The sequence below is a fragment of the Siminovitchia sp. FSL W7-1587 genome, from assembly GCF_037963795.1.
GTDB classification, from domain to species: Bacteria; Bacillota; Bacilli; order Bacillales; family Bacillaceae_C; genus Siminovitchia; species Siminovitchia thermophila.
In genome coordinates, this window is record NZ_CP150169.1 from 4,260,334 (window position 1) to 4,318,004 (window position 57,671).

General features: G+C 42.2%; 61 protein-coding genes, 1 pseudogene and 1 riboswitch (1 of these 63 running past the window's edge). Of the genes and pseudogenes, 46 read left to right on the forward strand and 16 right to left on the reverse strand.

Features of this window, described 5'->3' with window-relative positions; all coding sequences use genetic code 11:
- From NST31_RS19970 to NST31_RS20055, 18 genes are all read left to right on the forward strand, one after another.
- Window positions 1-412, forward strand: partial view of an HD family phosphohydrolase gene (locus NST31_RS19970; RefSeq protein ID WP_077110662.1) — the end only. Its footprint begins 1,757 nt before the window's first position; 412 of the gene's 2,169 nt are visible here — the last part of the coding sequence; its start codon lies off the left edge, out of view; the stop codon is at window positions 410-412.
- Complete coding sequence (gene ybeY / locus NST31_RS19975) at window positions 396-872, forward strand: rRNA maturation RNase YbeY (RefSeq protein WP_339162854.1); 477 nt, start codon at window positions 396-398, stop codon at window positions 870-872. Before NST31_RS19970 ends, ybeY begins: the two co-directional genes overlap by 17 nt.
- Window positions 856-1,236, forward strand: coding sequence for a diacylglycerol kinase family protein (locus NST31_RS19980; protein WP_339162857.1), 381 nt, complete (start codon window positions 856-858; stop codon window positions 1,234-1,236). Before ybeY ends, NST31_RS19980 begins: the two co-directional genes overlap by 17 nt.
- A gap of 597 nt (window positions 1,237-1,833) precedes the next feature.
- Window positions 1,834-2,244: a cytidine deaminase gene (locus tag NST31_RS19985; protein WP_077110667.1), complete on the forward strand. Its 411-nt coding sequence runs from the start codon at window positions 1,834-1,836 to the stop codon at window positions 2,242-2,244.
- Window positions 2,225-3,148, forward strand: coding sequence for a GTPase Era (gene era, locus NST31_RS19990; RefSeq protein WP_339162859.1), 924 nt, complete (start codon window positions 2,225-2,227; stop codon window positions 3,146-3,148). Before NST31_RS19985 ends, era begins: the two co-directional genes overlap by 20 nt.
- A 105-nt stretch (window positions 3,149-3,253) precedes the next feature.
- Window positions 3,254-3,394: a YqzL family protein gene (locus NST31_RS19995; RefSeq protein ID WP_077110669.1), complete on the forward strand. Its 141-nt coding sequence runs from the start codon at window positions 3,254-3,256 to the stop codon at window positions 3,392-3,394.
- Window positions 3,395-3,512: 118 nt separating this feature from the next.
- Complete coding sequence (recO, locus tag NST31_RS20000; RefSeq protein WP_077110671.1) at window positions 3,513-4,265, forward strand: DNA repair protein RecO; 753 nt, start codon at window positions 3,513-3,515, stop codon at window positions 4,263-4,265.
- A gap of 373 nt (window positions 4,266-4,638) precedes the next feature.
- A complete protein-coding gene (gene glyQ, locus NST31_RS20005) occupies window positions 4,639-5,532 on the forward strand; it encodes a glycine--tRNA ligase subunit alpha (protein WP_077110673.1) in 894 nt (297 codons plus the stop codon).
- Window positions 5,525-7,591, forward strand: coding sequence for a glycine--tRNA ligase subunit beta (gene glyS, locus NST31_RS20010; RefSeq protein ID WP_077110675.1), 2,067 nt, complete (start codon window positions 5,525-5,527; stop codon window positions 7,589-7,591). Before glyQ ends, glyS begins: the two co-directional genes overlap by 8 nt.
- Before the next feature lie 109 nt (window positions 7,592-7,700).
- Window positions 7,701-8,348: a helix-turn-helix transcriptional regulator gene (locus tag NST31_RS20015; RefSeq protein ID WP_077110677.1), complete on the forward strand. Its 648-nt coding sequence runs from the start codon at window positions 7,701-7,703 to the stop codon at window positions 8,346-8,348.
- Between the two features lie 17 nt (window positions 8,349-8,365).
- Window positions 8,366-9,172 carry a pyruvate, water dikinase regulatory protein gene (locus NST31_RS20020; protein WP_077110727.1) on the forward strand — a complete coding sequence of 269 codons (807 nt, stop codon included), beginning with the start codon at window positions 8,366-8,368 and terminating at the stop codon, window positions 9,170-9,172.
- Between the two features lie 247 nt (window positions 9,173-9,419).
- The gene (locus NST31_RS20025) at window positions 9,420-9,857 is read left to right on the forward strand and encodes a DUF188 domain-containing protein (RefSeq protein WP_253191862.1); all 438 of its coding nucleotides are present in this window, start codon (window positions 9,420-9,422) and stop codon (window positions 9,855-9,857) included.
- 54 nt (window positions 9,858-9,911) lie between these two features.
- Window positions 9,912-11,723, forward strand: coding sequence for a DNA primase (gene dnaG / locus NST31_RS20030; protein WP_077110729.1), 1,812 nt, complete (start codon window positions 9,912-9,914; stop codon window positions 11,721-11,723).
- Between the two features lie 32 nt (window positions 11,724-11,755).
- Window positions 11,756-12,883 carry an RNA polymerase sigma factor RpoD gene (gene rpoD / locus NST31_RS20035; RefSeq protein WP_077110681.1) on the forward strand — a complete coding sequence of 376 codons (1,128 nt, stop codon included), beginning with the start codon at window positions 11,756-11,758 and terminating at the stop codon, window positions 12,881-12,883.
- A 280-nt stretch (window positions 12,884-13,163) separates the two neighbouring features.
- A complete protein-coding gene (locus NST31_RS20040) occupies window positions 13,164-14,306 on the forward strand; it encodes an acyl-CoA dehydrogenase (protein WP_077110683.1) in 1,143 nt (380 codons plus the stop codon).
- Between the two features lie 137 nt (window positions 14,307-14,443).
- Window positions 14,444-14,800, forward strand: a complete 357-nt coding sequence (gene cccA, locus NST31_RS20045; RefSeq protein WP_077110685.1) for a cytochrome c550 — start codon at window positions 14,444-14,446, stop codon at window positions 14,798-14,800.
- 181 nt (window positions 14,801-14,981) lie between these two features.
- Window positions 14,982-15,686, forward strand: a complete 705-nt coding sequence (locus tag NST31_RS20050; protein WP_077110687.1) for a tRNA (adenine(22)-N(1))-methyltransferase TrmK — start codon at window positions 14,982-14,984, stop codon at window positions 15,684-15,686.
- Window positions 15,683-16,801, forward strand: a complete 1,119-nt coding sequence (locus NST31_RS20055; protein ID WP_339162864.1) for a Nif3-like dinuclear metal center hexameric protein — start codon at window positions 15,683-15,685, stop codon at window positions 16,799-16,801. Before NST31_RS20050 ends, NST31_RS20055 begins: the two co-directional genes overlap by 4 nt.
- A gap of 80 nt (window positions 16,802-16,881) precedes the next feature.
- Here the strand turns inward: NST31_RS20055 and NST31_RS20060 are convergent, their stop codons facing one another.
- Both NST31_RS20060 and vrrA read right to left on the reverse strand, forming a co-directional pair.
- Entirely contained in the window at window positions 16,882-17,838 is a 957-nt protein-coding gene (locus NST31_RS20060; RefSeq protein WP_077110690.1) for a 4-hydroxy-3-methylbut-2-enyl diphosphate reductase, read from the reverse strand.
- 124 nt (window positions 17,839-17,962) lie between these two features.
- Window positions 17,963-18,526 (reverse strand): VrrA/YqfQ family protein, encoded by a 564-nt coding sequence (gene vrrA / locus NST31_RS20065; protein ID WP_077110692.1) that lies wholly within the window; start codon window positions 18,524-18,526, stop codon window positions 17,963-17,965.
- Window positions 18,527-18,693: 167 nt separating this feature from the next.
- On the opposite strand from vrrA, the gene NST31_RS20070 reads away from it, so the two are divergent.
- Window positions 18,694-20,010, forward strand: a complete 1,317-nt coding sequence (locus tag NST31_RS20070) for a DEAD/DEAH box helicase (protein WP_339162866.1) — start codon at window positions 18,694-18,696, stop codon at window positions 20,008-20,010.
- A gap of 28 nt (window positions 20,011-20,038) precedes the next feature.
- A complete protein-coding gene (locus tag NST31_RS20075) occupies window positions 20,039-20,944 on the forward strand; it encodes a deoxyribonuclease IV (RefSeq protein WP_077110695.1) in 906 nt (301 codons plus the stop codon).
- 43 nt (window positions 20,945-20,987) lie between these two features.
- On the opposite strand, the gene NST31_RS20080 is transcribed toward NST31_RS20075, so the two are convergent.
- Entirely contained in the window at window positions 20,988-21,245 is a 258-nt protein-coding gene (locus tag NST31_RS20080; protein ID WP_077110697.1) for a DUF2624 domain-containing protein, read from the reverse strand.
- 151 nt (window positions 21,246-21,396) lie between these two features.
- On the opposite strand from NST31_RS20080, the gene NST31_RS20085 reads away from it, so the two are divergent.
- Genes NST31_RS20085 through NST31_RS20095 form a run of 3 tightly spaced genes read left to right on the forward strand, consistent with a single transcriptional unit; the run spans window position 21,397 to window position 23,445 of the window.
- On the forward strand, window positions 21,397-22,128 hold the full coding sequence (locus NST31_RS20085; protein WP_077110731.1) for a metal ABC transporter ATP-binding protein: 732 nt from the start codon (window positions 21,397-21,399) through the stop codon (window positions 22,126-22,128).
- Window positions 22,129-22,157: 29 nt separating this feature from the next.
- Entirely contained in the window at window positions 22,158-23,009 is an 852-nt protein-coding gene (locus NST31_RS20090; RefSeq protein WP_077110699.1) for a metal ABC transporter permease, read from the forward strand.
- A 10-nt stretch (window positions 23,010-23,019) separates the two neighbouring features.
- Window positions 23,020-23,445 carry a Fur family transcriptional regulator gene (locus NST31_RS20095; protein WP_339162869.1) on the forward strand — a complete coding sequence of 142 codons (426 nt, stop codon included), beginning with the start codon at window positions 23,020-23,022 and terminating at the stop codon, window positions 23,443-23,445.
- Here the strand turns inward: NST31_RS20095 and NST31_RS20100 are convergent.
- On the reverse strand, window positions 23,442-24,035 hold the full coding sequence (locus NST31_RS20100; protein ID WP_077110703.1) for a hypothetical protein: 594 nt from the start codon (window positions 24,033-24,035) through the stop codon (window positions 23,442-23,444). The two genes, NST31_RS20095 and NST31_RS20100, sit on opposite strands and share 4 nt — an antisense overlap.
- Before the next feature lie 152 nt (window positions 24,036-24,187).
- Here NST31_RS20100 and NST31_RS20105 point away from each other — a divergent pair, with 152 nt between their 5' ends.
- A complete protein-coding gene (locus NST31_RS20105; protein ID WP_339162872.1) occupies window positions 24,188-24,529 on the forward strand; it encodes a DUF4190 domain-containing protein in 342 nt (113 codons plus the stop codon).
- A 412-nt stretch (window positions 24,530-24,941) separates the two neighbouring features.
- Here NST31_RS20105 and NST31_RS20110 read toward each other — a convergent pair.
- The 4 genes and pseudogenes from NST31_RS20110 to NST31_RS20125 form a co-directional block, all read right to left on the reverse strand.
- A pseudogene (locus NST31_RS20110) lies at window positions 24,942-26,094 on the reverse strand (ISL3 family transposase).
- Between the two features lie 263 nt (window positions 26,095-26,357).
- Complete coding sequence (gene ispG, locus NST31_RS20115) at window positions 26,358-27,470, reverse strand: flavodoxin-dependent (E)-4-hydroxy-3-methylbut-2-enyl-diphosphate synthase (RefSeq protein ID WP_171973803.1); 1,113 nt, start codon at window positions 27,468-27,470, stop codon at window positions 26,358-26,360.
- 98 nt (window positions 27,471-27,568) lie between these two features.
- On the reverse strand, window positions 27,569-27,892 hold the full coding sequence (locus NST31_RS20120; RefSeq protein WP_339162873.1) for a LysM domain-containing protein: 324 nt from the start codon (window positions 27,890-27,892) through the stop codon (window positions 27,569-27,571).
- 143 nt (window positions 27,893-28,035) lie between these two features.
- The gene (locus tag NST31_RS20125) at window positions 28,036-28,551 is read right to left on the reverse strand and encodes a DUF1189 family protein (protein ID WP_339162874.1); all 516 of its coding nucleotides are present in this window, start codon (window positions 28,549-28,551) and stop codon (window positions 28,036-28,038) included.
- 160 nt (window positions 28,552-28,711) lie between these two features.
- Here NST31_RS20125 and NST31_RS20130 point away from each other — a divergent pair, with 160 nt between their 5' ends.
- The 4 genes from NST31_RS20130 (at window position 28,712) to NST31_RS20145 (ending at window position 33,522) form a co-directional block, all read left to right on the forward strand.
- A complete protein-coding gene (locus tag NST31_RS20130) occupies window positions 28,712-29,194 on the forward strand; it encodes a DUF456 domain-containing protein (RefSeq protein WP_339162875.1) in 483 nt (160 codons plus the stop codon).
- Window positions 29,195-29,456: 262 nt separating this feature from the next.
- On the forward strand, window positions 29,457-30,065 hold the full coding sequence (gene sodA, locus NST31_RS20135; RefSeq protein ID WP_077109966.1) for a superoxide dismutase SodA: 609 nt from the start codon (window positions 29,457-29,459) through the stop codon (window positions 30,063-30,065).
- 103 nt (window positions 30,066-30,168) lie between these two features.
- Window positions 30,169-31,389 (forward strand): MFS transporter, encoded by a 1,221-nt coding sequence (locus NST31_RS20140; protein WP_339162877.1) that lies wholly within the window; start codon window positions 30,169-30,171, stop codon window positions 31,387-31,389.
- A 54-nt stretch (window positions 31,390-31,443) separates the two neighbouring features.
- Complete coding sequence (locus NST31_RS20145) at window positions 31,444-33,522, forward strand: penicillin-binding protein 2 (protein WP_339162878.1); 2,079 nt, start codon at window positions 31,444-31,446, stop codon at window positions 33,520-33,522.
- A gap of 47 nt (window positions 33,523-33,569) precedes the next feature.
- Here NST31_RS20145 and NST31_RS20150 read toward each other — a convergent pair whose 3' ends face one another.
- Entirely contained in the window at window positions 33,570-34,025 is a 456-nt protein-coding gene (locus NST31_RS20150; protein WP_339162881.1) for a hypothetical protein, read from the reverse strand.
- Window positions 34,018-34,407, reverse strand: coding sequence for a helix-turn-helix domain-containing protein (locus NST31_RS20155; RefSeq protein WP_339162884.1), 390 nt, complete (start codon window positions 34,405-34,407; stop codon window positions 34,018-34,020). The genes NST31_RS20150 and NST31_RS20155 overlap by 8 nt, the downstream gene beginning before the upstream one ends.
- Before the next feature lie 182 nt (window positions 34,408-34,589).
- On the opposite strand from NST31_RS20155, the gene rpmG reads away from it, so the two are divergent.
- The 6 genes from rpmG to NST31_RS20185 all read left to right on the forward strand — a co-directional run bounded on the left by rpmG (window position 34,590) and on the right by NST31_RS20185 (window position 39,686).
- Window positions 34,590-34,739, forward strand: a complete 150-nt coding sequence (gene rpmG / locus NST31_RS20160) for a 50S ribosomal protein L33 (protein ID WP_077109971.1) — start codon at window positions 34,590-34,592, stop codon at window positions 34,737-34,739.
- A 69-nt stretch (window positions 34,740-34,808) separates the two neighbouring features.
- Window positions 34,809-35,369 (forward strand): 5-formyltetrahydrofolate cyclo-ligase, encoded by a 561-nt coding sequence (locus NST31_RS20165; RefSeq protein ID WP_339162887.1) that lies wholly within the window; start codon window positions 34,809-34,811, stop codon window positions 35,367-35,369.
- A 59-nt stretch (window positions 35,370-35,428) separates the two neighbouring features.
- Complete coding sequence (locus NST31_RS20170) at window positions 35,429-35,608, forward strand: hypothetical protein (protein WP_205178695.1); 180 nt, start codon at window positions 35,429-35,431, stop codon at window positions 35,606-35,608.
- A 151-nt stretch (window positions 35,609-35,759) separates the two neighbouring features.
- Complete coding sequence (locus NST31_RS20175) at window positions 35,760-37,271, forward strand: rhomboid family intramembrane serine protease (RefSeq protein WP_339165629.1); 1,512 nt, start codon at window positions 35,760-35,762, stop codon at window positions 37,269-37,271.
- Window positions 37,272-37,280: 9 nt separating this feature from the next.
- Complete coding sequence (locus NST31_RS20180; protein ID WP_077111929.1) at window positions 37,281-37,481, forward strand: YqgQ family protein; 201 nt, start codon at window positions 37,281-37,283, stop codon at window positions 37,479-37,481.
- A 306-nt stretch (window positions 37,482-37,787) separates the two neighbouring features.
- A complete protein-coding gene (locus NST31_RS20185) occupies window positions 37,788-39,686 on the forward strand; it encodes an LTA synthase family protein (protein WP_339162891.1) in 1,899 nt (632 codons plus the stop codon).
- 1,433 nt (window positions 39,687-41,119) lie between these two features.
- Here NST31_RS20185 and NST31_RS20190 read toward each other — a convergent pair.
- Window positions 41,120-41,287 (reverse strand): DUF2759 domain-containing protein, encoded by a 168-nt coding sequence (locus NST31_RS20190; protein WP_077111393.1) that lies wholly within the window; start codon window positions 41,285-41,287, stop codon window positions 41,120-41,122.
- A 229-nt stretch (window positions 41,288-41,516) separates the two neighbouring features.
- On the opposite strand from NST31_RS20190, the gene NST31_RS20195 reads away from it, so the two are divergent.
- Entirely contained in the window at window positions 41,517-42,143 is a 627-nt protein-coding gene (locus NST31_RS20195) for an MBL fold metallo-hydrolase (RefSeq protein WP_205178681.1), read from the forward strand.
- Between the two features lie 46 nt (window positions 42,144-42,189).
- Here NST31_RS20195 and NST31_RS20200 read toward each other — a convergent pair whose 3' ends face one another.
- Window positions 42,190-42,435 carry a DUF2626 domain-containing protein gene (locus NST31_RS20200; RefSeq protein ID WP_077111389.1) on the reverse strand — a complete coding sequence of 82 codons (246 nt, stop codon included), beginning with the start codon at window positions 42,433-42,435 and terminating at the stop codon, window positions 42,190-42,192.
- 458 nt (window positions 42,436-42,893) lie between these two features.
- On the opposite strand from NST31_RS20200, the gene comGA reads away from it, so the two are divergent.
- The 8 genes from comGA (at window position 42,894) to NST31_RS20240 (ending at window position 47,017) form a co-directional block, all read left to right on the forward strand.
- Entirely contained in the window at window positions 42,894-44,006 is a 1,113-nt protein-coding gene (gene comGA, locus NST31_RS20205) for a competence type IV pilus ATPase ComGA (protein WP_205178679.1), read from the forward strand.
- Window positions 43,906-44,976, forward strand: a complete 1,071-nt coding sequence (comGB, locus tag NST31_RS20210) for a competence type IV pilus assembly protein ComGB (protein WP_205178677.1) — start codon at window positions 43,906-43,908, stop codon at window positions 44,974-44,976. Before comGA ends, comGB begins: the two co-directional genes overlap by 101 nt.
- Window positions 44,977-44,991: 15 nt before the next feature.
- Window positions 44,992-45,312 carry a competence type IV pilus major pilin ComGC gene (gene comGC / locus NST31_RS20215; protein WP_077111384.1) on the forward strand — a complete coding sequence of 107 codons (321 nt, stop codon included), beginning with the start codon at window positions 44,992-44,994 and terminating at the stop codon, window positions 45,310-45,312.
- Between the two features lies 1 nt (window position 45,313).
- On the forward strand, window positions 45,314-45,757 hold the full coding sequence (gene comGD / locus NST31_RS20220; RefSeq protein ID WP_268920949.1) for a competence type IV pilus minor pilin ComGD: 444 nt from the start codon (window positions 45,314-45,316) through the stop codon (window positions 45,755-45,757).
- Window positions 45,744-46,052 carry a type II secretion system GspH family protein gene (locus tag NST31_RS20225; protein ID WP_205178673.1) on the forward strand — a complete coding sequence of 103 codons (309 nt, stop codon included), beginning with the start codon at window positions 45,744-45,746 and terminating at the stop codon, window positions 46,050-46,052. Before comGD ends, NST31_RS20225 begins: the two co-directional genes overlap by 14 nt.
- Window positions 46,021-46,476 (forward strand): competence type IV pilus minor pilin ComGF, encoded by a 456-nt coding sequence (gene comGF / locus NST31_RS20230; protein WP_077111379.1) that lies wholly within the window; start codon window positions 46,021-46,023, stop codon window positions 46,474-46,476. Before NST31_RS20225 ends, comGF begins: the two co-directional genes overlap by 32 nt.
- The gene (locus NST31_RS20235; protein WP_205178671.1) at window positions 46,476-46,661 is read left to right on the forward strand and encodes a hypothetical protein; all 186 of its coding nucleotides are present in this window, start codon (window positions 46,476-46,478) and stop codon (window positions 46,659-46,661) included. Before comGF ends, NST31_RS20235 begins: the two co-directional genes overlap by 1 nt.
- A 170-nt stretch (window positions 46,662-46,831) precedes the next feature.
- A complete protein-coding gene (locus tag NST31_RS20240; RefSeq protein ID WP_077111377.1) occupies window positions 46,832-47,017 on the forward strand; it encodes a YqzE family protein in 186 nt (61 codons plus the stop codon).
- 4 nt (window positions 47,018-47,021) lie between these two features.
- On the opposite strand, the gene NST31_RS20245 is transcribed toward NST31_RS20240, so the two are convergent.
- Window positions 47,022-47,813 (reverse strand): YqhG family protein, encoded by a 792-nt coding sequence (locus tag NST31_RS20245; RefSeq protein ID WP_205178669.1) that lies wholly within the window; start codon window positions 47,811-47,813, stop codon window positions 47,022-47,024.
- A complete protein-coding gene (locus NST31_RS20250; RefSeq protein ID WP_339162902.1) occupies window positions 47,782-49,482 on the reverse strand; it encodes an SNF2-related protein in 1,701 nt (566 codons plus the stop codon). The genes NST31_RS20245 and NST31_RS20250 overlap by 32 nt, the downstream gene beginning before the upstream one ends.
- 133 nt (window positions 49,483-49,615) lie before the next feature.
- A riboswitch (glycine riboswitch) is annotated at window positions 49,616-49,710 on the forward strand.
- A 166-nt stretch (window positions 49,711-49,876) separates the two neighbouring features.
- Between NST31_RS20250 and gcvT the strand changes: the two genes are divergently transcribed.
- From gcvT to gcvPB, 3 genes are read left to right on the forward strand one after another with little or no spacing between them, the layout of a single operon-like run.
- Window positions 49,877-50,983: a glycine cleavage system aminomethyltransferase GcvT gene (gene gcvT / locus NST31_RS20255; protein WP_077111372.1), complete on the forward strand. Its 1,107-nt coding sequence runs from the start codon at window positions 49,877-49,879 to the stop codon at window positions 50,981-50,983.
- A gap of 19 nt (window positions 50,984-51,002) precedes the next feature.
- Window positions 51,003-52,349 carry an aminomethyl-transferring glycine dehydrogenase subunit GcvPA gene (gcvPA, locus tag NST31_RS20260; RefSeq protein ID WP_339165631.1) on the forward strand — a complete coding sequence of 449 codons (1,347 nt, stop codon included), beginning with the start codon at window positions 51,003-51,005 and terminating at the stop codon, window positions 52,347-52,349.
- On the forward strand, window positions 52,342-53,802 hold the full coding sequence (gene gcvPB, locus NST31_RS20265; protein WP_205178665.1) for an aminomethyl-transferring glycine dehydrogenase subunit GcvPB: 1,461 nt from the start codon (window positions 52,342-52,344) through the stop codon (window positions 53,800-53,802). Before gcvPA ends, gcvPB begins: the two co-directional genes overlap by 8 nt.
- Before the next feature lie 909 nt (window positions 53,803-54,711).
- Here the strand turns inward: gcvPB and nhaC are convergent.
- Together nhaC and NST31_RS20275 are read right to left on the reverse strand one after the other, a co-directional pair.
- A complete protein-coding gene (nhaC, locus tag NST31_RS20270; RefSeq protein ID WP_205178663.1) occupies window positions 54,712-56,151 on the reverse strand; it encodes a Na+/H+ antiporter NhaC in 1,440 nt (479 codons plus the stop codon).
- Window positions 56,152-57,133: 982 nt separating this feature from the next.
- Window positions 57,134-57,523, reverse strand: coding sequence for a rhodanese-like domain-containing protein (locus tag NST31_RS20275; RefSeq protein ID WP_077111368.1), 390 nt, complete (start codon window positions 57,521-57,523; stop codon window positions 57,134-57,136).
- Window positions 57,524-57,671: the final 148 nt, after the last annotated feature.

Below are 57,671 nucleotides of genomic sequence, written 5' to 3' on the forward strand. Positions count from 1 at the left end.
AATGCCGCGGGAAATTGTCGACATAGCGGGGCAGCATCATGGAACGACTTTGTTAAAGTTTTTCTATTATAAAGAAAAAAAGCTGAATGAAGACGTCTCAGAATCAGATTTTCGGTACCCTGGGCCAAAACCAAGGTCAATGGAGGCGGCGGTGATCAGTATTGCCGATAGCGTGGAAGCTGCAGTGCGATCCATGAAAAATCCGACACAAGAGGAAATTAAAAAGCTTGTCCATCAGATTGCGCAAGACCGACTGCTTGACGGGCAATTAAGTGAGTGCGACTTAACATTAAAGCAACTTGAAATCATCAAAGAAACGTTTTGCAAAACATTAAGCGGTATTTTTCATTCGCGAATCGAGTATCCTGGCAATAAAGATCAGAAGGTGATGTTAGATGGGGCTAGAAATTGATTTTATAGAAGAGACAAATGAAGTTCAAACAAGCCAATTGGAGTTGGTAGAACGTCTGCTGAAGCATGCAGCTTCTTTGGAAATGAGTGAAAAGGATGATGGTGAAGTGTCCGTCATCTTCGTGTCCAACGAAGCAATACGGGAGCTGAACCATTCATACCGCGGCAAAAATGAACCTACGGATGTCCTGTCCTTTCCAATGGAGGAGCTGGGGGAAGGAGAGATGGAGATCGCATATGCCCACGGAACTCCAAGGATGCTCGGTGATATTGTGATATCCATTGACAAGGCCCGTGAACAGGCGCACGAATATGGGCATTCGCTCGAAAGGGAGCTGGGATTTTTGGCTGTCCATGGATTTTTACATTTGCTCGGATACGATCACATGACACCTGAAGAGGAACAAAAGATGTTTCAAAAACAAGAGGAAATACTGAAGAGCTATGGCCTCGAAAGATAAGGGAGTATTTTCACTGCACCGGCTTGCCAAAGCGTTTAAATGTGCTTTCCAGGGCATTGCACACGTCTATTTGCATGAGAAAAACTTCCGTTTTCACACCGCGGCAGCCATTGTAGTAACTGGCTGCGGCTTTATTTTTCAAATTAGTAAAGTCGAATGGATGTTTGTTCTATTTTGTATATTTGGGATGTTTGTCTTGGAGATGATCAATTCGGCGCTTGAACGGACGGTGGATTTGATTACGGACGAATACAGGAAGCTTGCCAAACAAGCAAAAGATCTGGCTGCGGGCGCGGTGCTTATGTTTGCGATTCTGACTGTAATGATCGGGCTCATCATTTTCTTACCCAAAATATTCGATTGAAGAGGCTAGGACACAAGCAAAACCGAACAATTCATTTATAATTGTTCGGTCTATTTGTGTTAACAATATTCCTATCATCGCTACGTCAACCTATTTTGCTTTCCTGCGGGATCTTCAGCTTCCTCGGAAAGCAAAGGTCGCTTTCCTGCGGGATCTTCAGCTCGAGCTATTCCTACAGGAGTCTCCCTATTTTGACTACGCTAAAAGCTTGCGTATATACCTAGGACAATTTATCCGGCATGTAAGGTGCCGTAAGCCTCCCACTTCAAAATCTTGAGTTGATACAAAAGGCCTAAGTGTGAGAAAACGGCACCTAAATGCCCGATTGGTTCAACTAACATTCAGTAGGAGATGGAAGAAAACGCCTACTAGAATGAAGTGTCACTGTATTGTTCGTTTTTAATTAGCTGATTTAGTTGTATCTTAGCCTCTTTATATTTTCGGTCTCATTTGAAACATCGTTTGCAATACGATAAAATAATGACACACTTTCCCTTAACGGAAATTGATGAAATTATCTAAAAGCATTTGTGGTAAAAGATAACTTTTTTTATGAAAATGTAGTAAAATAAGGATGAGGATGTAAGGGAGATTTAGATGGATATTAACCAATTGATTCAAGAGGCGGAAAGAGCAAAGAAAAAAGCGTATGCACCCTATTCCAAATTCACCGTGGGTGCGGCACTATTGACGAAAGATGGTACCGTCTATCACGGCTGCAATATTGAAAATGCTGCTTATAGCGTGACGGTCTGTGCGGAGAGAGTTGCAATATTTAAAGCGCTTTCAGAGGGGGTGAATGAGTTTTCCGCTCTTGCTGTGACGGCTAATACGGACCGCCCGATAGCCCCGTGCGGCGCATGCCGGCAAGTGATTACGGAACATTGCCATAAAGGGATGAAAGTCATCATGGCAAACAGCAAGCGGGAAACCCATGAGTGTACAGTAGGACAATTGCTGCCGTTTGCATTTTCTCGAGAGGATTTGAATGAACAACATGATGAATGAAAACACAACGTTTAAATCTGGTTTTGTTTCGATTATTGGAAGACCAAATGTTGGAAAATCAACTTTTTTAAACAAAGTGATTGGCCAAAAAATCGCCATCATGAGCGATAAACCACAAACGACAAGAAACAAAGTGCAGGGTGTGCTGACAACCGATCATACCCAGGTTATTTTTATCGATACGCCCGGTATTCATAAGCCGAAACATAAATTGGGCGACTTTATGATCAAAGTGGCCATGAATACATTTAATGAAGTGGATCTCATTTTGTTTATGATTAATGCAGAAGAAGGATATGGACGAGGGGACGAATATATCATTGAACAATTGAAAAATGTTCGGACACCCATTTTTCTCGTCATCAATAAAATCGATCAAATACATCCTGATCAACTGCTGACAATCATCGAACAATATAAAGATATGCTTCCATTTCAAGAAATTATTCCGATTTCAGCATTGGAAGGAAACAATGTGGAGAAGTTGCTCCAGCTCATAAACGATTATTTGCCGGAAGGGCCGCAATATTACCCTGCTGATCAAGTGACGGATCACCCGGAAAGGTTTATTGTATCTGAGCTGATTCGGGAAAAAGTGCTGCATTTAACGAGGGAAGAAGTTCCACACTCCATTGCTGTTGTTCTTGATCAGATGAAAACGGAGAAAAATAAAGACATCATTCATATTATGGCTACGATCATTGTGGAACGCAATTCACAAAAGGGAATCGTTATTGGAAAACAAGGAAAGATGCTGAAAGAGATTGGACAGCGTGCACGGATGGATATTGAAAACCTGCTTGGTTCAAAAGTATTTTTGGAATTATGGGTTAAGGTCCAAAAAGACTGGAGAAATAAAGCTTCACACTTGAAAGATTTTGGATTTACAGACGACAATTATTAACATGATTGTAAAGGTCGTTTGTTATTTAACAAAATTTACGTGGAATCTTCCTGGTCTGCCTGGACAAACATATTCATATAACCACTTAAGAAAGGCGGGATTCAAATGTATGAGTTTACTTGGAAAGTTTTTAAGAAGACGGGAAGCATTGACACATACCTGCTTCTAAAGGAACTTGAGAAAGAGGAACATATGAATGCTCTGCCGATGGATGAACCAGACGAGGTGGATTATCCTGTATCTTAAATGAGCCATTACATCAGCATTAAATAATGTTTTTGAGTACAAAGCGCCTTGATTTCGTTTCCTTCTTCTTTTCTTTAGACCCGCTGTGCAGTATGATACCTGTAAAGGGGTTAAAAGCATGCTGCAAAAAATAGAAGGAATTGTGATTAGATCCACAGATTATGGAGAATCTCATAAGGTTGTCGCTATTTACAGCAGGGAAGCGGGGAAAATTTCCGGGATGGCGAGAGGTGCCAAAAAGCCAAATAGTCGCCTCTCGGCGATTTCCCAGATCTTTACATATGGTCATTTTTTACTGCAGGCTGGCCGGGGATTAGGTACTTTGCAGCAAGGAGAAATTATTACCACTTTTAGAGGGATAAAAGAAGACTTATTCAAAACGGCTTATACCACCTATATAGTAGAAATGGTGGATAAAAGCACACAAGACAAACAGCCCAACCCATATTTGTTTGAACTTCTTCTCCAGACGTTGCAATATATTGATGAAGGCTTGGATCCCGACATTTTGACATGCATATTTGAAATGAAGATGCTGTCTGTTCTCGGCTTGTATCCGGAGATGGAGAAATGTGCCGTATGCGGATCTACGGAAGGCACATTCTCATTTTCCATAAAGGAAAACGGATTGATTTGCCACCGCTGTATGGAGCATGATCCGCACCGTCTGCCATTATCACAGCAATCCATCAAGCTTCTCAGGCTCTTTTATTATTTTGATTTAAATCGTCTGGGATCTATTTCAGTCAAACCCGAAACTAAAAAAGAGCTTAAAATGGCCATTGATCTATATTATGAGGAGTATTCCGGTCTTTATTTAAAATCGAAAAAATTCCTGGACCAGCTTGATTCATTGCGTGGTAAGCTGTAATGATAGTTGACAACGAACTTGTTTTGATTTATTTTATGATTAGTAAAACATGAACTGCGAAGAAGGAAAGTAGTATTCAACCCAATTCCATAAAAGCGAACCCGGGATGGTGGGAGCCGGGAATGGAACGTTGAAGAAGGCAGTCCCGAGCAGGAACGAACGAAAGTGGCCGGCTTTTCGGCAAATAGGGTGGAACCGCGGGCGAACGCTCGTCCCTATGCTTAGATTGTAAGCATGGGACGGGCGTTTTTATTTTACGCTGGAAACGACGCCATGGAAGTTATTTGTCTTGAATCCGTTCAATCCGCTGAGGGTCTCCACTTGACCTAAAGGTTGACGCTGCCAATAGTTCTTTATGGAAAGGATGATATTCGTGAATATACAAGAAATGATTGTAACACTGCAAGAGCATTGGTCAGATTACGGCTGTATTTTAATGCAGGCTTATGATGTTGAAAAGGGCGCGGGAACGATGAGCCCATACACCTTTTTGCGCTCCATCGGCCCCGAGCCGTGGAATGTGGCATATGTAGAGCCATCAAGGCGCCCGGCTGATGGCCGTTACGGGGAAAATCCAAATCGGCTGTACCAGCACCATCAGTTTCAAGTGATCATGAAGCCATCACCTGAAAACATACAAGAAATGTATTTGGACTCTCTTAAAAAGCTGGGGATTAATCCGTTGGAGCATGATATCCGATTTGTGGAAGACAATTGGGAAAATCCTTCTTTGGGCTGCGCTGGGCTTGGCTGGGAAGTGTGGCTGGATGGGATGGAAATTACCCAATTTACGTATTTTCAACAAGTCGGCGGTTTGGAATGCAAGCCGGTCTCAGTGGAATTAACTTATGGCATCGAAAGGCTCGCGTCCTATATTCAAGAAAAAGACAACGTGTTTGAATTGGAATGGACGGAAGGATTTACAGTTCGCGACATCTTTTATCAGCCGGAATATGAACATTCCAAATATACGTTTGAAACTTCGGATCAAGAAATGCTGTTTACGCTTTTTAATATGTATGAGAAAGAAGCGAAGCGGCAAATGGAAGCCGGTCTCGTTCACCCGGCATACGATTATATTTTAAAATGCTCTCATGTCTTTAACTTGCTTGATGCCAAAGGAGCTATTTCTGTTACAGAAAGAACGGCGTATATAGCAAAAATGAGGAACATGGCACGCCATGTTGCAAAAACTTTTTATGAAGAAAGAGAAAAACTTGGCTTCCCGATTTTACAAACTGTGAAGGAGGAATGTGGGCATGAGTAAGAGAGATATACTACTTGAGATCGGAATGGAAGAAATGCCCGCAAGGTTTATTCGAGAAGCAATCCGCCAACTAGAAGAAAAAGTGATCAACTGGCTTGATGAACATCATATTAGCCACGGCGGAGCGCAATCCTTCTCCACACCTCGCAGGCTGGCAGTGATCATCCGGGAAGCAGCGGAAAAGCAAGATGACAGTGAAGAAGAGATGAAGGGGCCCGCCAAAAAAATTGCCTTGGATAAAGATGGGAACTGGTCCAAAGCTGCCATCGGCTTTAGCCGTTCCAACGGGATGACGACGGACGACATTTATTTTAAAGAAATAAAAGGAACGGAATATGCCCACGTGAAGCGATTTATTCAGGGAAAGAAAACGATAGATCTGCTTCCCGAGCTTGAACATATCGTTACGGGTCTGCACTTTCCAAACAACATGCGCTGGGCGAATCATTCCATTAAATATGTCAGGCCGATCCGCTGGCTTGTAGCCATGTTCGGAAAAGAAGCTGTTTCTTTTTCCGTAGCCGGAGTACAGACCGATGTGGTGACAAGGGGTCACCGTTTTCTTGGAAGCCAGGCAACTATTTCGACACCGGCTGATTATGAAAAAAGTTTGCTGGATCAGTATGTGATCGCAGATGACGAAAAAAGAAAGCAAATGATTCTCGAACAAATAAAACAATTGGAAGTTGAACGAAACTGGGTTGTTCCAACAGATGAAGATCTTCTTGAAGAGGTCACCAATCTTGTGGAATATCCGACTGTCTTTTTCGGCAGTTTTGAAGAGAGTTTTTTAAGCCTCCCTGAAGAGGTGCTCATCACTTCCATGAAATCGCATCAGCGGTATTTTCCGGTAAGGGATCGATCTGGTCAATTGCTCCCGTATTTCGTTTCCGTTCGTAACGGTGATTCCCGCTATATCGAAACAGTCATGAAAGGGAACGAAAAAGTGTTGCGCGCAAGACTCGCCGATGCCGAATTTTTCTTTGAAGAAGATAAAAAATTGGATATTGACGTTGCTCTTAACAAACTTGAGAACATTATTTACCATGAAAAAATCGGCACATTAGCCGGGAAGGTCAAACGAATCCGGAAGATCACGAAGGAAATTTGCCAAGATCTTCATCTCTCAAAAGAGGAACAGGAACTGGCGGACCGGGCTGCTTCCATATGCAAGTTTGATCTTATCACAAATATGGTCGATGAATTTCCGGAACTTCAAGGTATTATGGGGGAAAAATACGCTCTGCAAAAAGGTGAATCCGTTCAAGTGGCACAGGCCATCCGGGAACATTATATGCCGCGCCATGCCCATGATCGCATTCCCGAATTGACAATCGGCGGTGTTGTCGGCCTTGCTGATAAACTGGATACGATCGTCGCTTCATTTGCAATTGGTTTAATACCGACTGGCTCGCAAGACCCGTACGCTTTACGCAGAAGCGCTGCCGGGATCATCCATATTTTACTTGATAAAAACTGGAATCTCTCTATAACAAACCTGCTGAAACAAACCATCGCCATTATACAAGAAGATGCCATTGGCCAGAGCGAAGGGTTGCTTAAAAATCTGTTGGAGTTTTTCCAATTGCGCATGAAGTTTATGTTGCAGGAGCGCGGTATCCGTCATGATATCATCGACGCGGTACTCGGTGGAGAGATGAACGGAGCGCCAGATATTGTAGACAGGGCCAAAACGTTGAATGAACAAAAAGATAAACCTGATTTTAAAGAAACGATTGAATCATTGGCCCGCGTATTAAATATTGCTCGTAAAGCAGAACCGGCTGGCGAGATAGACCCTTCCTTATTTAAGAATGGGGAAGAACAAATTCTATATGACAAATATGAAGAATTGCGGGAAATATTCCAATCCCGACCGGATGCAAGGGCGCGATTTTCGGCTTTAAAGCAATTGCAACCCGCAATCACCGCATATTTTGATCATACGATGGTTATGGCGGAAGACTCTGCCATCAGAAATAATCGGCTGTCGCAAATGAAAAAACTCGCTGACTTGATTGGCTCGTTTGCCCAAATAAATGAAATTCATGTGAAATAAATGGAAAAGGGGTCACTAAACCCCTTTTTCCTTTATAGAAGTGATTTTCTTTAAACACGATATAGTATATACTAAATAATAATCAGTATGTCATATTTCATGTCCATGGGTGGTGAGCAAAATCGAACTGAGCAAAAGGCAGGAACGCATATTGGAAATCGTCAAGGAAAACGGTCCGATTACAGGAGAACATATAGCGGATAAGCTGAATTTAACTCGGGCAACATTAAGGCCCGATTTAGCTATTTTGACAATGGCAGGATATTTGGACGCACGGCCGCGCGTCGGTTATTTTTATACGGGAAAAACGGGAATCCAGCTCCTGGCGGACAAATTGAAAAAGCTTGTTGTCAAGGATTACCAGTCCATGCCTGTCGTCGTACATGAAAACGTTTCAGTTTATGATGCCATCGTTACTATTTTCTTGGAAGATGTCGGCACATTATTTGTTACAGATGATAACCACCATTTAGCCGGAGTTCTCTCACGGAAAGACCTGTTAAGAGCGAGTCTTGGAAAGCAAGAGTTATCCACTTTGCCAGTGAACATTATCATGACACGGATGCCAAATATTACGATGTGCAAAAAAGAAGATTTACTTATTGACGTCGCAAAAAAATTAATCGATGTTCAAATAGACGCTGTTCCCGTAGTAAAAGAAACAGATTCAGGTTATGAAGTAATCGGGAGGCTGACAAAAACAAATATTACAAAAGCATTTGTAGCGCTTGGCGATCAGGGGGAAAAGCTTACATGACGAAAGAAGGTGACAGGATGACGGAACCAATTATTTATGTAGTATCGGATTCAGTGGGTGAAACGGCGGAGCTTGTCACAAAGGCGGCTATCAGCCAGTTTTCAGGCTCAAATGCCATCATTAAGCGGTTTCCGTATGTGGAAGTCAAAGAGAATATTGATGAAGTCATATCACTTGCAAAAATGAGCCGAAGCATCATTATTTATACACTGGTGAAACCGGAAATCAGAAAGTACTTGCATAAAAAGGCGGAACAGTCAGGAATTCATGCGGTTGATGTGCTTGGTCCGCTCATCGATATTTTTGAAACGATATTTGACAAAACGCCTTCATATGAGCCGGGGCTTGTTCGTAAGTTGGACGCAGACTATTTTAAAAGAATTGAGGCAATTGAATTTGCGGTGAAATATGATGACGGCCGCGATCCAAGAGGTCTGCTCAAGGCGGACATCGTGCTGGTAGGCGTTTCACGCACTTCCAAAACGCCTCTATCCCAATACCTTGCTCATAAGAGATTCAAAGTGGCGAACGTGCCTGTTGTGCCGGAGGTGGACCCGCCTGAAGAATTGTTCAAGATCGATTCCAGCAAGTGCATCGGCTTAAAAATCAGCGCTGAAAAGCTTTATGAAATTAGAAGGGAAAGACTGATCACACTAGGCTTGGATGATAATGCGATTTATGCCAACATAGAAAGAATCCGCAGAGAAATCGAGTATTTTGAACTGATCTCCGGCAAAATCGGCTGTCACATTATTGATGTAACAAATAAAGCCGTTGAAGAAACGGCCAATATCATTATAAATTATATACAGAATAAAAAATGAAATGAGCGCAACTCGAGTGCTCATTTTTTTTGGGAGATTCCCAAGGCTTTTATCTGGTCAAAGCAGCAATATTACGCTATAATAAAAAATTGTGTTTAATCAAATAAAAAAGGTTTAGATCCAGGAATGAAAGAATAGACTATTTATTGTGAATCAAATTCAAGTCATAATCATTCATGGAAAATAAAAAAATAAGAAGGAATCTGCGGAGGGATGCAGAATAAATAGTTATGCGGATAAAAAAAGAGTGATTTTTGTCGATGCCGATGCCTGCCCTGTTAAAAAAGAGATTTCTTCCATTGCTGCGGAAAAGAACGAAAAAGTGTTATTCGTTGCTTCGTATAACCATAAACCTGGCATTATCGCGGAGAATGAACAATGGACTTTTGCAGATCCTGTTGCAGAGGCAAGTGATATGTATATTCTGAACAATATTAAAACAAAGGATATCCTCAAGGATATCGGGTTGGCAAGCCTGGCTCTCCAAAAAGGGGTACTTGTCCTTTCTGCAAACGGCAAGATATACCGCGAGGATCAAATGGATACCGCCCTTCAATTTCGATACTGGGCCCGGAAGGAGCGTGAACGGGGAAATTTCGGAAAAGGGCCAAAAGCCTTTGGGAATGCAGATCGACATCACTTTTTAAGCTCCTTTCGTGAGATTTTGTCGAATTATGATGAATAAGGTTGAATTGTGGCCGATGGTTGTTAAAAATAAAGAGAGATGGAGATGTTTACCGTGGCTGCAAGAATTCCTGAGGAAAAAATCATTGAATTAAGGCAGTCTGTTGATATTGTCGAGATCATAAGCGATTATGTCCAGCTAAAAAAACATGGCCGAAACTATTTTGGACTATGTCCTTTCCATCAAGAAAACACACCATCTTTTTCTGTCACCGCCGAGAAGCAGATTTTTCATTGTTTTGGATGTGGCACTGGCGGAAATGTTTTTAATTTCATCATGGAGGCAGAGGGTGTATCGTTCCAGGAAGCGGCGGCCAGGATCGCTGAAAAAGGCAATATTCCGCTTGATATCAAGCCGCATGAATCAATAGCCCTCCAACATGTCCCGCCACATGAGCAACGAATGCTGAAAGCCCATGAATTGTTGGGAAAATTTTATCACCATTTGCTTATGAACACTAATGAAGGTGCCGGCGCATTGGATTATGTAACGTCAAGGGGCATGGCTGTTGAGAGTATACGAAAGTTCCAAATCGGATATTCTTTGCCTGAATGGGATATCGCTGTCAAATATTTAAAGCAGCATGGCTTTTCTGAAGGCGAAATGGAACAGGCTGGATTAATTATTAAAAGGGAGAACGGAGAAGGCTATTTCGATCGTTTTCGGAACAGGCTTATGTTTCCTCTCACGGATATGAAAGGGAACATCGTGGCTTTTTCAGCCCGTTCCTTGTCCGAGGATGATCACCCAAAATATTTAAACACGCCTGAAACTCCGATCTTCAATAAAAGTTCGTTGCTATATAACTATTACGCCGCAAGAAGCGAAGTGCGCAAACAAGGATTTGCCCTTCTATTTGAAGGCTTCGCCGATGTTATATCCGCCGACCATGCCGGTGTTAAAAATGGCACGGCTGTGATGGGTACATCTTTGACAGATAAACATATCCACTTGCTCAGGCGGCTCACTGATTCTGTCACTATTTGCTTTGATTCTGACCACGCAGGAATCGAAGCTGCTTACCGTGCAGGGTTGCTCTTGATACAACACGGAATGGAAACAAAGGTGGCCATGCTGCCCCAAGGACTTGATCCCGATGATTATATCCAAAAGTACGGGGCAGAAAAATTTCGTTCTGATGTGGTTGGGAATGCTTTGGCGTGGACAGCATTTAAGCTTCAATACCTTAGATTGGATAAAAATTTGCAAAATGAAGGAGAAAGGCTAAAGTACATCGAAGAAGTGATGAAGGAGCTGAGTACGCTCGGCAATCCGGTGGAAAGGGATCTATATACGCGGCAGGTAGCGGAAGAATTTTCCTTATCACTGGAAGTACTTCAAGACCAACTTGAAAAACTGGTGGCCAGCCAAAGGAAAAAATCAAAGCCCCGCCAGCAAGAGCCAAATCCTTTCATTGCGAAAAAAGCGAGAGTGCCCCAGGCCCATATACTTGCAGAAAGGCACCTCATTGCCAGGATGCTGCGTGATGAAGAGGTGGCATACCGGGTGATGGATATGCTTGACGGCCACAATTTTCACCTTGAGGAACACCAAGCAATTATCACGTATTTATTGGGTTATTTTGAGGAAGGAAATAAGCCGGATCCGTCTTTATTTTTACATTTTTTGCCAAATAAAAATTTGCGGGCCATCGTGACAGAAATAGAAATGATGACGGTGGATCATGAATATACTGAACAAGAATTAAAAGATTGCGTTAATCATGTGTTGAAACATGGGAAAATGTTAATGATAAAAGAAAAGCAACTTGAGCAAAAAGCGGCAGAACGAAATAAAAACATGGAAAAAGCAATGGAGATTGCGAAGGAAATCATTGAACTTCGCAAGTCATTATCATATATGTAGTCGTACTGAAATGTTTGGAAGGAGGGGGACGTATGGCTGAAAAAGCACGTTCCAATTTATCTGAAACAGAACTCACCTTAGAACAAGCAAAGGATCAACTGCTCGAGAAAGGAAAAAAACAGGGAACTTTAACATATGAAGGAATCGCCAGCAATCTGGCCCATTATGAATTGGATTCCGACCAAATGGATGAGTTTTATGAAGTGTTAAGTGATCATGGCGTTGAATTGCTCGAAGACAATGCCGATGAGGACGATGATCCTGAAATACATCAAATAGAAAAAGAAGAGGAAGAATTTGATCTTAATGATTTAAGTGTTCCTCCAGGTGTTAAGATCAATGATCCGGTCCGTATGTATTTAAAAGAAATTGGCCGGGTTGATCTTCTATCCGCTGAAGAAGAAGTCGAGCTGGCAGAGCGAATTGAACAGGGCGATGAAGTAGCCAAAAAGAGGCTTGCTGAAGCAAACTTAAGGCTTGTCGTCAGCATCGCAAAGCGCTATGTTGGCCGGGGCATGCTATTCCTTGATTTAATCCAGGAAGGAAATATGGGCCTCATCAAAGCCGTTGAAAAATTTGACCATAGAAAAGGTTTTAAATTCAGCACGTACGCGACATGGTGGATTCGCCAAGCGATTACTAGGGCGATTGCCGACCAGGCCAGAACGATTCGAATTCCGGTCCATATGGTTGAAACGATTAACAAATTGATCAGGGTCCAGCGCCAGTTGCTGCAAGATCTCGGGCGCGAACCGTCGCCTGAGGAAATCGCCGAAGAAATGGATTTGACACCTGATAAGGTTCGGGAAATTTTAAAAATAGCCCAAGAGCCTGTTTCACTCGAAACTCCGATTGGTGAAGAAGATGATTCACATCTGGGCGATTTCATTGAAGACCAGGAAGCGACCTCTCCTTCAGATCATGCTGCGTACGAATTATTAAAAGAGCAACTTGAAGATGTGCTGGACACGTTGACGGATCGCGAAGAAAATGTATTGCGTCTCCGTTTTGGACTTGATGACGGCCGTACCCGTACGCTCGAAGAGGTTGGAAAAGTCTTTGGTGTCACCCGGGAACGCATTCGGCAAATAGAAGCAAAAGCATTGCGAAAGCTGCGCCATCCGAGCCGGAGCAAGCGCCTAAAAGACTTTCTTGAATAATATTGTGATGAATACCCCCGCTATTTGGGGGTGTTTTTCTTTTGAGCGAAGCTGGCCTTCCAGCTAATTGCATTTATTGTACAGAATTCTCATCCTTTTTGCAAACCGGAATTTTGCCTGTTTTTGTCGATAAACATATTCTCCTCAAAAAGGCATAAATATGGAATGAATTTATTTTATTAGAAAAATGTTTTTACTGGTGATATTAGTTGAGAGAATGCTTTCATACAGATTATAATGAAAGGTGAAAGCGGATACAGAAGGCGGGAGGGGAAGAAACATGAATTTTGATTTAACTTCTGAGCAGATGATGATCAGACAGACAATCAGAGACTTTGCCCGAGAAGAGGTTGCTCCAGGTGCCGTGGAAAGAGATCGAAATCAACAGTTTCCTGATAAGATTTTTCAAAAACTTTCGGAATTGGGAATAATGGGACTGCCATTTCCCGAAGAATATGGGGGAGCCGGGGCTGATACGATCAGTTTTGCCATTGTTACGGAAGAGCTAAGTCGTGCATGTGCCTCTACAGGAATTACGTATTCCGCACATATTTCACTTGGAGGAGCCCCAATCAACATGTTTGGTACGCCTGAGCAAAAAGAAAAATATTTGGTGCCGATTTGTACCGGAGAATCTCTTGGTGCATTTGGGCTGACAGAACCAAACGCCGGGTCCGACGCCGGCGGAACAAAGACGACAGCGGTCTTGGACGGTGATGAATATGTCATCAATGGCAACAAGTGCTTTATTACCAATGCATCTTACGCCAAGTATTTGGCTTTGACAGCCGTTACGGGTGAGCGTAATGGAGAAAAGGAAATCAGTGCCATCATCGTCCCTACTGATGCCAAGGGCTTTACGATTATAAAGGATTATGAGAAAATGGGACTTCATGCGTCTGATACAACGGAACTTGTATTGGAAGATGTGAGAGTCGGCAAGGAGAACTTGCTTGGAGCAAAGGGGGAAGGTTTTAAGCAATTTTTACAAACGCTGGATGGAGGAAGAATCGGCATTGGGGCAATGGCTGTAGGGATCGCCCAGGCCGCATTTGATAAGTCGCTCCAATATGTGAAAGAACGAAGACAATTTGGAAAAACGTTATCACAATTTCAAGTGACTCAGTTTAAAATGGCAGATATGGCCATGAAGATTGAACTGGCTCGAAATATGGTATATAAAGCCGCATGGCTAAAAGACCAGGGACGGCCATTTTCCAAAGAAGCGTCCATGTGTAAACTGTTTGCCTCTGAAATCTGTATGGAAATTACCGATCAGGCTGTCCAACTGCATGGCGGCTATGGCTATATGCGGGAATATGAGGTAGAACGAATGATGCGGGACGCCAAGTTGTTGGAAATAGGAGAAGGTACATCTGAGGTGCAACGGATGGTTATTGCAAGAGAAGTGGGATGTTATTAACGGCTAATTTGTCCAAATATCGAAAAAAGCTGAAAGAAGTGCCCTAAGACTTTCCCTTCTCTTCATTTTCGAGTAAAATGAAGATGTTTGCATAATTTATATTTAATACATGCTTTATTACATAAGGAGGGTAAGTCATGAAACGAAATCCGCTCGTACCATATTATTTAATTATGGCTTTGGGTCTTGTACTTGTATTTTTTCTTGGAATCAAGGGGTTAGGCGATGCCAAGGAAATAGCGAAGGAAAAGGAAGGCGGCGGCAAGGAAGAAGTTGCAGCAGAGTTTGAACCCGAAGAATATGCCAACAAGGCATGTATTTCTTGTCACGGTGAAAACTTGGAAGGGGGAAGCGCTCCGACCCTTCATGGAACAGGGCTTTCAAAAGAAGAAGTGGCTGATATTTTAGCGAACGGCCGTGGAGCAATGCCTCCTGGATTAGTGCCGGCAGAAAATATTGAAGAAATGGCTGAATGGGTTGCCAACTTAAAATAATACAAGAGTTGCATAAAATGTCGCATATCGATTCTCTGCGACATTTTAGAAAAAATCCAAAACTGCTATTTTATCATACCCTTTACAACAAGAAAAGTTCTTTGCTACATCGGCAAAGAACTTTTTTCAAATGGACGAGTAACATATTGCGAATGTTTTTGGAATAAGAGGTGCGGCTTTCATGAACGAAGTTCAATTATCGAAACGGTTGCAAGCCGTTGTTGCTAACATTAACCACGGAATGCGGATTGCCGACATTGGGTCCGACCATGCCTATTTGCCTTGCCATGTCATAAAGCGGGGCATTGCCTCTTTTGCTATTGCAGGGGAAATTGCCGACGGCCCGTTTCAATCCGCCCAACAGCAGGTGGAAAAATCAGGAGTTGGGCATTATGTGGACGTGAGAAAAGGAGATGGCCTCGAAGTACTGCAAGTGGGCGAGGTGGATTGTATCATCATTGCCGGTATGGGCGGTCTATTGATTTCCCGGATTCTTGAAGCAGGGCGAGAGAAGCTGGCAGGGGTAACACGTCTCATCCTGCAGCCCAATATTGGAGCCATTCATATCAGGCAATGGCTTATGAACAATGGCTGGGAGTTAGTGTCGGAACAAATTTTGGAGGATGACGGAAAAATTTATGAAGTTCTCGTTGCCGAACGGGGGGATTCCATGAAGCATTATCGGGAAGTCGAAAAAGAATTATTGCTTGGTCCTTTTTTGTTAAAAGAAAAAAGTGGACCGTTCCGTAAAAAATGGTTGGGTGAATTACAGCGCTGGAAAAAAATAGTTGAAAATTTGGAGCAATCTCAATCAAGTGCGGATACTTTGGCTAAAAAAGAAGCGTTTTTAAGAAAAATTGCCATAGTGGAGGAGGCGTTAACATGAAGAAAGTAAATGGTTTTCAAATCATTGAGCTTTTTGAACAATATGCCCCCAAAAAGTATGCGATGGAAGGCGACCCTGTCGGATTGCAAGTTGGAACACTACATAAACCAGTTTCCCGAGTAATGGTTGCTCTTGATGTGCTCGAAAACGTTGTTGACGAAGCGATTGAACAAGGGATCGATCTTATTATTGCCCATCATCCACTCGTTTATCGTCCCTTGAAACGCGTGGTGGTCGATGAACCTGGAGGAAGAACCATTGCTAAGCTGATTAAACATGATATTGCTGTTTATGCCGCCCACACAAATTTAGATGTTGCAACAGGCGGTGTCAATGATTTGCTTGCTGAAGCCCTTGGACTCCAAAATACAGAGGTGCTTGTTCCAACTTATGAAGAAAAGCTCAGAAAGCTTGCCGTATTTGTACCATTAGATCATATGGATCAGGTTTTAAAAGCGTTGGGCGATGCAGGGGCAGGTTCGATTGGAGAATATAGCCATTGTACATTTTCCACTCCGGGTACCGGCCGCTTTTTGCCTGGAAGCGGCACAAACCCATTTATAGGCGAAGCTGGAAAATTAGAAGAAGTGTCTGAGGTCAAAATTGAAACAATATATCCAGAGCAACTGGAGAACAAAGTTGTTTCTGCGATGTTGAAAGCACATCCGTATGAAGAGCCGGCATACGATCTTTATCCGCTTGCGCTGGGTGGACGGAAATGGGGACTCGGAAGAATCGGCAAGCTTCAAGAAGAGATGACTTTACGGGAGTTTGCAGATCATGTTAAAACATCATTGGCTGCTTCTGGTGTGAGAGTTGTGGGGAATTTGAATGATCGTATCAAGAAGGTGGCAGTTCTTGGGGGCGACGGGAACAAATATTTCCAACACGCCAAAAGAAAAGGCGCCGACGTTTATGTGACTGGCGACTTTTATTACCATACCGCCCATGACGCTATGAACATCGGCCTCAATGTTGTGGATCCCGGACATCATGTGGAAAAAATCATGAAGGCTGGAGTGGCCGCCAGGATGGAGCAGCTTGCCGAAGAGCGAGGATACGAAGTGGCTTTTATTCCTTCAAAACAAAATACAGATCCCTTTACATTTTTATAGCACGTTTTTTGAATGAGACGAAAAAAGAGCAAGGCTCCCATACAAAAATGGTGATGCCTTGCTTTTTTGGCTTTGTCATGTTATTTTGCTTCCAGTTTCGGCTTTCTGACTTTCGGAAGGATCTTGTGTAATGGTACTTTATTTTCCCGGTCCCAAGTTGCGGGATTTTCGGGATCAAATTGCTCCAGAAATGAAATGACTTCCCTGACAATCGGTGTTGGTGTGGAAGCGCCGGCTGTGACCGCCACTTTTTCCGCGTTTTTTAGCCAATCAATCTGAATCTCGGTAACATCTCCGATCCGATACGCTTTCGTATAGGCAATTTCTTCTGAAACTTGTGCAAGCCGATTTGAATTATTGCTCATTGGATCACCGACAACGATTAAAACATCGGCTTCACCAGCCTGTTCTGCCACTGCTTCTTGGCGGACTTGCGTGGCCAGGCAAATCTCTTTATGTTTTTCCGCGTGGGGGTATTTTTCTTTCACTTTATCCATGACCGCGGCTACGTCCCATTGGCTCATCGTTGTTTGGTTGGTAACGATGATTTTATCATTGTTCACGTTCAATTCTTCGACGTCTTCAACAGTCTCTACCAAATGAACGATGTGTGGCGCTACACCAACGGCTCCTTCCGGTTCAGGATGACCTTTCTTTCCAATATAAATGACATCATAACCTTCTTGTTCTTTTTGTTTGATCAGATCATGGGTCTTTGTTACATCTGGACAAGTTGCGTCAAGTGTCGTCAGCCCTTTTTTCTTTGCGAGCTCCCTTACTTCAGGAGACACGCCGTGGGCAGTAAAAATGACCGTGCCTTTATCCACTTTTTCCAAAATTTCTTTTCTGTTCGGGCCATCAAGCGTAATGATGCCATCTTCTGCAAAAGCATCTGTTACATGCTTGTTGTGAACGATCATGCCCAATATATAAATGGGCCGGGGAAGTGTTTTGTCTAATGCGGCATTTCGCGCAATAACCATCGCATCTACTACGCCATAGCAGTAGCCGCGCGGGGAAATTTTAATAATTTGCATTACATATCCTCCTGACTTAACCGGTCATCCCAATCTGCCGATCTTATAAACTCATTATATATAACATCGCAGGAAAAGCCAAATAACCGTTCGAAAAAGGCAAACGGTTATTAAGGAGGGAATGCTAGATATATAATTTTGGCACAGACTTTCCTCCAGTTCGGGAACGCTTTCTCTTGACGTATCTCTTCTCTTGTTCTTCGTCTCCTGTTTTTTGTTTTCCAGTTTTTCTCCGCTCTTTCTTTTCCAGTGTGCTGGTAGAACTTTCTTGACTGCTCTCAGCTGTACTTTCCGTTTCTTCACTAGAAGTGTCGGAATCGGATTTAAAGCTCTTATATAACTTCCACATTGCCGGCAAGTTTCTTACCAGGGGACCGTACTGTTGCACCAGGGGGCCGATTTGCTGGGCTGTTTTTAATACTTGCTGTGTATTGTTTAAAAAAGAATGAATCGATCCAGGGTTCATAAGGTTTTGTAAAAAGCCTCCGGTTTGGGGCGCTCTGGAAAATCCCGAAGCAATTCCACCCGAAGGAGGTTGGCGTTGAAACAATCCTTGGAGCAGACCGCCTCGACCGCCCATTCCTCCTCCCGGCGGAGTGGCACCTCTTCCAGGCCAACCGCCCATTCCTCCTCCTGGCCGGCCAAATAGCCCTTGCGGAGGCATTCTTCCAAAATTTCCAGGTTGCATGTATATCCTCCTTTCATACACTTTTTGCTGTTTTACTGTATGCAAGTTTTGTAAAAGCGACTGGACAAAAAGCCTATACCGTTTGCAGGTTTGTTGTCGTCAAAGCTGTTTTCATTTATAATAAACATTCAGCAAGGGAACTGTACCTATTTTAAGGAGTGAGCCAATTGGCTGAACATCAATTTAAACGCTATCGTTTTGATACATTTATTGATCAGGCGATTCAAGAACTGAAATTCCATAAACCGACAAAAATTCAGGAGAAGATGATCCCGCTTATTTTAAAAGGGGAGAGCGCCATTGGCCAATCTCAAACAGGGACAGGCAAGACACACGCGTATTTATTGCCCATTTTACAAAGGGTCAATCCGCTTGATGAGCATGTTCAGGCGGTGATTTTTACCCCGACAAGAGAATTGGCAAGCCAAATTTATCATGAAGCGCTGAAGATCGTCAAAAACCTTCCCGAGGGGACAATTGTCATTCGCAATTACACGGGAGGCACCGATAAACAACGAACGATTGAAAAACTCAAACGTCAACCTCACATTGTGATTGGAACACCTGGAAGAATTCATGATCTCGTCAGAGAGCAGGCTTTATTTGTCCACAAGGCCTCCATTCTTGTCATTGATGAAGCCGACTTAACGTTTGACATGGGCTTTATTCAAGATGTCGACCAAGTGGCGGGAAGAATGCCAAATGATTTGGAAATGTATGTTTTCTCCGCAACAATTCCGGAGAAATTAAAACCATTTCTAAAAAAGTATATGGAAAATCCCGTGTTTGAACAGGTGGATCCCAATCTTCCTACTGCCACTAATCTTCAACACATCTTAGTCCCGCTTAGGGGACGGGATAAAATAGACCTTCTTTCCTTGATGCTGCGGACGTTTAACCCTTTCCTGGCAATTGTTTTTGCCAATACAAAGCAGATGGCCGACAATGTGGCGGATCAATTAATTGAAAAAGGATTGAAAGTCGGAAGAATACATGGCGATTTACATCCACGTGAAAGAAAAAGAATGATGAAGCAAGTGCGTGACTTGGAATTTCAATATATCGTGGCAACCGATTTAGCCGCTAGAGGGATTGATATACCAGGGGTCAGCCATATTATTCATTATGAGTTGCCGCGGGATCTTGACTTTTATATTCACCGGTCAGGACGAACCGCCAGAGCAGGAAATGAAGGAATCTCTATTACAATATATGAATCGTCCGATGAAGATGCGATTAATCGGCTGGAAAAACTGGGAATCGAATTTGAATACCGGGACATCCAGGACGGTGAATGGGTTGAAGCGGCCGATCGAAAGCGTCGGGAGAAACGGAAAAGTTCGGGAAATACCGCAGTAACGAAAGCACATCAGATTGTAAGAAAACCGAAAAAAGTTAAACCGGGTTATAAGAAGAAGATGAAAGCGGAAATAGAGAAAATCATGAAGCGGGAACGGCGAATGCAAAAGCGAAAGAAAAAATAGCCTGAAAGAACAAAAGGGGATGAGGTAAATGTTGAAAATTGGCTCTCACGTATCGATGAGTGGGAAAAAAATGTTGCTGGGCTCAAGTGAAGAGGCGGCTTCTTATGGAGCCAACACAATGATGATTTATACAGGCGCGCCGCAAAATACGAGAAGAAAGAAAGTGGAGGAGTTAAATATTGAAGCGGGCATTGCCCATATGGAGGAAAACGGCATTACTGATTTAGTCGTTCACGCACCTTACATTATCAATATTGGAAATACGGTCAATCCCGCTACCTTTGAACTCGGTGTCCAATTTCTTCGGTCGGAAATCGAAAGAACGGCCGCGCTTGGAGCAACACAGATTGTTCTTCATCCCGGGGCCCATGTGGGGGAGGGGCCCGAAAAGGGAATCAAAAAAATCATCGAAGGGTTAAACGAAGTGCTCGTTAAAGAGCAAAACGTGCAAATTGCCTTGGAAACGATGGCCGGGAAAGGTTCCGAATGTGGCCGCACATTTGATGAGTTGGCTCAAATCATAGATGGAGTCACCCATAATGAGAAGCTGTCCGTATGCTTCGACACTTGTCATACACATGACGCCGGATATGATATCGTCCATGATTTTGAGGGTGTGCTGGAAGAATTCGATAAAATAATCGGAATCGACCGGATTAAGGTTGTACATGTCAATGACAGTAAAAATGAGCGGGGAGCCAGAAAAGACCGCCACGAAAATATTGGATTTGGCCACATTGGGTTTGATGCACTGGCTAAGGTGATTTACCATCCCGCTTTGGCTGATGTACCGAAAATTTTAGAAACGCCTTATGTGGGAACCGACAAGAAAAATAAAAAGCCGCCGTACAAACATGAAATTGCCATGATTAAAAACCGTTCATTTGATGAACAGATGAAAGACCAAATTATGGGCGAAGCGCTCGTAAAATAGCAGTTTAAAAGAAAGCCGCTCCTGCTGGCTTTCTTTTTTCTGCTTAGCCGGCCGTAAACTGGACCATTAATTTATTGATTTCTTTTGCCGTTTTAGGACCAGTGATTTTGGCCACTTCCCGAATGATTTTTGTGCGGATTCGTTCATCAAAAATATCGAAATTTTTCCCGCGCAAATAGGTAGCGATTTTTTCAGCTTCGGTCTTGGACAGTTGAATGTTGAATTGGTTGGCGTATTTGAGCAATTCATTACCTGTAATCATGTTCACCTTAAAATTCACCATGTTCTTTAATAAGTTCATAGCAATCAAACCTCCTAATCAAATACTTATGACGACATCACTGTACTTGTGACATCTATTTTTTTACAGAAGGATTTACAAAGAATGGATGTTCATGTATACTTATTTCATGCAAATCGGAATGATTCCTATTAAGAGGGATGGTTATGGAATGATGAATGATCCTGTTATTCAATTAAAAAACGTCCATTTTCGATATAATGAAGAGCTTGTACTGGACGGAATTAATTTGTCGGTGCCGGAAGGGGCCTTTGTGGGAATTGTCGGGCCAAACGGGTCCGGCAAATCTACACTGTTAAAATTGGTTTTGGGTTTGTTAAAGCCCGTTGAGGGAGAAATACTCTTGTTCGGGCAAAAGCAGGCGTTGTTTAAACGTCAAGAGCGAATCGGTTTTGTATCCCAGAAAGCCAATTCATTTAATTCGGGATTTCCAGCCACTGTTTTTGAAGTTGTGGCGAGCGGTTTAACGCGAAAAGTGGGGATGTTCCGTTTTTTAAAGAGAAAGGATAAATTGGATGTGCTTCAGGCGATCCGACAAGTTGGTTTAGAACCGTATGTAAACAGGAAAATAGGAGAACTTTCAGGGGGCCAGCAGCAGCGTGTGTTTATCGCAAGAGCGATTGTTGCCAAACCTGACGTTCTTATTTTGGATGAACCGACCGTTGGCGTCGATGCGAAAAACGTTCGTTTATTTTACAAGGTGCTTACATCATTACGTAAAGAAATGGGGATCACTTTGTTAATGGTGTCACACGATATCGAAGCGTTATTAAATGAAGCAACCCATGTGGCTTATTTAAATAAGGAATTGAAGTTTTTTGGAGATACAGCCGAGTATAAGAAAGTTAGGATGGAGAAGCAATTTTCCTATGCAGGTTTCTAGTATGTTTATCATAAAGGTTGGTGGTGGCGGTGCTGGCCGCAATATCTCAATATGAATTTTTACAAAATACGTTTTTGACAGGGCTTTTGATCGGGTTGATTGCACCGCTGCTTGGCACTTTTCTTGTTGTCCGCCGGCTGTCGCTGATTGCCGACGCGTTAAGCCACGTTACATTATCCGGAATTGCTGCGAGCTTGCTCCTCAGCAAGAAAACGTTGCTTTTTGCAGGAATGAATCCACTTTTTTTCGGAATGGGTTTTTCGGTTGTGGGGGCATTGGCGATTGAAAGGTTGCGTACCGTTTATTCGCATTATCAGGAACTAGCCATTCCGATTATTTTATCGGGCGGGATTGGCATAGGAGTGGTGTTTATTTCCCTTGCGGACGGATTTAATACGGAATTGTTAAATTATTTGTTTGGCAGTGTCAGTGCTGTCAGCCGAACCGATTTATGGGTCATTTCTTTGATCAGTGTGGGTGTCATTGCGATTGTTGTTGTGTTATATAAGGAATTGTTTTTACTTTCTTTTGATGAAGAGCATGCCAAAGCGTCAGGAATCCCGTCCAAAGGTATTCATATATTATTCATTCTTATGATCGCCCTTGTGATTGCCGCCTCCATGCGGATTGTCGGGATCTTGCTTGTTTCCGCATTAATGACTTTGCCGGTAGCCGCAAGCATGAGATTGGCCAATGGTTTCAAGCAAACCATTTTTATCTCTGTCATTTTTGGAGAAGCGTCTGTCATTGGCGGGTTAACGAGTGCATACTATCTTGATTTGGCACCAGGAGGAACAATTGTTGTCATTTCAATTGCCATTTTGCTTGTTGTTATTGCCTATCGGCATCTTAAGCATAAATTCCAGCTTAAAATAAGTTGAGGTGAACGTCATGCATATCGCCGAAGCGATTCAATCAGTAAAAAACAGTGGTTATAAATTGACTGATAAGAGAGAACGCATGCTAGAGATTTTCGCATCGCAAAACAAGTATTTAACAGCTAAAGAAATGTTGGAAATGATGCAGGAAGATTATCCCGGTGTCAGTTTTGACACGATATACAGAAATTTATCATTGTTTTTGGAACTGGGCATATTGGAAGTGACAGAGCTTGCAGGAGAAAAGCACTTTCGCTATACGTGCGGATCAGATGAAGGCCATCATCACCATTTTATTTGTCTAAAATGTGGATGGACGAAGGCGATCGGGGCATGTCCGATGAATTTTGTCACGGAAGATTTGCATGGTTTTGACATCTCTGATCATAAATTTGAAATATATGGGAAATGTCCCGAATGTAAAAAAGAAGCCGTTTAATGGGCTTCTTTTATTGTTTGGCTGGTCTTTCCAAACAAATTTTCTACCCATTGTTCGGCTTCCTTCCAATGATGGACGCGGATCACCTGTTTTGGTGCCGGCTTTCGATTGTAGGGAGTGTCAAACAGAATAACTGGAATGTCAAGCTCTTCTGAAATCGCCACGGCATTATCGTGTTTATCCTCAAAAAACATATCCACATTATGTTTTTTTGCCGTGGGAACTTTATCATGGGTACCGATTAATTCAATATGATGGTAATCCAATTCATGCCTCTGAAACCACTGTTTCGTCACATCCAGCAATGCGCTTTGCCTGGCACTGATAAAGTAAAGCTGATGTTGATCCACCCACTTTTTTAACACTTGTCTTGCTCCTTCAGCGATGGGCGATTCTTTATAAATCAAGGGCTCTGTTTGGACGAACCATTGATAAATCGCTTCTTCAGGAAGATCAAGACATCTCGTCAATTCATATTCGGTAAGATCTTCCAGCGTGATATTCAAATTAAACGACTTGTTAATAAATGGGATCAGGGATGTGGGGCATGTGACTGTACCGTCTATGTCAATTCCAAACCTTTTTTGCATAAGCATAAAATCTCCCTTACACTTTCCTTCTATATATCCTCATTGTAACACATTTCGCTGTAATGTATGAAATGCTTGGCAATCATTGTCAACATGAAAGGGCTATGCTCGGCGCACAATATACATAGTGAATAAAAAGAGGGGGAAAGTGTATGTCTGGGCATGGACCAGAAAAAGACAAACATCAGGAAAAAGAAACGAAATATGTAACGGATGAACACCAGGAAGAGCTGGCTGGCGAACTAGTACCTGATTTTACAATGGAGAGAACGAAAACTAGGGTAAATGAAGGATTTTCAGCCCGGGCAATTGCTTATGTATCCCTGGCTTTGGCGATTTTATCACTCTTTATCTTGCCGGGCATCCTTGGGATTGCGGGCACACTGCTTTCCATCCCTGCAATCATCAGGGGTGAAAAATTAATCGGGGGCTGGGCGCTTTCTATCGCTGTCTTTTCTTTGTCGCTTTATTATCTTTTTCTTCCTTATGTATAAAGTTGGAAAAAAGAGGCTGGGCCACAACTAAATCAGGTGATGAAAAAACGAACAATACAGTGAAACTTCATTCAATAGGCGTTTTTTCCAGCTCCTACTGAATGTTAGTTGAACGAATCGGGCATTTAGGTGCCGTTATCTCCCACTTAGCCCTTTTGTATCAACTCAGGCCTTGAAGTAGTGTATATGGCACCTTACATGGGGGATAAATTGTCCCAGTGTATCATACGCAAGCTTTTTGGCGTAGTCAATGCGGGAATAGCCCGAGCTGAAGATCCCGCAGAAAGCGATCTTTGCTTTCCGAGGAAGCTGAAGAGACCTGCGGAAAGCGAAATATGTTGACGTAGCGATGATAGGGATTTTTTCAGGTTCTATGTCAAATGTTGGGGTGGGAGTGAGATGCAATCTCACCCTACCCAACATGACTTCCAATTTTTTTATACTTATGTAAAAGTAGTATTCTTGCTCTTGCCCTTAGGAAGTTCCTGAATCCAGGCGTTCCTCTTCATGACTTTCGTTAGGTTATTAATTCCCTCCAAAAAACCATTTGAGTAATCAAATAAAAAGCTATTTAATACCTCTGTCTGCCAGTTCTTGAATGTACGGATAGCCTTTTCAAATTCAGGAATACCCTCTTGTTCTACCTTCCTGTAAAAATCAAATAACCCTTGCTTCGTTTCTTTGATCTTAACTTGTCCATTTTCCTTGGCTTGTTTGAACCAACAACAGTAGGACTCTTTCAATTCGTAAGCCCTGCGAAGTTCTTCATCCATCCCAAGATACCTGTCTAAATACCAGCGTTCCTTTTCGGTTAGCTTTGCACTGTCTTTATAAAACACATGGCGCATCCTTTTACATTTTTTACGGTCATAATCGTTCCATTCAGATTGGATTCTTCTTCTGACTCCGTCAAGAGCCCAATAGATATAACGACAATAATGAAAACGATCGGCTACAATAACCGGTTTCCCCAATGCCTTTTGGACAGCTGCCTTAAAAGAAGGGCTCATGTCCATAATGACTACATTCACATTGGTTCCATGTTTTTGGAGATAATCCTTGATGGTCTTCTTTTTTCGATTTGGCAAGATGTCAATGGGTTCCTTGGTCTCCCCGTCAGCAATAATCAATTGATATTTTCCTTCCTTTGTATCTCCCTTGTACTCATCGATGGCGATCACCCTGGGCAGTTCTTGAACCTCTGTCATTTCCTTTACGGCCAAACGATCAAACCTGCGCATGACAGTTGATACGGAGACACCAAACTGCTGGGCAGTTTCCTTAAATGTCTTCGCTTGCACGATCCGAACGGATACTGCCTGATTCCACTCGATAGAAAGCCGTTGATATCGATGAACAAAAGGATTGTCCTCCGCAAATCTCTTCCCGCACGAACAGGCATAGCGGCGCTTTTTGTAGAAGAGGTACGTCAACCGTTCAAACCACTTTAAATGTTTGATCTTTTGGATCCGGTAATCATGAATTTTCTTAGTCCTTTCCCCACAGCTGGGACACTTATGTACCTTGACAGCCATTTCTACATGAAGCGCAATACGATCTTCCATTTTCTCCACTTTTGTGATCCATACATCTTCAAGGCCGGGGATTTTTATGGTAAAATTCACTTGCACGCAACTCCAATCTTTTCTTGTTTCTAGGCAATTCAAGTATAAAAGAATTGGATGTTTGCGTGTATATTTTTATGTGCAAATTATGTGGAAACCCCAACATTTAGTATAGAGCCTTTTTTCACACAAATAAACCGAACAATTATAAATGAATTGTTCGGTTTTTGCTATTTCGTATTTGCTTATGTCTCAGCCTCTTGTTATACTTTTTGCGTTTCTTCCTTTTTGGCTTCTTCCGCTTGCTTTCTGAAGTATTCTTCCGCCATAATATCGATTTCTTTTTTCAACTCTTCAACCATCGTTTCCTCCGGTACTTTGCGCACGGTTTTTCCTTTTTTAAATAGCAAGCCTTCACCGCGAGCGCCGGCGATTCCGATATCAGCTTCGCGCGCTTCTCCCGGCCCGTTAACAGCGCAGCCCAGAACGGATATTTTCAGCGGGGCTTTTATTTTTTGAATGTATTCTTCGACTTCGTTGGCAATACTGATCAGATCAATTTCAATTCTTCCGCATGTTGGGCAGGAAACAAGCGTTGCCGCATTGGAAATAAGGCCGAATGCTTTCAGAAGTTCTCTCGCGACTTTTACTTCTTCAACCGGGTCTGCGCTTAAAGAGATACGCAGGGTATTTCCAATTCCTCTGCTTAAAATGGCTCCTAGTCCGGCAGAGCTTTTCACTGTTCCGGCAAACAAAGTGCCGCTTTCTGTAATCCCTAGATGTAATGGATAGTCAAATGCCATGGCGGCTTTTTCATAAGCTTCAATGGCCAAATTGACATCCGAAGCCTTTAAAGAAACGATAATATCGTGGAAGTCGAGATCCTCAAGAATTTTTATATGATGCAGGGCGCTTTCGACCATGCCATCGGCGGTAGGATAGCCGTATTTATTGAGTATATGTCTTTCCAGACTGCCGGCATTAACACCGATGCGGATCGGAATGCCTTTTTCTTTTGCAGCCTTGACAACAGCTTCCACTTTTTCTCTTTTTCCTATATTTCCCGGGTTGATCCGGATTTTGTCTGCTCCGCCTTCGATTGCTTTTAGGGCAAGGCGATAATCAAAATGGATATCTACGACAAGTGGAATATTGATTCGTTTTTTTATTTCCGAAATGGCATTGGCCGCTCTTTCGTCAGGGCAAGCGACTCTCACAATTTGGCATCCGGCTTCTTCGAGGCGGGCAATTTCTTTTACCGTGGCATCGACATCATGTGTTTTGGATGTCGTCATGCTTTGAATAATCAGTTCGTTGCTTCCGCCAATTGTTACATTGCCCACTTTTACCGGACGGGTCTTGGATCGATGTATAATTGTACCCAAAGGTATTCTCTCCTTTATAAAAATCCCTCGTGATGGTTACGTGAATATTGTATCAATGATTTGGTGAAGTTGACAACTTCCATGGCTGTTCATTTATATACTGGGAACTTGTATGTTTCGTTTATTTGAATGTGATTTGGTTCAATTTGGCCGTTTAATTCCCGAAAATCATCAACCATTTGCTCAATAGGCACCGGGAGGGGGCCATCATGTATATTCTCTGCAATGGAAAGAACCGTATCCCCGCGTTTCACTTTTTTGGTCGTATAAGGGATGGCCGGCTGGTCTTGTTTGCTCTTATGTTCTTCAATGCCAGCGGTTGCCATTGAAACCGGAAGTGTGCCTGTCGTTAAATCGTAATAGATACTATATAGAATGATCAGTGCCGCCACAAAAATCGCGATCTTTTTCAACAACGATCCCGCCTCTTCATATAAGTTGTCCCATATATATGAAGAGAGATCGGGAAATATTCTTGAATTATTTTGCTGTAGGGACGGCCAGTAAGATTTTACCCCCATTTCAAAGGGGAGATTCAATTGCCAGTAAAACAATCTCATGTTCTTTTTCGCGGTTTTGGAATGGAGCGGATACTTAACAATATCATGGTGATCGTGCCTGCAAAGGCCAATAACATGAAATATGGGCTTTGGATATGAAAGACGTCCAGCAGTCCGAACAGAAGAGCGGGTAACGTCATGCTAAAGGCAGTCACCCTCCAGCTTTGTCTATAAGGAAGCTTTCTTTCCTGAAACCGCGCGGCTGGTTCTCCGACAGCGGCGATCAAAGTGATCGCTATAAAAAGAAGCGCTGCGTTAATGCCGAATGTTGCAAGTAAATATAAAGCCGCAAATATTCCTTTTGCTCCGGGATCCTTCATGACTTCACCGGCTTGGCCGGGAAGAAAACCGTTTTCGGTCATATTTTGAATGATGGATCCAAGAGAAAAAAGCAAGGCAATGATAAAAACATGTTGGATTGCTTTTCCAATCGGGAGGAACCGATACTTGGCAATTTCTTTTGGAGAGTATAAACTTTTATAGAAAATAGTCAGGAGAGAAATCTTTCTCACTGTATTCACTCCTTCATAGTAATGACACCCGAACCTTTATTTTGAGGTTTCCAGGGGGAAGAATCAAGATGTTACAAAAATATTGCTAAAAATGTCGAAAATATGTTTTAGTGAAAGTGTTGTACAAGAAGAAATTTTTTTTGGAAGGGAAGTTGTGCTTATGGAATGGTTATACTGGACAATCATAGTTTTGTCGATTTTATTGGCTTTTGCAGGCCTGATATACCCAATTATACCGGGTGTTGTTTTTTTGTTGGGTTCCTTTATTCTTTACGGATTGTTCTTTTCTTTTGAACCTTTCAATCCGCTGTTTTGGGTCATTCAAACTTTATTTGTTCTTCTTATCTTTATTGCGGATTATTTGGCCAACCTGTTTGGTGTTAAAAAATTTGGCGGATCAAAAGCGGGAGTATGGGGGAGTACTATCGGCTTACTGGTCGGACCGTTTGTCATTCCGGTAGCGGGAATCCTGCTGGGGCCTTTTATTGGAGCCATTTTAGGAGAGTTGATTGTTCACCGAACGGACGTGAAAACAGCTGTTAAAATCGGCATAGGCTCGGTAGCTGGATTTATTGGCAGTGTAGTTGTCAAATTAGTTATTCAATTGATTATGGTGGTTTATTTTCTCGTTCTTGTGTTATAGATAATATATACTGTACCGCCCTTTGCGCCCTTGCGGTATGCGCGGGCGCAAAGGATCAGACTTGCTGCAAGTTTTCTTGAGACAGCGGATGTGGAGCGTCATGTTTTTTGTTGGGGGATTGCCTTGCTTTTATTACGTTTCATCAAGGCGTTTCTTGCTTGGGACAAGCATAAAGTTTGAATGCGGTAACAGATTTTGTTAATCTTAGGTTGTAAAACAGGGATCGTCACCAGTCCCAATAATTACATAGGAGGAGATTCATATGGCATATGAATTGCCGCAATTACCTTATGCATACGACGCATTGGAGCCTCATATCGATAAGGAAACAATGAACATTCACCACACCAAGCACCATAACACATATGTTACCAATTTAAACAAAGCTGTAGAAGGTCACAGTGACTTGGCAAGTAAATCTGTTGAAGAACTAATCTCCAACCTGGATGCTGTTCCCGAGTCTATTAGAACAGCCGTACGCAATAACGGGGGAGGGCACGCAAACCACTCCTTATTCTGGAAATTGCTATCTCCTGAAGGAGGCGGCGAGCCAAGCGGAGAGCTAAAAAGTGCCATTGAAAGCAAATTTGGCAGCTTCGACAAGTTCAAAGAGCAATTTGAAGCAGCAGGAGCTGGACGATTCGGTTCCGGCTGGGCATGGCTTATTGTCAACAATGGAGAGTTGGAAATCACCAGCACGCCAAACCAGGATAGCCCGTTGATGGAAGGCAAAACGCCTATTTTGGGTCTTGATGTTTGGGAGCATGCCTACTACTTGAAATACCAAAACCGCCGTCCTGAATACATGAAAGCTTTCTGGAATGTGGTTAACTGGACCGAAGTTGAAAAACTTTACAGCGAAGCAAAATAAATATATAAACAAAAAACGAATTGCCTATTTTCCGGGTGATTCGTTTTTTTAGTATAAAACTTCCCTTTTCACAAAAAATACAAGTGAAAAGGGGAGTAATGTCATGATGAAGCTGAAAAACTTATTAGGCGATGTAGAGGTGCCGAAAGATTTAGCATTGCTTCTCTTTATTGGCGGTCTTTATTCTTTAAGCATTGCCCTGTCCAATACGTTCGTCAATATTTTTTTATGGAAGCAGTCAGGGAAGTTTTTGGATATTGGCATATATAACTTAGCCATTGTTGTTATGCAACCATTAACATTTATCTTGGCCGGAAGATGGGCCAAAAAAGTTGACAGAGTCATTGTCCTTCGAATCGGCGTCATTTTTTTGGCTCTTTTTTTTATGGTTGTTCTGTTTTTGGGCGCGGGGGCAGAACGCCACTTGGTGATGCTTGGGAGTCTCCTGGGGATCGGCTACGGCTTTTATTGGCTTGCTTATAATGTGTTAACTTTCGAAATTACGGAACCGGAAACGAGGGACTTGTTTAACGGTTTTCTCGGAACGCTTTCATCAGCGGGCGGAGTTATCGGTCCCATTTCGGCTGGGTTTATCATTACGCGATTCGAATCCAATGCGGGGTATACCCTCATTTTTGCTATATCGCTTGCGCTATTTGCGTTGGCTGTGATTTTCAGTTTTTTTATTAAACGCCGCCCGGCAAGAGGAGTCTATTGTTTTTTCAGAGTGCTGAAGGAAAGAAAAAACAACCCTAATTGGCGCTACATAACAAATGCCCACTTCCTTCAAGGGTTGCGGGACGGGACCTTTATTTTTATTATTTCGGTTTTTGTTTTTATCGCCACAGGCAGTGAATTGGCACTGGGAACATTCGGTTTCATTAATTCCGGAATAGCCTTCATTGCTTATACCCTTGCCGGTCGTTTTATTTATAATAGCCTCAGGAAAAAGGCGATGTTGATTGGCGGATTCATCTTATATGGAGCCATCTTTTTAATCGTTTTCAACTTTTCCTATCCGCGGCTGCTTTTATATGCCGCCGTCATAGCGATTGCTTATCCGCTTATGCTCGTTCCTTATTTTTCGATGACATATGATGTGATCGGGAAAAGCTGGAAAGCGGCTGAAATGAGAGTTGAATATGTCGTTGTCAAAGAGGTTTTTTTAAATTCCGGCCGAATTGTATCTGTCCTTTCTTTTATAGCAGCCGTTGTTTTCTTTCAGGATGAAAAAAGCATTCCCATATTGCTCATGTTAATCGGAACCGGCCATACCCTGGCTGCACTTCTTTTACAAAAAGTAAAGTTGCCACATTCTCCATAGAATCATGATTCATTGTAGCAATAAATCCATTTTTCTTTTACAATAAAGATATGGATGATGGGGAAAGGGCTGGAAGAATTGAATAGCAAAAAAGCAAAAAAGAAAAACCATGTATCATTCAGAATGAACATGTTGTTTTTTGTCGTATTTTTGTTATTTTCACTGTTAATACTGCGTCTTGGTGTCATCCAAATCGTATACGGTGAAGATGCCAAAAGGGAAATCGAGCGGACAGAAGACGTGACGGTCAGCACATCGGTTCCGCGGGGGAAAATATATGACCGGAATTATAATCTCGTTGTGGACAACGAGCCGCGCAGGGCGATTACATATATGATCCCGAACAAATTCGACCAGAAAGAAACGCTGAAAGTGGCCGAAAGGCTTGCACAATTGATTGACAAAGATACGGAAAAAATTACAGAACGCGACAAAGTGGACTTTTGGATCATGAAAAACCCGAAAGAAGCTTTGGCAAGAGTGACGAAGGAAGAACAGGAAAAGCTGAAAGGAAAAGATGACGAGTTATACAAGCTCCAAAGGGAGCGTGTCACGGAACAAGATTTGGCCTCACTTACGGCCGATGATTTGGAAGTATTGGCGATCTATCGTGAACTGACAAGCGGTTACGCGATGACACAGCAAATGATTAAAAATGAAGATGTTTCGTTGGAAGAGTTTGCGCGCGTTAGCGAAAATCTGCCTATGCTTCCGGGGATCGATACGACAACAGACTGGGAAAGAAAATACGCGTATGATGAAACGCTCCGTTCCATTTTGGGCGGGGTGACAGACGGACTGCCACTTGAAAAGCTCGATTATTATATGTCCCGCGGCTACAGCAGAAACGACCGTGTCGGAAAAAGTTATATTGAGCTTCAATATGAAGATGTACTGCGGGGCCAAAAAGAAAAGGTTAAAAATGTGACGCGTCAAGGCAAGGTCCTGGAAACCAAAGTCCTTTCCGAAGGAGAGCGTGGCAAAGACCTCATATTGACACTTAATATGGACCTGCAGAAGGAAGTCGATAAAATTCTTGAGGAAGAAATCCGCAAGACGAAAGCCAGGGGCGGTACGGGTCTTTTGGATCGGGCCTTCGTTGTCTTGATGGATCCTCGCACTGGAGAAATACTGACAATGTCAGGCAAACAATATGCCTATGACGAAGAAGAAAAACGATACAAATTTGTCGACTTTGCCGCTGGAAATTTCAATACCTCTTATGTAGTGGGCTCATCCGTTAAAGGCGCGACTATCTTAACTGGTTATATGACGGGTGTCAATCATCCTGGAAAGACAATGGTTGATGAACCTTTGCATATAAAAGGCACGCAAACAAAAAGTTCCCACTTTAACAGAAGCGGATATGTTTCCATTAATGATTACATGGCTTTGGTCCGTTCTTCGAACGTGTATATGTATAAAACGGCGATCGCCATCGGCGAAGGCCAATACCGCAGAGGACAGTCGTTGGCCATTAACAAAGAAAAAGCCTTCCGGGTAATGCGAGAGCATTTCAGCCAGTTCGGCTTGGGTATTCGGACCGGAATTGACTTGCCTGGCGAGCAAATTGGCTTCCGTGGCGATATCGAACAAGCGAATGCCGGTAATGTGCTCGACTTTGCGATTGGCCAATATGATTCTTATACGCCGCTGCAAATGGCTCAATACGTTTCAACGATCGCCAACGGCGGCTATCGGGTACAACCCCATGTTGTCAAGGAAATCAGAGACCCGGCAGACGGAAAGGAACCAGTTGGTCCCGTTGCAAAAGAGGTTGAACCAAAAGTGTTAAATAGAGTGAATGCTTCAGAAGAGTGGGTGAAGAGGGTTCAAAGAGGTTTCCGGGGCGTATTTACAGAACCGCGTGGAACCGGAAGGTCCTTTGCGGGGGAACCGTACAGCCCGGCCGGCAAAACAGGTACGGCGGAAACAGTGGACCGGGGCAGGAAAGTATGGAATTTGTCGCTTGTTGCATATGCACCATATGAAAATCCGGAAATCGCCATGGCGGTTGTCGTTCCTTCGGCCTATTATGTCGGGTCAACCCCAAATAACGTCAATATGGATATCGGAAAAAGAGTATTAAGAGCTTATTTCGATTTGAAATCGGGAAATAAGGAAGAAGAATAAGCAAAAAAGCAGATCATGCCGATCTGCTTTTTTTGCTTTACCCAATATCATTCCTCTTTTTGCCCAGTGATGATTTTTGCCATTGTTTCTATGTCCATTTGACTGTTGAGCTCATATTCTCCAATTTGGAGAAGACGCTGCATATTGTTCTTTGAAAGATATGTATTCATGTCATCCGCTGTTTTGATAAGTCCGGCTTTTGCCAGCTGTTCACTTACGTCCTTTGAAGTCATACCATCGCCAATATTCAAATACAGAACCTTTACACTTTCTTCCTTATTCGTGGAAGCTTTTTCAAGCTGGCCCTCATATTTTTTCTTCCAGTCCTCCGACTCTTTTATGAGTTTGTCATAATCCTCTTGTTTGATTTCCACATAGCCGGCTTTGGGTTGCGGCTTTTTTTCCGGTTTCTTTTCTGCGAAAGTCATTTGTTTTATGACGAGTAATATGACGGCACAAATAAATAGGAGCGCGGCCAGTTTTTTGAAGACATTTCTAGCCATGATGAAGTCCTCCGGATACTTTGCCAGCCTCAACAATTTGTTTCACTGTTTGGACAGATAGGGATGATTGCCTGGCTATTTGCTCCAGGGTGAAACCCCGGTCGTGTAGGGCAAGCACCTGATTTTTCAAAATTTCATTGACATTGGGAAGAGCGGTAGTACTTGGCGTTTGGGAGGCAGACATGTCGGTAAAGCCTTTCTCCATCAGCAACTCTTCTTCCAGTATACTGATTCTCTTTTTCATATTTTGGTTTTCCTTGAACAAGGTCATTGTCAGCTCTTCAACCTCTTTTTCCAATTCCTTCGTGTGGTTTTTTTGAAAAAATGACAAAATGAAAAATAGGGTTGATGCACATAATAAAATAAGAATGGCAATATCCATAATTCACCTCTAAATTAGTACTTCTTCTATTTTATACCATACAAAACAATTCAGCCACATTTCTACAAATTTTGCATGATCCTCTTTTTAGATTAGAGACTGGAATTCCCTGATAAAAAGTGATATTATATAAAAGTCCTGTAATGGTGTATAATGTGAGAAGTTTGGAGGGAATGACAGTCATGCGCGTTAATATTACATTAGCTTGCACAGAATGCAATGAGCGTAATTATATTTCTACAAAAAACAAACGCAATAATCCTGATCGCCTTGAGTTGAAAAAATACTGCCCAAGAGAAAAAAGGGTTACATTGCATCGTGAAACAAAATAACACGCGAAAGAGCCAGAGCACGGTAAACGCCGATGATACTGGCTTTTTCTATATTCAGGAGATGTTTGTATGGATAAGAAATCACTTAGAAAAATGATGGGAGAAAAACTGCAAACGCTTGACCGCTTCCGCTATGAACAGATGTCTTATGAGATAGGAAAATCATTGGTTGACACTGAGGAATGGAAAGAAGCGAAAACGGTTGCATTGACGGTTTCCAGATTTCCCGAAGTCGATACATGGCAGTTGATCCGGAAAGGGTGGGATCAGTCCAAAAGAGTAGTTGTGCCAAAATGCCATGCCGAAACAAAACAGATGACTTTTCGACAAATCCACTCATTTACCAACTTGGAACATTCTTTTTTTGGCTTGTTCGAGCCGAAAGAACATGAAACGGATGCCGTATCTAAAGAAGAAATTGATTTGGTGATTGTTCCTGGATTACTGTATAACAGGGCCGGATATCGAGTGGGTTTTGGCGGTGGCTATTATGACCGGTTTTTAAAGGATTACCGGGGTTATACCATTTCTCTCGCTTTCTCATTTCAGCTGATAGATCACTTACCACATGAAGAATATGATATTCCTGTAGGAAAAATGATAACGGAAAAAGAAATCATTCGTACATAACAATGCCAAAATGAATAAACCATCCCGATCGTAGCACAATAGGAACAGGAGGGATTGAGATGAAGAAAATGACAAACATTTTATTGCTTGTTGCCGCCGCTTCGCTGGCATACCAATGGCGCTACAAGATTTTGAATGCTTTTCTTGGCAATGAGTCCATCAGAAAGATGAGCGTAGGGATGGCGATGAATATCCTGGGAGTCAGGGATCGATTTACCGAAAGTGTATCCCGAAAGTAATCATCACGACCTGGACGCGGGTCTTTTTTTTATTTTCATGGGCTTGAACTCCGGTGTATATGTGTGCATTGCTTTACAATCTCGTATCCATTTAGCTATATTATAGTGACAGGAAGCGGTATGAGCCGCAGAAAGCGGGGCAACAAAATTGATGGAACGTGAACAGTGGATGTTTTGGCGCCTGGCTCAACTTTTTATCCAGGAATTACATTATAGACTTGTGCGCTTAAATGAAGATGAAAATGAGATTTGGCTCGAAGCGGAGCGCAATAAACGCATCCATTTTATTCGTCTGATTTCCACGAACCTTGACTGGTCCAATTGGTTGAAGCGTGACGTTGAAAAGACATGGGAACAGGCGGAAAGATTACGGAAGCATCTATTCAAAAAAGAGTTGAACGTGGTAAATATATATGTGACACAACACCCGCCGGTTGATGATTATGACTGGGTCATTGAAAGGCCTTTTATGGCGGGGAGTGGGAAAACAAAAGTAGAAACAGTCATTTTGGCGCGGGAAACTGCTGAAGATGCCTTTGTGCGGCTGGGAAAACATTTTGAGTTCGCTTTCCCGCTGTCCGAAATGAGCTTTCTTGAATCGGATCATATATCCCTTAAAGAACAAGTCATCCACCATACGCGGGAACAGGAGAGGGAAGAAAGAGCATTATTTGAGTTTGGCAAACCGTTTTTTACGTATCTGTTTATAGCTGTCCAAATTTTCATGTTTTTTCTTGTTGAAATAAAGGGTGGAAGTACGAATGTTCAAACACTCATTCGATTTGGGGCGAAATATAATCCCTTAATCCTTTCAGGTGAATGGTGGCGCTTTTTTACGCCGATCTTTCTACACATCGGGATTTTGCATTTGATCATGAACACTTTGGCGCTCTTTTATTTGGGCACGGCTGTTGAAAGAATTTTTGGGCGCCTGCGCTTTTTATGGATTTATCTTTTCTCCGGGTTTACCGGCTCTGTTGCCAGTTTCCTTTTTACGGATAACCTTTCTGCGGGAGCAAGCGGGGCCATATTCGGTTGTTTTGGCGCTCTTTTATATATTGGCGTGATGAATACACAGTTGTTTTTTAGAACAATTGGCACAAACGTCCTTTTTCTGATCGGAATCAACCTTGTGTTTGGATTTACGGTGCCTGGGATCGATAATGCGGGTCACATCGGCGGGCTGGTCGGCGGCTTTTTGGCAACGGGGGTCGTTCATTTTCCGAAGAAAAGAAAATGGGCAACGCAATTCCTGTTTTTGGTGATAGCTGCCATCGCAGTAACATTAGCCCTATACGGCGGGTACCATGCCGACCGTGCGGATGTGATCAATGCCCGGGCTAAGAAGCAAATCGAAAACAGAGAATTTGAATCAGCTTATGACATGTTGTCACAGTCTATTTCACAAGGGAAAGGGGACGCGGTGACTTATTTCCAACTCGCCTATACGGAAATTCAGTTCCACAAAATGGAAGATGCAAAAAAGCATTTGCAAAAGGCGATCGAATTGGAGCCGCACTTTTCTGAAGCACATTTTAATTTGGCCTTGCTTTATTATGATGAAGGAAATCTCGAACTTGCCAAAGAACATGCTGCGAAAGTGGAAAAAGTAGGAGATGAACAAAAGTTTCAGGACTTTATCGACAAATTAGAAGAGCAATAGGTGGTTTGAATGAAATCTGCATTCGATGTACAACAATTGTTAAAGAGGTTTGGCATTTTTGTCTATTTGGGTGACAGAGAAGCCGAATTGCAGTTGATGGAAGACGAGATCAAAGAAATATACTCTGCCGGACTTATAACACCGCAAGATTTTCAAAAAACAATGATCATATTAAAAAGCGAGATGAATAAATATAAGAGCGGCCATTAATGGGTGGTTGGGAAAAAAAGTATTTCAAATCTCTTCCTTATATGATAAAATAGATCTTTGTTTACGGTATAAAAACTCGTAAATTTCTTTTTTTATGTTAAAAAATGAAACTTTTTATGCTTTCAAACGTCTAATATTAAGGTGAAGAGCATACGTTGGCTTAATGAGCAAGTCTCTTTGCTAGGATATTGCAAGTTGATTTTTTAAAAGAATCATATTATGATAGACGGTAGTTTCTTTTTTGATATTCTATAAAATGGAAACAATCGCGAATTTGGTTTAAGGAAGCAAACAGGAGGTCATAAGATGAGCAGGCTAAAAATTCAAAAGCTCTCCATTCCGGTAGTAGCGGCCGTAATGCTCTGGCTAAAAACATACATCGTATATAAAACAAGTTTTGACATCAAGATCGAAAATATTATGCAGGAGCTTATATTATTCATCAATCCATTAAGCTTTTTGCTGTTTGCTTTTGGTATTGCATTCTTTTTTAATTCGGAGAAAATTAGAAACCGTTATGTAATGGCCACAAGCTTTATTCTGGGGTTTATATTATATGCCAATATTGCATTTTACAGGTTTTTTACAGATTTCATCACTTTGCCTGTTTTGTTCCAGACAAGCAACTTTGCCGACTTGGGGGACAGTGCACTAACCGAAATTCATTGGTATGACATCATTTACTTTGTGGATGTCATCATCCTTGCCATGTTCATGAAATATAAACACAAGGTAGAAGAATTCGTGCCCGTTAAAAAAATGCACCAACGCGCTTATTTTCTTGTCGCCTTTGCGTTGCTCTTTTTAAATATCGGACTGGCAGAAACAGAGCGGCCCCAGCTTTTAACGAGAACATTTGACAGGGAAATGCTTGTTAAAAATTTAGGAACATACAATTACCATTTGTATGATGTTTTTCTTCAATCCAAATCATCTGCTCAAAGGGCAATGGCTGACGGCAGTGAGCTTGTCGATATTGACAACTACGTCCGGGCCAATTACGTTAAACCGAATGAGGATATGTTTGGCATTGCTGAAAACCGAAATTTGATTGTCGTTTCTTTGGAATCTGTTCAGTCATTTGTCTTAAACAACGATGTATATGGAGAAGAAGTTACACCGTTTTTAAACAGCTTCATTAAGGACAGCTATTACTTTGACAATTTTTATCATCAGACAGGGCAAGGGAAAACGTCCGATTCGGAGTTTTTACTTGAAAACTCATTATATCCGTTGAACCGCGGAGCTGTATTTTTTACGCATTCCGGAAACGAATATGATTCAATGGCCGAGAATTTAAGCAAGAAAGGCTACTATACATCAACGATGCACGCGAATAACAAAAGCTTCTGGAATCGCGACATCATGTACCAGGCACTTGGTTATGATTATTACTACTCGGCAACAGATTATGAAATTACCCCTGATATTTCTGTCGGCTGGGGTATGAAAGACATTCCTTTCTTCGAACAGTCAGTTGAAATGATGAAGGAAATGCAGAAGCCGTTTTATACAAAAATGATTACCTTAACAAACCACCATCCATTCAGATTGGATGAGGAAGATAAATTTATTGATGAATATGATTCAAAAAGCGGTACGCTAAACCGTTATTTCCAAACGGTCCGCTATACTGATGAAGCTGTAAAAGCATTCATTCAAAAATTGAAAGATGAAGGGTTGTATGACAATTCGATCATCGTCATGTATGGTGACCATTACGGCATTTCTGAAAATCATAACGAAGCAATGGCACAATATCTTGGAAAAGAAGTGACTCCGTTTGTCAGTGTGCAATTGCAGCGCGTTCCTTTTATCGTTCATATTCCAGGTGTTACGGATCAAGGAAAAGGGAAAACCATTTCCAAAGTGGGCGGTCAAATTGACTTGAAGCCAACACTGCTGCATTTACTCGGTGTGGACACGAAATCGAGCATTCAATTCGGTGAAGATCTGTTTTCCGATGACCACCGTGATTTTGCAGTATTTCGTGACGGGAGCTTTATCACCAAAGATTATGTTTATACGGATAATACATGCTATTCGAAGGAAACAGAACAGCCGGTTGAAGGCTCGTTATGTGAACCATATAAAGAGAAAGCTCGTGTGGAACTTGATTATTCGGATAAGATCATTTACGGGGACTTGCTCAGATTTTATGAATCAAGAGATTATCGAGGCAACTTAATGGAGCAGCAACAATAACAGAAACCGCAGTGAAAGCTGCGGTTTCTTTTTGATCTGTGAGCTTCCCGGTCTATAGTAAACTAGCGAAAGCAGAGGTAACAGCTATTAGAGCGAAGTGGAAATGGTGTGAAATCGGACCGGCGAACCTTCGGTTTAGTCCTGAATTACTTTTGGGCGAGTTTGCAGCATAAAAAAGACATTAATCATTCAATAAAGAAATGCGGGCAGACATATTTGTCAAAGAGAGCTTGTTCTTTCATTGGGGTCATTTTGCCCAGGCTGTCATTGAAACAAGCCTGATCTCAATAGACGAGACGCCTCGTAACTTCAGTTGCGATGAAAAGGCGGGATTGCATGCAAGCAGCCATATGAGCTCTCAGAGGCAAACACACAAGCGATAACAGATTATGCTCGGCGGCGAGATATGGAAAAGTGTTGAGCACGATAAAGGCTATGAAGAGCGCTTTAGCATTGCAAAGAACCGCGAGTGGGGCATTCGCTTTCAATTTGGCGCAAAATAAAAGAGGCTGTGGCACAACTAAATCAGCTGATGAAAAAACGAACCATAAAGTGAAACTTCATTCAGTAGGAGTTTTCTTCCTCTCCTACTGAATGTTAGTTGAACCAATCGGGCATTTAGGTGCCGTTTACTCCCACTTGGGCCTTTTGTATTCACTCAAGATTTTGAAGTGGGAGCCTTACGGCACCTTACATGCGGGATAAAGTGAAACTTCATTCAGTAGGAGTTTTCTTCCATCTCCTACTGAATGTTAGTTGAACCAATCGGGCATTTAGGTGCCGTTTACTCCCACTTGGGCCTTTTGTATTCACTCAAGATTTTGAAGTGGGAGCCTTACGGCACCTTACATGCGGGATAAAGTGAAACTTCATTCAGTAGGAGTTTTCTTCCCCTCCTACTGAATGTTAGTTGAACCAATCGGGCACCTTACATGCCGGATAAATTATCCCAGTGTATCATACGCAAGCTTTTAGCGTAGCAAAATAGGTAGACTCCTGCGGGAGTAGCTCAAGCCCGCAGGAAAGCGATCTTTGCTTTCCGACGAAGCTGAAGAGACCTGCGTAAAGCGAAATATGTTGACGTAGCGAAGATAGGGATTTTTTTAACACAAATAAACCGAACAATTTTAAATGAATTGTTCGGTTTTTGCTATTTTGTATTTGCTTATGTTCCAGCCTCTTTACTCAAGGTAAGAGTAAAATTGCGTCAGCGCTCAGCGACTGGGAAACTTCGTTCTCTTTTCCTCGAGAAAGTGAATTGAGGGCACTACGACGGTAACATCACGTGCTCCTGCGCCGCAGCTTATTCGGTGAAGCTTGTTCAGCTCGCACAATGCCTGCAGAAGCAAATACATGGTAATCTGCGTATGTGTTTCTTTTCAGATCGTATATCACTGAACAGGCGCTTGCGCTTTTCTTACAAGGTCACATTTTTATTCCGGATATCCTGAAAAAATAAATGTCATGACCGAAAAGAATCCGAATACCCCGACAGTTCCCAGAGAGAAAATGATACCTAATACGTTTCTGTTTTTTAAAGAGCTGACCAATGCAAACACTGCAAGTATCGAAACTAAGGAGAAAATAATTGCTGTACCCATTTATTTAAGAGCTCCCTTCTAAGTGATAATAAGGAAATATACTATGTATTAGTAAGATGCCGCTCCTCATATTTTAAAGCTTTTTATCCTGTTTGTCGAGCTTCAAAAGTGACACTTCCTTGAATCTTACTTATTTTGCCCGTTCCTTCCAGTCTTAAACGTTAACCTTTTATTTTTCATGATCGTTCATGGTAAACTTGAAAAAGAGAAAACAGAAAGGAGCTTGCAAATGAATTTGAAGCAAATACCCCTCGGCCCTCTTCAAGCAAATTGTTATTTGCTTTTTAATGAAAAAAAAGAGTGTGTCATTTTCGATCCGGGTTTTGATGGGGAACGGCTCATTGAATACATGAAGCAAGAAGGATTCAAACCCATTGCTGTTCTTTTGACACATGCGCATTTTGATCATATTGGCGCTGTGGAAGAAGTACGGAATCATTGGGGAATCCCAGTTTACATCCACGAATTGGAGAAGGACTGGTTAATGGACCCGTCATTAAACGGATCTGCCCGTTATCCAATGGAACCGATTTCCGGGAGACCGGCAGACCACCTATTTACCAAAGAGGAAAAGGTGGAGATCGGTCCATTTACCTTGGAGCTTTTGGAAACTCCCGGTCATTCCCCAGGAAGCCTTTCTTATTACATAAAGGAAATGGGCTCTGTTTTTTCCGGCGATGCCCTTTTTTCCGGCGGCATTGGAAGAACAGACTTACCCGGTGGAGACCATGCCACATTAATTGAAAGCATCCACCAAAAGCTGTTTACACTGCCTGATGATACGGTAGTTTTTCCCGGACACGGCCTTTCCACGACAATTGAGACAGAGAAAACAAGCAATCCGTATCTTGTTTAGAAATCAAAAGAAAGCTTCCGCCATCTTAGGAAGCTTTCTTTACGGATTAATTTAACCCTCCGCCAGGCGGCATTAAAAATAGGGTATAGTATGTAAAACCAGCGAAAAATACAGTCAGGTATGCGCCGAACACATACATATACATCCGTTCCGTCAGATTCAAATAGCCAAGCAATACAAAGAATCCTGTCTGGCCAAGAAAGAGTAGCGCGGTTTTATCCATTCCGCCAAGATAAAACATAATAGTAAAAATACCAGTCCAAAAACCTAATACTCTGTACATGCGATCCATAAAGAATCCCTCCTTTGCAGCATGTAGTCCATCAATTTCTTATTATAAATGAAAACGAATCAAAAAGTAAACATATTCGAAGCCTTGTTTGTGTCGAATGCGTGATAAAGTGAAACTTCAATCAGTGCGGCTTTTTGCCCAGTTATAAAAAAATCCTGTCGGCAAGTTTAAGCAAAGACGCCCTCGAAAGCTTCGGGCGCATCCGATGTTTCCGCAGCTTCCTTTTCCTGTCGACCTAAGCCAATCCCCAATCGAGCTATAGTGGCAGGTGATCGTCTTACCTCGAACTTTTAAAGCGGGGCTCATACTGCCAGTTCAATAAAGCGGGATAAACGTATTATTTAGTTAGTATGCCCGCTTTTCGGTTTTTGAAAAAGATTTTTCAAATTAAAGAAGGAGAAACGGATTTTATGTCGAATACATGTATTAAGCAAAATAAAGGTGGTGTTTTATGATTTATGTCCATTGAGCGTACAGCCGACGAGCTTATTTCACTGGCAGCCAGGCTGGGCGTGACGGATGTACACATTGTTCCCCGGAGGAAGGATTACTTGATCAAATTTCGCCTCCACGGTCATCTGATACCGCGTAAACCGATTCCCCCCATAGCCGGAGAACGGCTCATTTCCCATTTAAAGTTCATGGCTTCCATGGATATAAGCGAAAAACGAAAACCGCAAAGCGGCGCATGGCAGACTCACTGCCATGGGAAACAGATTTCGCTTCGCATTTCTACCCTTCCAACCGCCCTTTCAAAGGAAAGCTTGGTTATTCGTATCATCCCCCAAAAACAGTCATTTTCACTCGAAAAAATGTCATTGTTTCCAAAGAGCATTCAACAACTGTATTCAATGATGTCTTTGTCACACGGCATGATCATCTTTAGTGGACCGACAGGCAGTGGAAAGACCACGGCCATTTATAAGTTGGCGGAATATAGCTGCAAGAGAGTACAGAGAAATATGATTACTTTGGAAGATCCCGTAGAAAGTCAAAGCGATCTTTTTCTTCAGGTTCAGGTAAATGAAAAAGCGGGAATTACTTATCACACCGGGCTGAAGGCTATTTTGCGCCATGATCCCGATATGATCTTTATCGGTGAGATTCGCGATGCGGAAACAGCCAAGATCGCCATTCGTGCTGCCATGACAGGCCATCTTGTCCTCACGAGCATGCATACAAGAAATGCAGAGGGCGCTGTTGATCGTCTATTGGAATTTGGTGTAAATCCTTTGGAAATTGAACAGACGGTTATTGGGGTGGCGGCCCAAAGGCTTGTCTCTCTTTTATGCCCGTATTGTAAGGGGAGGTGCTCTGAATTTTGCAGGCGGGACGGATTCCCGAAAAGGACGGCCGTATTCGATGTAGTCAATGGCGAAATGCTGCAGACAATGATCAAAACGGCCAAAAAAGGGGGGAGGGTAAGACGGTCAAGAAACTTAGAAAGTATGATTAGAAAGGGGATTGCGCTTGGCTACATTTCTTGTGAGGAATATGATCGTTGGGTCGTTGAAGAGAAGCAAGAAGCTGCGTCTGAAAGAACAGGGAATCTTTTTAAATCGTATCTCTGAAATGACAGATAAAGGTTTTTCGCTGGCTGAGTCGCTTGATTTTCTTGGACGGATGCATGAAAGGCATCTGCCAAAATTCCAAGCGATGATAGACGGTCTGCAAAGCGGAGAGGCTATTCACAGTGTATTTCATCAACAAGGGTTTGATCGTCAGGCATGCTCTCAACTTTATTTTGCTGAAAAGCATGGTTTTATCACAACAGCCATGAAAGAATCCGGAATGTATTTGCTCAGAAAAGATGAACAACGAAAAAAAATGTTGCAACTGCTGCAATATCCATTCATATTACTGCTCATTCTAGTGATCGTGGGTTTCCTCCTCCATCATCTCTTGCTGCCTCGTTTCCAAATGTTTTATGATTCGATGGGCTATGAGCCCAATATGGCACTAAAATGGTTTCTCCATTTCATTCAAACGTTTCCCTATTATTTTACGTTTTCCTTAATGACAATAGGTTGTTTGTTTATCGTTTTATTACGCATACTCCACAGAAAGTCCGCACTTGACAGAGCCCAGTTTTTTTCAAAAACCCCGTTTATTCACTCCTACTATAAGCTGTACCGAACGATCTTCCTTGCCAGAGAATGGAGCTTTTTATTAAAAAGCGGCTTTTCGGTCAACGAAATCACTCAAATTATGTTGACACAGCCTTTTCAGCCTTTATTAAAAGAATCCGCAGGTGAGATTAAGAGCATGTTGAAAATTGGATATTCCTTTTCGGAGGCTCTTATTCACTTAGGGTTTTTGGAAGAGGAATTGATTGAGATTGTTGCCCACGGCGAACAAAACGGAAAGCTGGACAGTGAGCTGCTTTTTTACAGTGAATTTTGTCTGCAGAGGCTGGAAGAAAAAACAAGGAAGATTTTTACTATTTTCCAGCCTGTTATGTTTGTATTAATCGGGATCATGGTGATTGCCATTTATATGTCGATCTTTTTGCCAATGTTTCAGATTATTGATTCCATTTAATGAGGAGGATACACAATGTTGAAGTTTTTTCGGAAAAATCAGAAGGGATTTACATTAGTGGAAATGATGGTAGTTCTTTTGGTCATTACAGTGTTGATTCTTGTCGCGCTTCCGAATGTGACAAAACACAGCTCAAACATTAATAACAAAGGATGCGATGCGCTCAGGCACATGGTGCAGGGACAGGTTGAGGCCTATCGGTTGACACACCAACAAATTCCTTCTTTTACTGAGTTGCAAAGAGAAGGTTATGTAAAGGAAAAAGACAACACTTGTCCAAACGGTAAAACTTTGGTGATTGATTCTAACGGGGAGGTCAAAGTATCGTCAAATTGACATGAGAATCCTTCAACATATTCGGTCTGTAAAAGGCTTCACTTTGCTTGAAATGCTCATCGTATTAGCTGTTGTGTCGATAATGCTCGCAGTTGGAATAGCAGGGGTTAAACCTGTTATGGAATGGGTGCAAAAACAAATGTTCATCACTCAGCTTGAGTCCGATTTATATTATGCCCATTCATATGCCATTAACAGGAAAGAAACCATTGTGTTTCGATTTTCAAAGGAGCAAAACGTATATGAGGCAGCATCTGGCAGAAAAACCATTATCAAAAGAAAGTTTCCAGACTCCATCAAGATGACAGGCGGCAATTTATCTCGTTTCCATATTACACCGGAAGGAACGATTTCCTATTTTGGAACCGTTCAATTTCAGGTGAATGATACCGCCGTTAAACTAACAATTTATTTAGGGAGGGGAAGGTTTAATGTTAAAAAGTGAAGACGGTTTTACTCTTCTGGACGGACTGGTATCATTCAGTTTCTTACTGCTTGTCGCTTCTTTGCTTTTCCCCTTATTGTTTCGCATGATCGATGTACTAAGTGAGGGAAAAAAAGAATTAACAGCCTACCGATTGCTGTATGAGCAGGTAGAGGAGTCGATTTGGTTGAATGATTGGGAGAACAGGCGGCTCATTCGAGAGAATATAGAATATGTATTTTCTTTTCATGATGTTCAAGAGAAAAAGAAAGCGTGTGTAACCTATGAAAGTAAAACAGTCTGTATGGAACAATGAATGCGGCTTTACATTGCTGGAGGCGATTATGACAATGGTCATTTCCAGTTTAATCCTGTCTTTTATTCCGCTTATGTATCTTTCATATGCGGCGGTGGAACGAAGCATTTCAACGGAGAAAGATTACGAATGGAACATTTTCCTTATTCAATTTCGTCGAGAACTGTATAGCGCCGAAGATTGGACAGTGGGATCCGATGAGCGGATTCTCATAGAAAAAAACGACATACCCATTTCATATGAACGTTACGGAAGGGTCGTCCGAAGGAAGGTTCGTGATAAGGGGCACGAGATTGTATTGCAAAATGTAGCGGGATTTTCCTTCCGGAAGGAAAGGCCAGGGATATATATGATGGTGGAATTTGCCGATGGAACAACGAAAGAAGCTTCACTTTATCCGGTGTTTGGATGGGAGGATGAATAATGGGGAATGAGCGGGGCGCTGTTTTTCCTTTAACACTCATGATCGTTTTTATTGCCTTTTTGATAGCAAGCCAAACGGCTTTTATCTTTATATCCCAACATGGATATTTAAAAGAGATAAGCAATTATTATAAGCAGGAAGGGGAGCGTTTGTTGAATGAGACGCTTTGGGAAGAGGATGAGTGAACGAAAAGCAAATAGTTTTTTCAAACGCTTTTAATGCATTCATATGAAGGGGTGCAGTTTGGTGACTCCGAAGGGATTATCCAATATGTAACCCCCTCGCTTTCTAGTAAGGAGGCACTAAAAATCGGGTAAATGGGCATACTCTTTTAAAAAAGAAAGGTGGTCTGTTGATGTCGACTAACGACTATGTCAAATACATGACAGAAACGTTCATTAAGCATTTGGAGAAGCCGAGATCGGAACGAAAAGAGTCAAGGAAGAAGAGGAAAGAAGGAAAAGGCCCCTTCTTGTTAAACTGGTTTGGGCTGATTCCCGTTTCACTCGTCATGTTGTTTAAGAGGGAAGGACGCAACTAAATATTTAGATTGGCGAGGCAAGGTAAAAAAGACCACCATTTATGATTTCAATGTTGATTTTCGGTTCATATTGGTCAATCAGTGCTTTTTTCTCGATCTCGTACGTTTCCGGCTTGTCAACTTGATCGGCATAAAATTGGTCTAACAGATTCAAGTCTTCCTCCTGTCTCTTTTTGGCCAATACGGCCCATGAATGGTCACTGGCTGCAATTTCATTCTTTACAAATGCATCGATTCTTTTTAAACCGCTGCCGGGTTTGATGATGGGGGAAATTGTAAAACAATAATCCGGGATTTTTGGTACGAGCTGGCGGCTTTGCATTTTTTCATGAAAATGATCGACGAGCATGCCGTTTATTAAATGGAGCCCGAAGGATTTTAACACATCCCGTTTCCTGTCGGAACGATATGATATTTTCAAATTCACATTCAGCCAGGGATAAAGCGGAACGGATTGAAATGGAGGTGGATTTGGCTGTTCGTACAACCGGATATAGGCTGCCATTTTTTTGGCTGAATGGAATAGTTGGTGAAGACGGGGGGCGCCAAAATGTATATATTCACCCTTTACATTTTCCGGAGCTTTTTCTTCATCTGTAATAAAAGTCAGTTTTCCCGGATTGGGTATTCCGCCCGTCTTTTCTAAATATGTCCAATAAAATGGTCGATTCATCAGTTCTTTATCCATTTCTATCGTTAATTGGACGGTTAAAAATCCGGGGCCGTTTTCCAAAATGGTGCATTGCGTCGCTTCAAAAAAGTTCTCAAGATATTGATGTATTTCTTGTTGAAGCATTTGTTTCACTTTCCTCTCTTATGGAATCAGCAAACTGGATGAAGGCGGAAAGGTTTGCCATCTTCACCTTCAGTTCCCCTTCCGACTTGGATTCCTTGAAAATATCATGCATATGTTCCTCGATACTGCCAAATTCCAGCTTTGCCAGAATATCATCCAATTCTCCGACTACACGCTCAAAGAGTTTAATTTTTTGCGTCAGCAAATTGACAATATGTTCTTCAATTGTATTTTTCACTGCGAAGTTATAAATATACACATCTTCCTTCTGGCCCAGTCGGTGCACCCGGCCAATTCTTTGCTCAAGGCGCATCGGATTCCATGGCAAGTCAAAGTTGATGACGTGGTTGCAAAACTGCAAATTTATCCCTTCGCCACCGGCTTCGGTTGCGATCAGTACTTGCACGTGATTTTTGAACAATTCTTTCATCCAATCTTTTTTCCCGCGCTTAAAACCTCCGCGAAACGGAACAGATTTAATCCCGTGCTGCTGCAAAAACCATTGCAAGTATAGTTGCGTAGCACGGTACTCTGTAAAAATAATCACTTTATCATTGATTTTTTTAATCAATTCGAGCGCTTTCAGTGCTTTTGAGTTTTGTGATACGGCATCTATCTTTGTTTGCAAAAATGTAAGCTTGTTCACATATTCATCTGAGAGGTTTTCATATTTTTGCAGCATGTTTTTTAATGTAAAATAAACGGCTTCCCGGCTGCTGCACGCTTCCCGCTGTAAAGTAATAATTGAAAAAGCATTTGCTGTATAAGATTCACAGGACTCCCTTAATATATCAATCCCATCATAAAGCTCGCGTTCCTCTTTGCTGAATTCAATCGGAATGGTTTCAACATGGCGCTTTGTCCATTCAATTTTGGTGTCAGCTCTTCTGTTCCGAATCATTACTTTATTAATCAGGCTTTTTAAATGTTCATTTTCTTGCTTTGATAATTTTTTATTTTTATATTTCTCCAAAAAGCTGCTTTGGCTCCCTAGATGGCCTGGCTTTAACAAGGAGACGAGGTAGAAAATTTCCTCAATTTTATTTTGAATCGGTGTTGCCGTCAGCAACAGACAATACTTTTTGGGGAGAGATTGCACGAACTGGTAATTTTTCGTTTTATGATTTTTCAGCTTGTGGGCCTCATCAACAATGATACAATCAAAATCTTGTTCGGAAATGATGTCGCAGTGAGGGCTCCGTTTTGCTGTATCAATGGATGAAACGATACAGTCATACTGGCCCCATACATAACTTTTTGTTGCCGCAACGGCATGGATGTGGAATTTGGAATTCAGCTCGTATGTCCACTGAGAAACGAGAGATGCAGGGACAAGGATCAATGCCCGTTTGACAAGGCCGCGAATCATATATTCTTTTAAGATCAATCCCGCTTCAATTGTTTTTCCCAGCCCCACCTCATCAGCTAAAATGGCTTTGCCGTTCATATTTTCCACAACGACAGTGGCCGTTTCCAGTTGATGGGGCAATAATGTTAGTTGAGGCAAATGGTTCGGTGCGACTAGACCCTCAAACTCAGGAACGAGTAGCTGTTTTTCCGCGGTTAATGCCAGCTTGAACAATTGTTGATTGGCCCAAGGGCCATCCTGTTCGATTCGCTCCAGGAAGCCCGGAAGCCATTGGGTATCAGATTGGATAGGTACCTTCATCGTGAACGCCTCTCCTTTTCTATGTATGATTGAGGAAAATGTTTGAACAATTGGCAAAAGAATGGTACGATGTGTGTAACTAGCAAGCTTCGCATGATAATAGTATAACCAGTCTCAAAAAGAATATAGGCGAATGATGACAAGAGGAGAGACCGATGAATTTTCGGCGCCGAAGGAGCAAGCGCGAACCCGTGCGAATCTCTCAGGCAAAAAGACTCTTGTTTGACGCAACTCTGGAGAGCGTTTTCTTCCTACGAGAAAACCACCAAAGAAGAAAGCCGATCTTAAAGCGGTCAAACTTTCAGGTCCCAAGACAGAGAAACCTTTTCATAGGGGTTTTTCTGTCTTTTTTTATTGCCTGATGTTACATAAAAGATAAAAAGGAGGAAGGACAATGTCAGAATTAAAACGAACCCCTTTGTATCCTTTGTATGAAAAGTACGGGGCAAAGACAATTGATTTTGGCGGCTGGGATCTTCCTGTCCAGTTTTCCAGCATAAAAGAGGAACATGAAGCCGTCAGGGAAAGAGCAGGCATTTTTGATGTTTCCCACATGGGAGAAGTGTTGGTGACAGGGAAAGAGAGTGAAGCGTTTCTTCAAAAATTGATGACCAACGATGTATCCAAACTGAAGAAGGGCGGCGCTCAATATACGGCAATGTGCTATGAGAATGGCGGAGTCGTAGACGATTTGCTCATCTATCGGCTTGATGAAGAAGAATACTTGTTGATCGTGAATGCCGCCAATACGGATAAAGATGTTGCCTGGTTAACACAATACGCGGATAAAGATGTCGAAGTGAAGAATGTCTCAGACCAATATGCCTTGATTGCGATTCAAGGACCGAAAGCGCAATTGATTTTGCAAAAAATTGTAAAAAATGTGGATTTAAGAGATGTCAAATTTTTCAAATTTCAACAGAATGTTGATGTAAACGGAGCGAAAGCTCTTGTTTCCCGAACTGGGTATACAGGTGAAGACGGGTTTGAAATTTACTGTAGCCCGAAAGACGCCACTCAAATATGGGAAGATCTGCTAAAAGCAGGCAAGGAAGAGGGGATTCAGCCTTGTGGGCTTGGTGCACGAGATACGTTGCGCTTCGAGGCGACTTTGCCGCTTTATGGACAGGAATTGTCCCCGGACATTTCTCCTTTAGAGGCAGGCATCGGATTTGCCGTAAAACTCAATAAAGAAGAGGACTTTATCGGAAAAGAAGCCCTGACAAAGCAAAAGGAAAACGGCGTTTCTAGAAGACTTGTAGGTATCGAAATGCTGGAGCGGGGCATCCCGAGGCATGGCTATCCCGTATATAAGAATGATGAAGAAATTGGGTTTGTCACGTCGGGAACACAATCTCCTACGCTGAAAAAAAACATCGGCCTTGCTCTCATTCAGTCTGAGTACAGTGAAGTAGGGAATGAGTTGGAAGTGGCTGTGCGCAAAAAACGTTTACAAGCAAAAATCATTAAAACGCCATTTTATACACGTCCAAAAAAATAGGATGGGGGAGAAAAATATGATCAAACATCGTTATTTGCCTATGACGGAAGAAGACAAGAAAGAAATGCTGCAAACGATCGGAGTAGATTCAATAGATGACTTATTTTCGGATATACCGGATAAAGTGCGATTCAAAAGGGAGTACAATATTAAAAAAGCCAAATCCGAATCCGCCTTATTAAAGGAGTTGTCTCGGCTTGCTGCCAAAAATGCCGATTTACAACAACATGTTTCGTTTTTGGGAGCGGGAGTGTACGACCATTATATCCCGACAATCGTTGACCATGTGATATCTCGATCAGAGTTTTACACCGCTTACACGCCTTATCAGCCGGAAATTTCTCAAGGTGAGCTCCAGGCCATTTTTCAATTTCAAACAATGATATGTGAATTAACAGGAATGGATGTTGCAAACTCTTCCATGTATGATGGCGGAACGGCGCTTGCAGAGGCGGCCATGCTCGCTGCCGGACATACAAGAAGAAAAAAAGTTCTCGTATCAAGGACGGTCCATCCCGAATCACGCGATGTATTAAAGACATATGCCAAAGGCCAGGCAGTTGAAGTGATAGAAATTCCCGATAAAGATGGTTTGACTGATTTGGAGGCTTTAAAGGCTGAAATCAACGAGGAGGTTGCTGCGGTAATTGTACAATACCCGAACTTCTTTGGCCAAATTGAGCCGCTTAAGAAAATTGAACCGCTCATCCATGACGTAAAAGGACTGTTTATCGTTTCCAGCAACCCGCTTTCTTTGGGTGTTTTAACACCTCCAGGCGCCATTGGTGCAGATATTGTGGTCGGAGATGCCCAGCCTTTCGGCATTCCCGCTTCCTTTGGCGGTCCGCATTGCGGCTATTTCGCCGTCACGAAAAAACTTATGCGAAAAGTTCCGGGAAGACTTGTTGGACAGACAACAGACGAAGACGGCAAGAGAGGTTTCGTTTTAACGCTGCAGGCGCGCGAGCAGCATATCCGGCGCGATAAAGCAACATCCAACATCTGTTCCAACCAAGCTTTGAACGCCCTGGCTGCATCTGTAGCCATGACGGCTTTGGGAAAACACGGTGTTAAAGAAATGGCTGTTCAAAATATCCAAAAAGCACATTATGCGAAAAACGCGTTGAAAGAAAGCGGATTTTCTATCGCGTTTGACGGGCCTCATTTCAACGAGTTTATTGTAAAGCTCCGTAAGCCTGTCGGGGAAATAAATGAAAAGCTGTTGGAAAAAGGATTCATTGGCGGATATGATGTAAGCCGTGAGTATCCGGAGCTGAAAAATCATATGTTGGTTGCCGTAACGGAGTTAAGAACAAAGGAAGAGATCGATCACTTCGTAAAAGAATTGGGGGATTGTCATGAGTAAAGAGAACTTGCCTCTTATTTTTGAAATGTCAACGCCGGGCCGTATCGGATACAGCCTTCCGGAATTGGATGTTCCAGAGGTTGATGTCCATCAATTTATCCCTTCGGATTATTTGCGGGAAGAAGAACCGAAACTTCCTGAAGTATCGGAATTGGATATTATGCGGCATTTTACAGAGCTTTCGAAGCACAATCACGGAGTAGACTCAGGTTTTTATCCACTCGGCTCTTGTACAATGAAATATAATCCTAAAATCAATGAACAGGTTGCCCGCTTCCCGGGCTTTGCCCATATTCATCCTTTGCAGCCGGAATCGTCCGTTCAAGGCGCGCTCGAACTAATGTATGATTTACAGGAGCATTTAAAAGAAATTACTGGAATGGATGAAGTGACCCTCCAGCCTGCCGCAGGCGCACATGGGGAATGGACCGGTTTAATGATGATCCGTGCTTACCATGAAGCAAATGGTGACACAAACCGGACGAAAGTCATCGTCCCGGATTCGGCACATGGAACCAACCCTGCTTCAGCGACAGTAGCGGGCTTGGAAACTGTTACTGTACGTTCCGGTGAAGACGGACTGGTTGATTTAGATCACTTAAAAGAGCTTGTTGGTCCAGATACAGCCGCACTGATGCTTACAAATCCTAATACACTTGGGCTATTTGAAGAACAAATTGTGGAGATGGCGGAAATTATCCATGGAGCAGGAGGCAAGCTGTACTATGATGGCGCAAACTTAAACGCTGTGATGTCCAAAGCCCGACCAGGCGATATGGGATTTGACGTCGTCCACTTGAATCTTCACAAAACGTTTACAGGCCCGCACGGAGGTGGCGGTCCCGGATCCGGACCTGTCGGTGTCAAAAAGGATTTAATTACGTATTTGCCAAAGCCTGTGATTACGAAACGCGATGATCAATTTGTCATTGATTACGACCGTCCCAATTCCATCGGCAGGGTAAAACCATTTTATGGAAACTTTGGAATCAACGTCAGGGCATACACATACATTCGTTCAATGGGGCCTGACGGCCTCAAGGCAGTGACGGAATACGCGGTTCTCAACGCCAATTATTTGATGAGAAAGCTCGCTCCGTATTTCGATTTGCCGTATGACAGGCACTGTAAACATGAATTTGTGTTAAGCGGAAAACGCCAAAAGAAATTGGGTGTCCGGACACTTGATATTGCCAAACGTCTCCTTGACTTTGGCTATCATCCGCCGACAATCTATTTTCCGCTCAACGTCGAAGAGTGTATGATGTTTGAACCGACTGAAACAGAGTCGAAAGAAACGCTTGACGGCTTTATTGATGCGATGATCCAAATTGCAAAGGAAGCGGAAGAAAATCCGGAGATTGTCCAAGAAGCACCTCATAATACTATTGTTAAAAGACTGGATGAAACCCAGGCTGCCAGAAAGCCGATTCTTCGGTATGAAAAAGCATAAAACATATCAGCCATAGTAAAGACTGTATAAAAAAAGTACATTTGATAAGCTCCCCTTAAGGGGAGCTTTTTATGTCCACCGCTTTTAGCGATCACAGCTTGTAAAGATACAGATTTTAACCAAAGATAAATATTTGGGCATGAGGGGGAAAACGACCCCATTTCTCTCCACTCTGCTTATGATAAATAAAAAAGCAAACATCTTCCAAAAGGAACTTACACATAAAGGAATAATCAAGGAAATGATCGTCCTTCATGAAAAGGTATTTACGGTTATCGTCGAATGACCCTCGTGAATTTAAAAAAGCCTTGGTCATAAAGAGCTAGTGGCGAGAATGATTCCTAAAACCAAACACACTCATGCACATGTGACGGATCACATTTTAAAGCGGGAATTTACAGCAGTAAAACAATGAAAGGACGTTCCTGAGTTTCAAGATGGTTTGGACAAAGAAGAAAGCCAATTTTAAAGCGCGATTTTGGATTTGCGTGATGATCCATTAAGGGTATTCCAAAACAAACAGAGTAGACAAAGCGAAAGATACATTCACTACGGTAAAACTTCCCCTTATCCAAAGCGCCGTGCATATATTGCGTTGATACCGAGAACAGACACACATCAAGCATATGTATGAGTAACGAGCTATTGGGGAACAGTTTTGAAAGCTGTCCATAGCGATAAAGTAGATGCATATCAAGAAAAATGAAACGGCCTTAGTCCCTTTATATATAGAACTAAAACCGCTTATAGGTTTTTTATTATTTTCGCTGTTTACTTAGTGACAAGGGACAGTTCAAATTGATACGCCATTACCAAGTTTTAATAAGGTTCTTCAAAATGATGTGGTTCGCGATTTTTTCCAAGAAAAGAGTCCTTTTGAGTCAAAAAAATAGGGCCGATGACGAGTAGTTAAGCTGTCGTATTTTTCTGGGCTTCTTTTATTTCCAACTCTTTCACTTTAGTCTCTGACAAGTACTCGACCTTAATTCCGAAAAGTGCCATCAAGATCGCAATGATTGGAACAGCATAGTTCATGACCGCGTATGGCGCATAATCAACAGGGTGGACTGCAAGAGTTGAAAAAATGAACACGCCACATGTATTCCATGGTACAAAGACCGAAGTGATGGTTCCGCCATCTTCTAGCGCTCGCGACAAGTTTTTGGAATGAAGTTTCTTATCTCTATATGCCTTTAAATACATTCTTCCAGGCAAAAGGATAGAAATATATTGTTCAGATGCTGTTGCATTTGTAAAGAAAGACGAGAAAATGGTTGTAACAATCAAGCTTTTACCTGTGCGAGCTAATTTCAGGATTTGAGCCACAATTGATTTCAGCATGCCTGTTTGTTCCATTACTCCGCCAAATGTCATTGCTACAATTGTCAATGATACAGTGTACATCATATCATCGATGCCACCACGGTTAAATAATTCATCCACCATCGCGTTTCCGGTTTTAATTGAATACCCGCCTTGAAGGGTATTGACAGCATCTGCAATTGAGCCGTCTTGTACAAAAATATAACAAATCCACCCCATAAAAACCCCAATAAAAAGGGCCGGAAGCGCTGGCATTTTTTTAGCCACCAAGATAATGACCAATACTGGGACGAGAAACAGCCAAGGAGAAATGACGAAATTCTCTTGTAATGCAGTTAAAATGTGACCGATTTCTCCGGCGTCCATAGAGGAAGAAGAGAATCCCCTTCCTAAAAAGATGTAGACGATAAAGGCGATGGCCAGTCCAGGGATTGTAGTGTAAATCATATGTTTAATATGATCGAATAAGTCAGTGCCCGTAATCCCCGCTGCCAAATTAGTCGTATCTGAAAGCGGTGACATTTTATCACCAAAATAGGATCCTGAAATAATCGCTCCGGCTACCATCGGTGCAGGGATGCCCATACTGATTCCGATCCCCATTCCGGCAACTCCGATCGTCCCCATTGTTGACCAAGAACTCCCGATGGCAAGCGTGACAACCGCACAGATTGCGCATATAGAAGCGAGAAATAATGAGGGTGTAATCATTTTCAGACCATAATAAATCATGGTTGCAATAATGCCACCGCCAATCCATGCCCCGATAATCATTCCAATAGTAATGATGATCAAAATGGCCGGCAGAGCCAGTCGAATCCCTTTGTATGCTCCTTCTTCGATAACATCCCATTTATAACCCAATCGCCAAGCGATGAAAGCGGACACAACTGTTCCCACAAGAAGCGGAATATGTGGACTTCCTTCAAACTTGATAATGGTAACTGCCATGACGGCTACCATCACGATTAACGGTATGATAGCCAGAAAGAAAGGAACATGTATTTCTGGCTTGTTTTCTTTCATGGATTTTCTCCTTTCAATTAAGTTTAACGTCAAAACTATAATAATATATAAAGGTGAATTGATAAATGCAAAATTTTTAAGCTCAGCGCAAAATTTTTTTGCGCTTTCGCAGTTGTTTCTATTATAATTCTGAAAAAAATAGGACACCTTAGTTGATCAGTTTAATAAAAATGAAATACCTGGCTCGCTTCGTTTGCTATGGCTTTAGATAGGAAAAGTTGAAATGCGTTTTATACCGACTTTCTGCAAGGTAAACCCACATTTGACCCGATGGAATTAAACAAGTTAATTCGACCTAACAAAGCAAGGGCAACATCTCAAAAGTTTCATCATTGAATGCAGCAAAAAGGGGACGTAACGGGAAAAGTATGTGTAAGAACGATCCGTTTCCTTTGTTTTCTGTACGAAATCGCTGTGGCCAACTCATGTACCATCATCTGCCTCCTGTTATTTTCCCATGAAAAACCGCCTCGTTATCCATAGATAAGAATAGTGAATATACCTACAAATCGATTCCCGCCATTCTTATCTTTTAGCAAAATAATGCTACACAATCTGTTGCCGAAGTTCCGTTATGCCAGTCCCTCCGCTTTCTTGAATAAGAATTCGTTTCTTAGAAATGATTGAATAAGGATTATTTTTTATTAGAACGTAAAAATGATTGCGCCATAATGAAAATGACACTTTGTTTTTCACAAGAGGTTTTGGTAAAAAAGATGGCAAGTTTTATTTGCTTGCCTAAGGATATGGAAGCCTGATAAATTTGATAGGCGAGGGTATGAATAAAGAGGGAAGACCTTTTATTTTTTGTGATTGGCAACATCGCCTTTATTTTATAAGATATAAAAGACGTTGATAGGCAGACTCACGTACGGTTATGTAAGAGGCCGGGGGATCCATTCCCCCTCCTGCTCAATGTCCATAAGTATTCTGGCGGTTTTTTTAATACCGCTCATTGCATACCGCTGTCCGGGCGCTTGTTTTATGATTTCTTTTTAATTTTTCCCGTCCAATTTTTGTAGCCGCCTTGCAGATGGTACAGCTGACGGTATCCTTTTTTGTAAAGAATTTGGGCGGCCCTTCCACTTCTCATCCCGCTTTGGCAATATAAGTAGACCGGTTTATCCGGACGAATTTCCTTCATTCTCATTTTTAACTGAGACATTGGAATACTTCTCGCGCCAAGGATATGGCCGCCGTCATATTCTTTCTGTTCACGCACATCGATGAGTTGTGCTTTGCGGTATCCGGCACGAAATTCATCTTCCGTCAGCGTTTTTAATATTTTCTTTTGTTGGAAATAGTTAAAAAGAGAAAAAGCAATAACTACCACCAACAAGCCAATTGTTGTATAAAGAAGTACCAACTCCATAGCCCCTTTCTAGTAATAACCCTATTCTCTATTATATTCTCCAAATGACGATGAATCAAAGTTTTTTCCTCTATTCCACTCCAACAAAAAGTAAAATGTTAAATTTGTTGAAAATCAACGATTTGTGCTGTGGTATCGGTTAATCTCT

Bases quoted from the DNA above. Each gene is read 5' to 3' on its own strand.
- ybeY (WP_339162854.1), top strand. From the start codon at position 396: ATGGGGCTAGAAATTGATTTTATAGAAGAGACAAATGAAGTTCAAACA.
- NST31_RS19980 (WP_339162857.1), top strand. From the start codon at position 856: ATGGCCTCGAAAGATAAGGGAGTATTTTCACTGCACCGGCTTGCCAAA.
- NST31_RS19985 (WP_077110667.1), top strand. From the start codon at position 1,834: ATGGATATTAACCAATTGATTCAAGAGGCGGAAAGAGCAAAGAAAAAA.
- era (WP_339162859.1), top strand. From the start codon at position 2,225: ATGAACAACATGATGAATGAAAACACAACGTTTAAATCTGGTTTTGTT.
- NST31_RS19995 (WP_077110669.1), top strand. From the start codon at position 3,254: ATGTATGAGTTTACTTGGAAAGTTTTTAAGAAGACGGGAAGCATTGAC.
- recO (WP_077110671.1), top strand. From the start codon at position 3,513: ATGCTGCAAAAAATAGAAGGAATTGTGATTAGATCCACAGATTATGGA.
- glyS (WP_077110675.1), top strand. From the start codon at position 5,525: ATGAGTAAGAGAGATATACTACTTGAGATCGGAATGGAAGAAATGCCC.
- NST31_RS20020 (WP_077110727.1), top strand. From the start codon at position 8,366: ATGACGGAACCAATTATTTATGTAGTATCGGATTCAGTGGGTGAAACG.
- rpoD (WP_077110681.1), top strand. From the start codon at position 11,756: ATGGCTGAAAAAGCACGTTCCAATTTATCTGAAACAGAACTCACCTTA.
- NST31_RS20040 (WP_077110683.1), top strand. From the start codon at position 13,164: ATGAATTTTGATTTAACTTCTGAGCAGATGATGATCAGACAGACAATC.
- cccA (WP_077110685.1), top strand. From the start codon at position 14,444: ATGAAACGAAATCCGCTCGTACCATATTATTTAATTATGGCTTTGGGT.
- NST31_RS20050 (WP_077110687.1), top strand. From the start codon at position 14,982: ATGAACGAAGTTCAATTATCGAAACGGTTGCAAGCCGTTGTTGCTAAC.
- NST31_RS20055 (WP_339162864.1), top strand. From the start codon at position 15,683: ATGAAGAAAGTAAATGGTTTTCAAATCATTGAGCTTTTTGAACAATAT.
- NST31_RS20060 (WP_077110690.1), bottom strand. From the start codon at position 17,838: ATGCAAATTATTAAAATTTCCCCGCGCGGCTACTGCTATGGCGTAGTA.
- vrrA (WP_077110692.1), bottom strand. From the start codon at position 18,526: ATGCAACCTGGAAATTTTGGAAGAATGCCTCCGCAAGGGCTATTTGGC.
- NST31_RS20075 (WP_077110695.1), top strand. From the start codon at position 20,039: ATGTTGAAAATTGGCTCTCACGTATCGATGAGTGGGAAAAAAATGTTG.
- NST31_RS20080 (WP_077110697.1), bottom strand. From the start codon at position 21,245: ATGAACTTATTAAAGAACATGGTGAATTTTAAGGTGAACATGATTACA.
- NST31_RS20085 (WP_077110731.1), top strand. From the start codon at position 21,397: ATGATGAATGATCCTGTTATTCAATTAAAAAACGTCCATTTTCGATAT.
- NST31_RS20095 (WP_339162869.1), top strand. From the start codon at position 23,020: ATGCATATCGCCGAAGCGATTCAATCAGTAAAAAACAGTGGTTATAAA.
- NST31_RS20100 (WP_077110703.1), bottom strand. From the start codon at position 24,035: ATGCAAAAAAGGTTTGGAATTGACATAGACGGTACAGTCACATGCCCC.
- NST31_RS20105 (WP_339162872.1), top strand. From the start codon at position 24,188: ATGTCTGGGCATGGACCAGAAAAAGACAAACATCAGGAAAAAGAAACG.
- NST31_RS20130 (WP_339162875.1), top strand. From the start codon at position 28,712: ATGGAATGGTTATACTGGACAATCATAGTTTTGTCGATTTTATTGGCT.
- sodA (WP_077109966.1), top strand. From the start codon at position 29,457: ATGGCATATGAATTGCCGCAATTACCTTATGCATACGACGCATTGGAG.
- NST31_RS20140 (WP_339162877.1), top strand. From the start codon at position 30,169: ATGATGAAGCTGAAAAACTTATTAGGCGATGTAGAGGTGCCGAAAGAT.
- NST31_RS20145 (WP_339162878.1), top strand. From the start codon at position 31,444: ATGATGGGGAAAGGGCTGGAAGAATTGAATAGCAAAAAAGCAAAAAAG.
- NST31_RS20150 (WP_339162881.1), bottom strand. From the start codon at position 34,025: ATGGCTAGAAATGTCTTCAAAAAACTGGCCGCGCTCCTATTTATTTGT.
- NST31_RS20155 (WP_339162884.1), bottom strand. From the start codon at position 34,407: ATGGATATTGCCATTCTTATTTTATTATGTGCATCAACCCTATTTTTC.
- rpmG (WP_077109971.1), top strand. From the start codon at position 34,590: ATGCGCGTTAATATTACATTAGCTTGCACAGAATGCAATGAGCGTAAT.
- NST31_RS20165 (WP_339162887.1), top strand. From the start codon at position 34,809: ATGGATAAGAAATCACTTAGAAAAATGATGGGAGAAAAACTGCAAACG.
- NST31_RS20170 (WP_205178695.1), top strand. From the start codon at position 35,429: ATGAAGAAAATGACAAACATTTTATTGCTTGTTGCCGCCGCTTCGCTG.
- NST31_RS20175 (WP_339165629.1), top strand. From the start codon at position 35,760: ATGGAACGTGAACAGTGGATGTTTTGGCGCCTGGCTCAACTTTTTATC.
- NST31_RS20180 (WP_077111929.1), top strand. From the start codon at position 37,281: ATGAAATCTGCATTCGATGTACAACAATTGTTAAAGAGGTTTGGCATT.
- NST31_RS20185 (WP_339162891.1), top strand. From the start codon at position 37,788: ATGAGCAGGCTAAAAATTCAAAAGCTCTCCATTCCGGTAGTAGCGGCC.
- NST31_RS20190 (WP_077111393.1), bottom strand. From the start codon at position 41,287: ATGGGTACAGCAATTATTTTCTCCTTAGTTTCGATACTTGCAGTGTTT.
- NST31_RS20195 (WP_205178681.1), top strand. From the start codon at position 41,517: ATGAATTTGAAGCAAATACCCCTCGGCCCTCTTCAAGCAAATTGTTAT.
- NST31_RS20200 (WP_077111389.1), bottom strand. From the start codon at position 42,435: ATGGATCGCATGTACAGAGTATTAGGTTTTTGGACTGGTATTTTTACT.
- comGA (WP_205178679.1), top strand. From the start codon at position 42,894: ATGTCCATTGAGCGTACAGCCGACGAGCTTATTTCACTGGCAGCCAGG.
- comGC (WP_077111384.1), top strand. From the start codon at position 44,992: ATGTTGAAGTTTTTTCGGAAAAATCAGAAGGGATTTACATTAGTGGAA.
- comGD (WP_268920949.1), top strand. From the start codon at position 45,314: ATGAGAATCCTTCAACATATTCGGTCTGTAAAAGGCTTCACTTTGCTT.
- NST31_RS20225 (WP_205178673.1), top strand. From the start codon at position 45,744: ATGTTAAAAAGTGAAGACGGTTTTACTCTTCTGGACGGACTGGTATCA.
- comGF (WP_077111379.1), top strand. From the start codon at position 46,021: ATGAAAGTAAAACAGTCTGTATGGAACAATGAATGCGGCTTTACATTG.
- NST31_RS20235 (WP_205178671.1), top strand. From the start codon at position 46,476: ATGGGGAATGAGCGGGGCGCTGTTTTTCCTTTAACACTCATGATCGTT.
- NST31_RS20240 (WP_077111377.1), top strand. From the start codon at position 46,832: ATGTCGACTAACGACTATGTCAAATACATGACAGAAACGTTCATTAAG.
- NST31_RS20245 (WP_205178669.1), bottom strand. From the start codon at position 47,813: ATGCTTCAACAAGAAATACATCAATATCTTGAGAACTTTTTTGAAGCG.
- NST31_RS20250 (WP_339162902.1), bottom strand. From the start codon at position 49,482: ATGAAGGTACCTATCCAATCTGATACCCAATGGCTTCCGGGCTTCCTG.
- gcvT (WP_077111372.1), top strand. From the start codon at position 49,877: ATGTCAGAATTAAAACGAACCCCTTTGTATCCTTTGTATGAAAAGTAC.
- gcvPB (WP_205178665.1), top strand. From the start codon at position 52,342: ATGAGTAAAGAGAACTTGCCTCTTATTTTTGAAATGTCAACGCCGGGC.
- nhaC (WP_205178663.1), bottom strand. From the start codon at position 56,151: ATGAAAGAAAACAAGCCAGAAATACATGTTCCTTTCTTTCTGGCTATC.
- NST31_RS20275 (WP_077111368.1), bottom strand. From the start codon at position 57,523: ATGGAGTTGGTACTTCTTTATACAACAATTGGCTTGTTGGTGGTAGTT.